The organism is Methyloversatilis universalis FAM5 (assembly GCF_000214035.2).
Lineage (GTDB): Bacteria > Pseudomonadota > Gammaproteobacteria > Burkholderiales > Rhodocyclaceae > Methyloversatilis > Methyloversatilis universalis.
Genome location: NZ_AFHG01000052.1, coordinates 449600 through 507270, shown reverse-complemented (window position 1 = coordinate 507270; position 57671 = coordinate 449600). Strand labels below are relative to the sequence as shown.

Below are 57671 nucleotides of genomic sequence, written 5' to 3'. Positions count from 1 at the left end.
CCACGGCCGGATCGTGCTGGTGACCTTCGACGTCGACATAGAACACGTACTGCCAGCCGCCGCTGCCAAAGCCGCGCACCGGCCGCGACTGCAGCTTGGTCATGCTCACCCCTTCTTCCGCCAGCGGCTGCAGCAGGCTCACCACTGCCCCGGCCTTGTTCTGCACGGTGAAGATGATGGAGGTCTTGTCGCGGCCGGACGGGCCGGCGTCGTGCTCGCCCAGCACCAGGAAGCGGGTGGTGTTGGCGGGGTCGTCCTCGATGTTGGCAGCCAGAATCTTGAGCCCGTAGGCATCGGCGGCGGCCTGACCGGCGATCGCCGCGGCACGCTCCTCTTCCGACGCACGGATGGCCGCTTCGGCATTGCTGGCGACGGCCACCACCGGTACGCCCGGGAGATTCCGGTTCAGCCACTCGTGGCACTGCGCGAGCGACTGCGCATGGGAGTAGACGCAGCGGATTTCGTTCAGCGGCGTATCGCGCGTCATCAGGTTCTGCTCGACCCGCAGCATCACCTCGCCACACAGCATCTGCGTCGTGCTGAGCAGCATGTCCAGCGTGCGACCGACCGCGCCCTCGGTCGAGTTCTCGACCGGCACCACGCCGTAGGACGCGTTGCCCGATTCCACCGCGCGGAACACGTCATCTATCGTAGCCATCGGCTGGAAGGTGGGCGCGGCGCCGAAATGGCGACGGGCGGCGCTTTCCGAAAAGGTGCCCACAGGACCGAGGAAAGCCACGGTCAGCGGCTGTTCCAGCGCCAGACAGGCCGACATGATTTCGCGGAACACCGTCTTCACCGCCTGCGGCGGCAGCGGCCCCGGATTGTCGTCGGCAAGGCGACGCAGCACCTGGGCTTCGCGCTCCGGGCGATAGATGTTGCCCTGCTTGATCTCGCCGATCCGGTGGGCATGGCGCGCACGCTCGGAAATGAGCTGCAGCACCTGCGTGTCGATCGCATCGATGGCGTCGCGCAGTTTCAGAAGTTCGTCGTTCGGGCTCGGGTCGGTGGCCATCGTTCAACCGTTCTTGCGTTCAAATTCAGTCATGTAGTCGGCCAGTGCCTGGGCGCCAGCCAGCGGCATCGCGTTGTACAGCGAGGCACGCATGCCGCCGGTGGCACGGTGGCCTTTCAGGTTCAGCAGTCCGCGCCGACGCGCGCCATCGAGGAAGCGCTGTTCCAGGCGCGGTTCGCGCAGGAAGAAAGGCACGTTCATGCGCGAGCGCGACGCCGGCTGTATGCGGTTGATGTAGAGCGAGGAGGCGTCGATGGCGGCGTAGATCTTCTGCGCCTTCTCCACGCTGATGCGGGCCATCTCCGTCACGCCGCCCGCCTTGCGGACATGCTCGAACACCAGGCCGGCCACCCAGATCGCAAACGCCGCCGGCGTGTTGTACATCGAATCCCATTCGACATGCCGCGCGTACTTCATGACCGACGGCACGCCCGCACGCACCCGCTCCAGCAGGTCGTCGCGCACGATGACGATGGCCAGACCGGCCGGGCCGATGTTCTTCTGCGCGCCGGCGTAGATCAGGCCGTAGCGCGCCACGTCGATCGGTCGTGACAGGATGTTGGACGACATGTCGGCCACCAGCGGCACGTTGCCGGTATCCGGATCACCGTCGTACTCGACCCCGCCTATCGTTTCGTTGCTGCAGATGTGCACATAGGCCGCGGCCGGATCGAGCTGCCAGCCGGCGCGGTCCGGAACGCGGTCGAATTCGCTGTCGGCTGCGCTGGCGGCGATGCGCACATTCACCAGCGCGCTCGCTTCGGCCATGGCCTTGTCAGACCAGTAGCCGGTGTGGATGTAGTCCGCGCTCTCGCCCGGCTGTGCCAGATTGAGCGGCACCATCGCAAAGTGAGGCGTCGCCCCGCCGTGCAGGAACAGGATGTGGTGCGACTCCGGCACATCCAGCAGCGCGCGCAGGTCCGCCTTGGCACGCGCGAGGATGTCGGCGAAATGCTCGCTCCGGTGGCCGAGTTCCATCGCCGAGTAGCCTTCGCCGCGGAAGTCCTGCCACTCGCGCGCGACACGCTCGATCACCGCGTCCGGCATCATGGCCGGACCGGCTCCGAAGTTGTACGCGCGCTCGCCCATGGGCTGCTTATGCCTCGCCGCCGTCCTCGCCCCCGGCATCGACATCGCCGCTGGCGTCCTGCTCGCCATCCTGCTCGAGGTCCTGCTCGCTGTCGCTCTCGATCACCTTTTCCAGGCCGGCCAGACGGGTACCGTCATCGAGATTGATCAGCGTCACGCCCTGGGTGGACCGGCCCATTTCGCGGATGTCCGCGACGCGGGTACGGATGAGCACGCCGCCGGTCGAAATGAGCATGATTTCGTCGGTGGTTTCCACCAGCACCGCGCCCACCACGCCGCCATTGCGCTCGCTGGTCTGGATGGCGATCACGCCCTTGGTGCCGCGGCCGTGCTTCGGATACTCGGTCACACGGGTGCGCTTGCCGAAGCCGTTCTCGGTCGCGGTCAGCACGCTCAGTTCGTCGTTCTTCGACACCAGCATGCAGATCACGCTCTGGCCGTCTTCCAGCATCATGCCGCGCACGCCGCGGGCGGTACGGCCCATCGGCCGCACGTCCGCCTCGGCGAAGCGCACCGCCTTGCCGGCGTCGGAGAACAGCATGATGTCGTCCGAGCCATCGGTGATCGCCACGCCGATCAGCGCGTCGCCTTCGTCCAGATCGACCGCGATGATGCCGGCCTTGCGCGGATTGCTGAAGTCGGTGAGCGGCGTCTTCTTGACCGTGCCGCGACCGGTGGCCATGAAAATGTAGTGGTTCTCGTCGAACTCCTTCACCGGCAGCACCGCGGTGATCTTCTCGCCGTCGAGCAGCGGGAACAGATTCACGATGGGCTTGCCGCGCGAGTTGCGCGAACCTTCCGGCACTTCATAGACCTTGAGCCAGTAGACGCGGCCGCGGTTCGAGAAGCACAGGATGTAGTCGTGGGTGTTGGCGACGAACAGCTGGTCGACGAAGTCGTCGTCCTTCACCGCCGCCGCCTGCTTGCCACGGCCGCCGCGCTTCTGCGAGCGGTAGTCGGCCAGCGGCTGACGCTTGAAGTAGCCGCCGTGCGACAGCGTGACCACCATGTCCTGCTGGGCGATCAGATCCTCGATGCCGAGGTCCTGGGTGTGCACGATGATTTCCGACTTGCGCGCGTCGCCGAACTGCTCGCGGATCTGGCGCATTTCGTCGGAAATGATCTGGTTGATCCGCTCCGGGCGCGCCAGGATGTCGAGCAGGTCGATGATCTGCTCGATCACTTCCCGGTACTCGGCGGTGATCTTTTCCTGCTCCAGCCCGGTCAGGCGGGCCAGCTGCATGTCGAGGATGGCCTTGGCCTGCACGTCCGACATGCGGTAGCCGTCGGCGAAGGACCCGAAAGCCGGGTCCAGCCCGTCCGGACGGAAGCCGTCGGCACCGGCGCGGGTCAGCATCTGTTCGACCAGCGTCGAGGTCCACACCCTCGCCATCAGCGCGGTCTGCGCTTCGGAGCGCGACGGCGACGCCTTGATCAGCGCGATGATTTCGTCGATGTTGGACAGCGCGACCGCCAGACCTTCCAGCACGTGGCCACGCTCACGCGCCTTGCGCAGCTCGTACACGGTGCGGCGGGTGATCACTTCGCGCCGGTGCGACAGGAAGCAGCCCAGCATGTCGCGCAGGTTGAGCAGGCGCGGGCGGCCGTCGACCAGCGCCACCATATTCATGCCGAAGGTGTCCTGCAGCTGCGTCAGCTTGTAGAGGTTGTTCAGGATGACTTCAGGCACTTCGCCGCGCTTCAGCTCGATCACCACGCGCATGCCCGACTTGTCGGACTCGTCGCGGATGTCGGAAATGCCCTCGACCTTCTTATCGTTCACCAGCTCGGCGATGCGCTCGAGCAGGGTTTTCTTGTTCACCTGATAGGGCAGCTCGTCGACGATGATGGCCTGACGGTTGCCGCGGTCGATGTCCTCGAAGTGGGTACGCGCACGCATCACGACCCGGCCGCGGCCGGTCAGATAGCCTTCGCGCACGCCGGACAGGCCGTAGATGAGACCGCTGGTCGGGAAGTCCGGCGCCTGCACGATGTCGATCAGGGTCTCGATCGGCGTGTCCGGCTCGGCCAGCAGCAGCTGGCAGGCGTCGAGCACCTCGGCCAGATTGTGCGGCGGAATGTTGGTGGCCATGCCGACCGCGATACCCGCGCTGCCGTTGATCAGCAGATTGGGGATGCGGCTGGGCAGCACCAGCGGTTCCTGCTCCTTGCCGTCGTAGTTCGGGCCGAAATCGACGGTTTCCTTGTCGATGTCGGCCAGCAGCTCCGCCGCGATCTTGTCCAGACGGCACTCGGTGTAACGCATGGCCGCGGCGTTGTCGCCATCGACCGAACCGAAGTTGCCCTGGCCGTCGATCAGCGTGTAGCGCAGCGAGAAGTCCTGCGCCATCCGCACCAGCGTGTCGTAAATGGCCGAGTCGCCATGCGGGTGATACTTACCCATCACGTCACCGACCACGCGCGCGCACTTCACGTACGGGCGGCTGTGGGTGATGTTCGCCTCGTGCATCGCGAACAGCACACGCCTGTGCACCGGCTTCAGGCCGTCGCGCACATCAGGCAGCGCACGGCCGACGATCACGCTCATCGCGTAATCAAGGTAGGAGTGCCGCATCTCGTCTTCGAGCGAAATGGGCAGCGTTTCCTTGGCAAAAGATGTGGTCATCGGGGGATAGGACGGACGTCGGCTGTATGTTGGAGTGAACCCGGTCTGCGAATGCCGGTTTGTTCAGCCAAACCGGGAGTTTAACATGCAGCCGTATGCCGTTCCGGGTCACAGCACCGGCGGCCGACCGACTACACTGCGCAGCCCTGCCCATCGCGCCTTAGACCCACCCTGCCATGCACGCCCCTGCCACGCCGATCGACATCGACCTGCTGATCGAAGCACGCTGGATCATTCCGGTCGAACCGGCCGGCCAGGTACTCGAACACCACGCGGTTGCGGTCCGCGACGGGCGCATCCTCGAGCTGCTGCCGTCGGATCAGGCGCGCCAGCGCTACCGCCCCGGGCAGCTGCGCACGCTGGGCGACCACGTGCTCATCCCCGGGCTGGTCAATCTGCACGCGCACGCCGCGATGAACCTGCTGCGCGGCTACGCCGACGACCTGCCGCTGATGCGCTGGCTGACCGAAAGGATCTGGCCGGCCGAACAGAAGCACGTCAGCCACGACTTCGTGCGCGACGGCACGCTGCTGGCCTGTGCCGAAATGTTGCGCGGTGGCGTGACCACGTTCAGCGACATGTATTTCTTCCCGGACGCGGCCGCGGAAGCGGCGCTGGAAGCCGGCATGCGCGCCGCGCTGGGCGTCGTGGTGCTGGAATTCCCGAGCGCCTGGGCCAGCGACGCCGACCAGTATCTGAGCAAGGGCCTGGCAGTGCGCGACCGCTTCAAGCACGAACCGCTGCTGCACTTCACGCTCGCGCCGCATGCGCCCTACACGGTGTCGGACGCCACCTTCGAGCGCATCCGTACGCTGGCCGAACAGCTGTCGCTGCCCATCCACATGCACGTGCATGAAACCGGCGAAGAAATCGAACGCAGCCTGAGCGAACACGGCGTCCGCCCGCTTGAGCGCCTGCACCGTCTCGGCCTGGTCGGGCCGGAGCTGATCGCGGTGCACGCAGTGCATCTGGACGAAGGCGACGTTGCGCTGCTGGCACGCCAGGGTGCCAGCGTCGCCCACTGTCCGACGTCGAACATGAAGCTGGCCAGCGGGGCGAGTCCGCTGCCCGCCCTGATCGCCGCCGGCGTCAACGCCGGCCTGGGCAGTGACGGCGTGGCCAGCAACAATCGCCTCGACCTGTTCCAGGAGATGCGGCACGCCGGCCTGATGGCCAAACTGACCAGCGGCGACGCCGCTGCCCTGCCCGCCGAACAGCTGTTGCACATGGCAACGCTTGGCGGCGCCCGTGCGCTGGGCATCGAACACGAAACCGGATCAATCCGTCCCGGAAAAAGCGCGGACCTGTGCGCCATCAGCCTGGACGAGGCGGAAACCCGGCCGTGCTATTCGCCACTTTCCCACCTTGTATATGCTGCCGGCAGGGAACACGTGACCGATGTTTGGGTCGCAGGCATAGCGCGCGTAGCGCAGGGGAATTTGTTGCACCTGCACAACAATGAATTGAAGGCGCGCGCGCGCCTGTGGCAAAATCAGGTGGCTCTATAACGGCTTGCGGCTCTTATTTTCTGGATTGCCGCCCGGCATATCCGCAGAACTGCGCGGGTTTGCCGCCAGTTTTGCCTGTCAGGTCCAAGACAGGTGGGCAGGCCGGTTGACAACCGCTTCAAGTTTCATAAGAGGGGATCATGCTCAAACAACTGACGCAAAAACCGCTGCTCATCGCCCTGCTGGCCGCTACGGCCGGTTTCGCTTCCAACGCCTCGGCCATTGAAGACATCAAGGTCGATCCGAAACTGAAGGCCCACATTCCTTACGTGATCGACGCCCGTGGCGTGGTCGCTCGCAGCGCCACCGGCCTGTGCTGGAGAACCGGCTACTGGACCCCGGCCTACGCCGCGTCGGTGCCGGAAGTTGGCTGCGCCTGCGACAAGGACCTGCTGCCGAAGGACGTGTGCGAAAAGCCGGCCCCGGCTGCTGCTCCGGCCCCGAAGGCTGAACAGCCCGCCGCTCCGGCGCCCGCTCCGGCTCCGAAGCCCGCCGCGCAGAAGATCACCCTGTCGGCCGACGCCCTGTTCGACTTCGACAAGGCCACCCTGCGTCCGGAAGGCAAGTCCAAGATCGACGAAGCGGTCAGCAAGCTCAGCTCCATCGACCTGGAAGTGATCATCGCTGTGGGTCACGCTGACCGCATCGGCAAGGACAAGTACAACCAGACCCTGTCGGAAAAGCGCGCTGCCGCCGTCAAGGACTACCTGGTGGGCAAGGGCGTCGAAGCCAACCGCGTGTACACCGAAGGCAAGGGCGAAACCCAGCCGGTGACCGGCGACAGCTGCAAGAAGCTGGGCAAGGAACACCGCAGCAACAAGAAGCTGGTGGATTGCCTGCAGCCGGACCGCCGCGTGGAAATCGAGATCATCGGTACCCAGAAGTAATCGGGTTCCCGGTCTCACGAAAAGCCCTGCACGTGTGCAGGGCTTTTTTTCGCCCCGGCTCCGGTCGAGGGCTTAAGATTCCGCCCTTTCCGGGAAACCTCGCCCCGTACAGGACTGTCTTCCGCACATGACCACACATCTGAACGCCGACCCGCTCGAACTTGAAAAATTTTCCGAGCTGGCCCACCGCTGGTGGGATCCGGAATCGGAATTCAAGCCGCTGCACGACATCAATCCGCTGCGACTTGACTGGATAGACAGCTGCGTCGGTCTGGCCGGCAAGCGGGTGCTGGACGTCGGCTGCGGCGGCGGCATCCTGGCCGAAAGCATGGCGGTGCGCGGCGCCAGCGTGACCGGCATCGATCTCGGTGAAAAGGCGCTTTCGGTGGCGCGGCTGCACCTGCTCGAAAGCGGGCAGAAAGCGGAGTATCTGCTGCAGTCGGCGGAAGACCACGCCGCGGCGCGTCCCGGCCAGTACGACGTGGTCACCTGCATGGAAATGCTGGAACACGTGCCGGACCCGGCGAGCATCGTGCGCGCCTGCGCCACGCTGGTCCGACCCGGTGGCACCGTTTTCTTTTCCACGCTGAATCGCAATCCGAAGTCGTGGCTGTTCGCGGTCGTCGGTGCGGAGTACGTGCTGCGCCTGTTGCCGCGCGGCACCCATGAATACGAAAAGATGATCAAGCCCTCAGAACTGGCGCGCGATGCGCGCGCGGTGGGCCTGCGTGAGGCGGAACTGCTGGGCATGAGCTACAACCCCTTCACCAAGGTGTATTCGCTCGGCCGCGATACCGCGGTCAATTACCTGATGCGGTGCGTGCGCGATGAGTGAGGCCCGCATCCGCGGCGTGCTGTTCGATCTCGACGGCACGCTGGCCGACACCGCGCCGGATCTGGGTGGCGCACTGAACCGCCTGCGGGTGGAACAGGGCCTGAGCGAACTGCCGGCAGAAACGCTTCGTCCGCACACCTCGGCCGGCGCCCGCGGACTGATCGGCGCAGGCTTCGGCATCACGCCGGACGACCCGCGCTACGCGGCGCTGGCGGAGCGTTTCCTGACGCTGTACGAATCGGCGCTGTGCGTGGACACCCGGCTGTTCGACGGCATGGGCGAAGTGCTGACCCGACTCGAACAGGCGGGCATCCCCTGGGGCGTGGTGACCAACAAGGCGGCACGCTTCACCGTGCCGCTGATGCGCGAACTCGGTCTGCACGAACGTGCGGCCAGCATCGTCAGCGGCGACAGCGTACCGGTGCCGAAACCGGATCCGGCCGGGCTCCGGCTGGCAGCGTCCGAAATGGGCATCGACGCCGCTGCCTGCCTCTATGTCGGCGACGACGAGCGCGACATCCTGGCGGCCCGCGCAGCCTCCATGCCCTCGGTCACCGCAGCCTTCGGCTACCTCGGCTGTGCGCGCCATCACAGCGAATGGGGCGCCGACCACACCATCCATCACCCGCTGGAACTTCTGACCCTCTTGTAATCGGGCAAGGTGGTACCATCTGTTACTCACTGGGGGCGACCTGGTCTCGACGTGGGTCGCGAAACAGCGCAGGGCATACCGAGGGTCGGAGTACCTCGTAAATCCAACCGAAAACTAGATAGTCGCCAACGACGAATCTTACGCTCTGGCCGCTTAAGGCCGGACGCTGCACCGACTGATTAGCGGGTCGGGCCGGGCAACCGGTCGCAGCGCCATTAACAGCTAAAGTAAGGATGCACTCCGCCGCGTGGTGCATCACGAAAATCAAGCGGATCGCCTTTCATCAGCCTGCCGGGTCGGCGGGTGACGGGTTAGACCAAATGGCCAGGCTAAGTATGTAGAACTGTCTGCGTAGGGCTTGCGGACGCGGGTTCGATTCCCGCCGCCTCCACCACCATCCGACAAAAAGCCAACCGGCAACGGTTGGCTTTTTTCTTTTCCGGGAATTTTTCCCTGCCGTTTCCCTCCCGCCACAACGACACCGCGCTTACACAAAAAGATGGAAAAATATCCCTCTTGATTGCCGCACCGTATGCGGCGATGCCCTTCTTCAGGAAAATAGGCCATGCCCCCGCCTACTCCGTCCCTGGTTCGCCGCGCGCTGTGCAGGGCCCTGCCGCTTGCCGCAGCGCTGCCCTGGCGCGTGGTCTCCGCCCGCGGGCCGCTGCGCATCTACCATGTCATGAGCTTTGATTCACCGTGGCGGTGGACTGACGGCCAGTTTGCCGGCTTCAAGGAAGGTCTGGGCGCGGCGCCGGCGGAATACCGGGTGTTCCAGATGGACGTGAAACGCTTCAGCACGCCGCAGGCCAAGACCGACCGGGCGGCGGTCGCCTGGCGGGACATTCAGGCCTGGCAGCCTGACCTGATCTACACCTCGGATGACGACGCCCTGGGCTACATCGGTCGCCTGCGTGATGACGCATCGCCGCCGCTGGTGTTCAGCGGTGCCAACCGCTCGCTGACGGACCACGGGCTGGAGCGTGCGTCCAATCTGACCGGCGTGCTGGAAGAGGAGCACTTCGCCGAATCGGTGCAGCTGCTGCGCACGCTGAGCGGCCGGGTGCGCCGGCTTGCGGTCATTTCGGACGCCGCCCCGCACTGGGCGCCGGTCATCCAGCGCATACGGGCGCGGGCGGCCGCCATGCCCGGCATCGAACTGGCGCAGGTAGACCTGACCAGCCGGTACGCCGAGTTTCAGTCGCGGGTGAAACATTACGGTCAGGGCCATGCGGATGCGGTGGTGTATCTGGGCATTTTCAATCTGAAGGACGACAGCGGGCGCAACGTGCCCTACAAGACGGTGCAGCGCTGGGTGACCGAAAACAGCGCGCTGCCGGACATCAGCTTCTGGATAGACCGCATCCATCACGGTGTGCTGTGCTCGGTCACGATCTCCGAGCACGAACAGGGGCTGGCAGCAGGCCGGCTGGCGCGGGCCATCCTGATCGACGGACGGCGGGCCGCCGACCTGCCCATACTGCCGACCGTGAAAGGACACCCGGCCATCAGCCTGGCACGCGCCCGCCAGCTCGGCATCACGGTCAAGGCCACCGAACTGCTGTCATCCGAGATCGTGACCGAATTCGAATGGAACAAGGCGGCCGGATGAAACAGAGCCTGCGCACCCGCATCCTGTTCATCGCCTCCACCGTCCTGGTGGTGGCCATGGTGGTCAATGCGATCACGTCCAGCTACGTGTTCACCCGCAAGCAGACCGAATCCCACGAAATGTGGGCGCAGGCGATCGGACGGGTGATCGGCGGGCAGCTGGAACGCATCCTCTACCTGGGCATTTCGCTGAACGCGCTGCAGGGCTTCGAGCGCCAGTGCGCAGAAGCGGTGGAGCGCAACCCGGATCTGTCCTACGCCTTCGTGCTGTCGCCGCAGGGCGAGGTGCTTTTCCACAGTGCCCAGCGCGCCGGACAGCCGATGCCTGCGCTGTCGCCCACGCTGCGCAGCGCGCTGGCCGCCGGCCGCACATCCATGCCGGATGCGGCGGGCAAGTCACACGCGGTCTCGGTCCCGGTGATCGATCCGGCCGGACGCAAGGTGGCCGACGTGGTGGTCGGTTTCCGCCAGGAAGTGATCGATTCGGCCCGCAACAGTCTGCTGCTGATCACCACCGGCGTGGATGTCGCGGTGCTGGCCACCAGCATGCTGCTGCTGTTTCTGGTGCTGTCGCACTTCGTCATCCATCCGCTCAGCCGCATGGTGAAGACCCTTGAAGCGATCCGGCCGGGTCAGGCCGGATCAGGCCGGCTGGCAGAGGATGGCGGCGACGAGCTGGCGGTGGTGGCACGCAGCGTGAACCGCATGCTGGCCCGCATCGAACGGCACGAGGTCGAACTGCGCCGCGAGCGCGATGCGGCGGCCCAGGCGGACCGCGCCAAATCCGACTTCCTGGCGGTCATGAGCCACGAAATCCGGACGCCGATGCACGCCATGCTGGGCATGAGCGAAGTGCTGCTGCGCACGCAGCTCGATCCGCGCCAGACCGGTTACGCCGAACGCATCCGGCGATCCGGACGCCGCCTGCTTTCAGTCATCAACGACATCCTCGATTTTTCCAAGATCGAAGGTGGCCACATGACGCTGGCGCGCAACGACTTCGACCTGTGCGCACTGCTCGACGAAGCGGTGGATACGGTCGATGCCAGTGCGCGCGAACGCGGGCTCACGCTCGAATGCGACAGGCCGCCCGAGCCGGTGATGGTGCATGGCGACGCCGGACGCCTGATGCAGATCCTGCTCAATCTGCTCGGCAATGCGCTGAAGTTCACGCCTGAAGGCACGATACGGGTCCGGCTCAAGGCCACCGCGCCGGCCCTCGACGCGGGCGGACGGATGACGCGTCAGGTCGAGCTGTCGGTCGAAGACAGCGGCATCGGCGTACCGCAGGCGCTGCATCAGCGCATTTTCGAACCGTTCACCCAGGGCGACGGCAGCATCACCCGCCGCTACGGCGGCAGCGGTCTGGGCCTGTCCATCGTCGCCCGGCTGGTGGAACTGATGCACGGCCGCATCGGCCTGGACAGCGCGCCGGGGGCCGGCACCCGCATCCACATCACGCTGCCGCTGGAAGCGGCCCGCGGCACCGCTCCGGTCGCCCCGCCGGGTCGGGACCTGGCACCCGCGAACACCGGTGGCTGCCGCATCCTGCTGGTTGAAGACGACCCGGTGAACCAGGAAGTCGCCTGCGCGCTGCTTGAGGACGCCCGCTGTCAGGTCGTGGTCGCGCAGGACGGCGCGCGCGCTGTCCGCCTGTGCGCCGAACAGAGTTTCGATCTGGTGCTGATGGACTGCCACATGCCGGTAATGGACGGTTTCACCGCCGCGCGTGCGATACGCGACAGCGAACGGCACGGCGCGCATCTGCCCATCATTGCGCTCACCGCCGACGTGCAGCCGGAAACCCGTGCACGCTGTCAGGACGCGGGCATGGACGACTATCTGGCCAAGCCCTTCGACCGGCGCAGCCTGCTCGAACTGCTGGTGCGCTGGTGGCCGGCGGCGCAGCCTGCGCCGCACGCCGCGCGGCCGGAACCCCAGGCGGTCGATGTACCCGCCAACGCCGCGCGACTCAGCCGCGCGGCGGCGCTCTTCATCGCGGACACCCCCGCGCTGATCGACCGGCTGGACAGCGCCGCGCAGTCCGGCGCGCACGCCACGCTGCGCGAGCTCGCCCACCGCCTGAAATCGAGCAGCGCAAGCGTGGGTGCCCTGCCGCTGAGTGCACTGGCGGCTGCACTGGAAGCCGATGCGACCGCACCGGCTGCGGATCTGGACTGGTCCGACCGCATTCCGCCGCTGCGCGCCGCCTTCGAACAGGCCCGTTCAGCGCTGCAGGGCCACGAGACGGCGATTCAGCCCGGCGCCTGAGCGCAGGCTTCGGCCACCGCGGCCATCAGCATCCGCTCTACCGTAGTGTTGTCGCGCACCGGGCGCAGCGCCTGGTACAGCGTTTCCGCCTGCGGATAGGTGCGGCGCAGCAGATTGAGCCACTGCTTGACCCGCCCGGCCGCATGCCGCGCCTCGACATGGGCCAGCACGCGCCGCCAGTAGCCGGTCAGCGCCGGCGCGATGCGCGGCCAGTCACCGGCCGGATCGCCCTCATCCTCGCCGGCCAGCCGCGCGCGGATGCGCGTCGCGAGCAGCGGATCAGCCACCGCACCGCGCCCCAGCATCACGTCGCGCAGGCCGCTTTCGCTGCGGCAGCGCAGGTAATCGTCCGCACTCCAGATTTCGCCATTGGCCACCACCGGCACCCGCACCGCCTCGGCGATGCGGGCAATCCATGGCCAGTGGGCCGGCGGCTTGTACCCGTCGAGCTTGGTGCGGGCATGCACCACGATCATGTCGGCGCCCCCCTCGGCCAGCGCCTGCGCCGCCTCGATCGCGCGCGAGGTGTCGCGCACGCCCAGCCGCATCTTGGCGGTGAAGGGCACGCGACCGGCCACCGCGCGGCCCACCGCGGACACGATGTCGTGCAGCAGTTCGGGTTCGTCCAGCAGCACCGCACCACCTCGGTGGCGGTTCACGGTCGGAGCCGGGCAGCCGAAATTGAGGTCGATGCCGGCTGGCTCCAGCCGGGCGAGCTGGTCGGCGTTGGCGGCCAGCTGCTGCGGATCCGAACCCAGTAGCTGCACCCTCACCGGCACGCCCCCTTCGGTGCGCGCGCCATTGAGCAGTTCGGGCGCCACCCGCTGGTAGCTGCGCGGCGGCAGCACGCCGTCGGTCACCCGCACGAATTCGGTCACGCACCAGTCGTAGTGCGCGATGCGGGTGACTTCGGCCCGCAGGCGGGCGTCGAGCAGCCCTTCCATCGGGGCGAGCAGAAGGCGGGGAGAAACGGCGGCCGGCGTGTCAGCGCCGGTCCGGGAAGAAGCATGCATCCGGCAGGAAATCAGCGGGCCCGTCGGGCCGATGCGTGATTATCCCGCATCGGCCCCGCCCTGCCCTGCTGTTTCGTCGCGCCGGATCAGGCCTTGCGGCGGCGCAGCAGCAGTACCGCGCCACCCAGCAGGCCCATCGCCCAGCTGCCGGGTTCAGGCACCGACGACACCAGCGCCAGCGCGGTGGCCGGATCGTCGGTGATGATGCCGGACAGGCGACCCGTCACCCTCTTGCCGTCGATCTCGCGGATCGCGCTCATCGACATCAGGTCGGCCATGGTTTCCGCCTCGTTCACCGTCCAGGTGAACACGCGCAGGTCGCGGCTGGCAGCCAGCGCGAGCAGATCCCCCCACAGCGGTTCGCCCTGGCTCAGCAGATCGGCATAGGACAGCGCCAGCCCGTCCACGCCCGCGCCCTTGAGCTGATCGAGATAGCCGGCCCGCGCGCCGAGCGTGCCGCGCGACACGAAGGTGGAGAAGAAGCCGAGGTGGAACACCTCCGCGCCGTCCAGATGGCTGACCAGATCGGCCACCGAAGCGTCCGACCAGCCGAAGGCCACCGCGTCGTGCAGGTCGAAGCCGGTTTCCGCCACCGCCCGCGCGATCGCCGCACCCGCCGCCGCGTCCTTGGTATCCAGCACGACCTTGGCGCCGGCATCGCGGGCCAGGGTCAGGGTGTCGACCAGGGTCGGAATCTTCTCGCCGGCGTAGCGAGTGCCGAACACGTCGCTGTAGCCGGCCGACAGGGCTTCGAGCTCGGCCAGCGTACTGCCGGAAATCGAACGATTGACGCCGGTGGTGCGGGTGGTGGTGCTGTCGTGCATGTTCACCGCGATGCCGTCCCGCGTCACCCACACATCGGTCTCGAAGCGGTGGGCACCCAGCGCGATGGCCTGGCGGTTCGATTCCAGCGTGTTCTCAGGGGCGAACATCGAATTGCCGCGATGGGCGATCACTTCGAAGCCGTCGGCAATGCTGGTCGGACGGGGGGCTGTGGCGACGAAGTTCCTGCCGCTGCCCAGTTCGTAGTGACTGCGGATTTCCGCCTCGCTCAGCGCCCGGCCGTAGATGGCGACCTGATCGACGCCGCCGGCCTTGTAAAGGCGGTTAGGGCTGCCGGCGTTCCAGTCGGCCGCGATCGCAGCGGCCTGCCCGGCCGGCAGCGTGGAGGCGAGTTTCGCGGCGGTGTGGCGGTCGCGCAGCACGCCGTCGACATAGATCTTGGCCGAGGCGCCGGCAGCGTCGTTCGGGTCGAGCATGCCGACCACATGGATCCATTCGCCCTGCTTCTTGTTCACGATGTAGGACGAAGCGCCCGGCCGTTCCGCATAGCCATTGGCCGTGGTCACCTTGAAGCGCAGCTCGCCGTTCGCGCGGTCGAGGTAGAGCGCGTAGTGATCCTGCGAGCTGTCGTAGATGCCGGCGAAGCTTTCGCCGATCGAACCGAGCGGTGCGTCCAGCCGTATCCACGCCTCGACGCTGACCGCATTGCTGCCGGTGAGCGACGGCAGCGCCGGCGCACGCAGATAGTTGCCGCCACCCGCGGCCGCGCCGCCAAACAGGCCGCTGACCAGCGGTCCGCTGCCCAGCGGTGTGGCATTCAGCCCGTTGCCGCTGGCGTCAGCGCCACTGAGCTGGCCGCCGACCGCGTCGAGCTGCCAGTAGGCGAGCGGGTCGGAGGCCAGCACGCCAGCCGTGTAGGCCGCGGCGTTGCCGGCGGCGTGTGCCGGCATCCAGCCCAGGGCCAGGAAGGTCGCCAGCGCGCAACGGCGCAGCGATGAAGGGATGGTTCTCATGAGGGGGTCACTCCGCAGACAGAAAGGCCGTGCCGGCCCATGCCGGAACGGCCTCGAAGTCTATGGAGCCCTGATGACACGGACACTGCGCGGCAATCCCGCCCGCATGAGCCTTTCGGCCCACGGTGGCGGCAAGCCATGATCCTTACGGACCATGGCGGCACTGCTCAGCTCGGCTTGCGGAAGCTGAAGTGGCCCGCCGGATCGGCATCGACCACGATCACGTCCTTCGGCCCGAAGCTGCCGTCGAGGATGCGCTTCGACAGCGGATTCTCGATGTGCTCCTGGATCGCGCGCTTCAGCGGCCGCGCGCCGAACACCGGGTCGAAACCCGCCTTGCCCAGCTCGGACAGCGCCGCGTCCGACACCTGCAGACCCATGTCCAGCTTGGCCAGCCGCTTTTCCAGATAGGCGAGCTGTATCTTCGCGATGCTCTGGATATTGCGTTCGTCCAGCGCGTGGAACACCACCACCTCGTCGATCCGGTTGATGAATTCCGGACGGAAGAAGGTTTTCACCTCGCTCATCACCGCCAGCTTCACCACGCCGTAATCCGAGCCGGCCATCTGCTGGATCATCTGGCTGCCGAGGTTGGAGGTCATCACGATGACCGTGTTCTTGAAATCCACCGTGCGGCCCTGGCCGTCGGTCATGCGACCGTCGTCCAGCACCTGCAGCAGCACGTTGAACACGTCCGGATGCGCCTTCTCGACCTCGTCGAACAGGATGACGCTGTAGGGCTTGCGCCGCACCGCCTCGGTCAGGTAACCGCCTTCGTCATAGCCGACATAGCCCGGCGGCGCGCCGATCAGGCGGCTCACCGAGTGCTTCTCCATGAATTCGCTCATGTCGATGCGGATCAGGTGCTCTTCCGAATCGAACAGGAATTCGGCCAGCGTCTTGCACAGTTCGGTCTTGCCGACACCGGTCGGGCCGAGGAAGAGGAAGCTGCCGTAGGGGCGGTTCTCGTCGCTGAGACCGGCACGCGAGCGGCGGATGGCGTCCGACACCAGACGCACCGCCTCGTCCTGACCGATCACGCGCTGGTGCAAGCGGTCTTCCATCTTCAGCAGCTTGTCGCGTTCGCCCTGCATCATCTTGCTCACCGGAATGCCGGTCGCGCGCGACACCACCTCGGCGATTTCCTCGGCGCCGACTTCGGTGCGCAGCAGCTTGTTCTGCGGCTTCACGTCGCCCGACTTCTCGGCCTGCTTCAGCTGTGCCTCGAGCTGCGGCAGCCTGCCGTACTGCAGTTCGGCCAGCTTGTCGAACTGGCCCTTGCGCTGCAGGTCGGCCATCTGCACCCGCACCTTCTCGATCTCTTCCTTGATGTGCGCACTGCCCACCACCTGCGCCTTCTCGGCCTTCCAGATCTCTTCGAGGTCGGAATATTCCTTATGCAGCTTGTCGATCTCTTCCTCGATCAGGCCGAGCCGGCGGATGGACGCCTCGTCCTTTTCCTTCTTCACCGCCTCGCGCTCTATCTTGAGCTGGATGAGCCGGCGGTCGAGCTTGTCCATCGACTCCGGCTTGGAGTCGATTTCCATCTTGATGCGCGCGGCCGCCTCGTCGATCAGGTCGATCGCCTTGTCCGGCAGGAAGCGGTCGGTGATGTAGCGATGGCTCAGTTCGGCCGCGGCGACGATGGCCGGGTCGGTGATGTCGACGCCGTGGTGCAGTTCGTACTTCTCCTGCAGACCGCGCAGGATGGCGATGGTCGCCTCCACCGTCGGCTCGTCCACCAGCACCTTCTGGAAGCGGCGCTCGAGCGCGGCGTCCTTCTCGATGTACTTGCGGTATTCGTCCAGCGTGGTGGCGCCAATGCAGTGCAGTTCGCCGCGCGCCAGCGCCGGCTTCAGCATGTTGCCGGCGTCGATCGCGCCTTCGGCCTTGCCGGCGCCGACCATGGTGTGGATTTCGTCGATGAACAGGATGATGCGGCCTTCGTCCTTGGCCACCTCGTTCAGTACGCTCTTCAGCCGTTCCTCGAATTCGCCTCGGAACTTGGCGCCGGCCAGCAGGCCGGCCATGTCCAGCACCAGCACGCGCTTGCCCTTCAGCGTTTCCGGCACCTCTTCATTGACGATGCGCTGCGCCAGCCCTTCGACGATGGCGGTCTTGCCCACGCCCGGCTCGCCGATCAGCACCGGATTGTTCTTGGTACGGCGCTGCAGGATCTGGATGGCGCGGCGGATTTCGTCATCGCGGCCGATCACCGGGTCGAGCTTGCCGGCGGCGGCGCGCTCGGTCAGGTCGATGCAGTACTTCTTCAGCGCCTCGCGCGCGCCCTCCGCTTCGGCCGAACCGACCGACGAGCCGCCGCGCACCTGTTCCACCGCCTTTTCCAGCGCGGCGCGCTCCAGCCCGGCCTGCTTCAGTACGCGGCCGAGTTCGCCCTTGTCGCCGGTGGCGGCGAGCAGGAACATTTCCGAGGCGATGAACTGGTCGCCACGCTTCTGCGCCTCGCGATCGGCCAGATTGAGCAGATTGGTGAGGTCGCGGCCGATCTGCACCTCGCCGCCGTGGCCCTCGACCGTGGCGATGCGCGACAGCGCCTCATCCACCGCTTTCTTCAGCGGCGCGACATTGACGCCTGCCCGGGCGAGCAGCGACGCGGTGGAGCCGTCGTCCTGGTTCAGCAGCGCGAGCATCAGGTGGGCCGGCTCGATGTACTGGTGGTCGCGACCGACCGCCAGGCTCTGGGCATCGGCCAGCGCCTGCTGGAATTTGGTGGTGAGCTTGTCGAAACGCATGAACGCCTCCGTGAACTTGATCTGGACGCTATCTGGGGCGAACGATCCGCTTTTCAACCGGCAAACGCTTGATGCCGGTCAAATGCGGCGGTCACGTCCGGTAAAGTGACGTCATCGCACGCCTGACGCTTCCGATGCCCGAGTCGTCCCACATGCCGCACACCCGCAGCAAGATCATGAGCGCAGCCGACGCCGTGGCGCGGATTCCGGATGGCGCCACGCTCGCCACCACCGGTTTCGTCGGCATCGGCTTCGCTGAACATCTGGCGATCGCGGTGGAACAGCGCTTCCTCGATACCGGCGCACCGCGCGACCTCACGCTGGTGTATGCCGCCGGCCAGGGCGACGGCAGGCACCGCGGGCTGAACCACTTCGGCCACGAAGGGCTGGTCCGGCGCGTGATCGGCGGCCACTGGGGCCTGGTGCCTCGGCTGCAGGCGCTGGCGGTGAGCAACCGGATCGAAGCCTGGAACCTGCCGCAGGGCGTGATCTCGCAGCTGTTCCGCGACATCGCCGCACACCGGCCGGGCCAGCTCACCCGGGTCGGGCTGGACACCTTCGTCGATCCGCTGCACGGCGGCGGCAGGATCAACGCCGCCACCACCGCCGATCTGGTGCAGCGCATGCAGATCGACGGCGAGGATTTTCTCTTCTACAGGGCCTTCCCGATTCACGTCGCACTGGTGCGCGGCAGCACCGCGGACCCGGACGGCAACGTGACGATGGAGCGTGAGGCACTGACCCAGGAGGCGCTGTCAGTCGCCATGGCCGCGCACAATTCGGGCGGCCTGGTCATCGTGCAGGTCGAGCGCACGGTCGGGTGCGGCGAACTGAACCCGCGCCAGGTCAAGGTGCCGGGCGTGCTGGTCGACTGCGTCGTCGTGTCGCCGCCGGAACACCATCACCAGACCTTCGCCACCGCCTACAACCCGGCCTATTCCGGCGAGACGCGGCTTGCGGCCGACGCGCTGCCGGCGATGGCGCTGGACATCCGCAAGGTGATCGCCCGCCGGGCCGCGCTCGAGCTGCAGCCGGGCAATGTGGTGAATCTGGGCATCGGCATGCCGGAGGGCGTGGCCGCGGTGGTGGCAGAAGAGGGGCTGATCGACGACCTGACGCTGACCGCCGAACCCGGCGTGATCGGCGGCATACCGGCCGGCGGCCTCGATTTCGGCGCCGCGGTGAACACCCAGGCGGTGATCGACCAGCCCTACCAGTTCGACTTCTACGACGGCGGCGGGCTGGACATCGCCTTCCTCGGTCTCGCTCAGGCCGACGCCGACGGCAATGTGAACGTGTCGCGCTTCGGCCACCGTCTGGCCGGCGCCGGCGGCTTCATCAACATTTCGCAGAACGCCCGCAGGCTGGTATTCGTCGGCAGCTTCACCGCCGGCGACGCCGACATCGCGGTGCGCGACGGCCGGCTCGACATCCGGACCGAAGGTCGCAGCCGCAAGTTCGTGCAGGCGGTCGAACACCGCACCTTCAGCGGCCGCGAAGCGCGGCGGCGCGGGCAGGACGTGCTGTACGTGACCGAGCGCGCGGTGTTCCGGCTGGCGGACGACGGCCTGGAGGTGGTGGAGATCGCGCCGGGCATCGACCTCGCGCGCGATGTGTTCGCCCACATGGATTTCACGCCACGCGTGTCGCCGGTGCTGCGCTCGATGCAGGCGCGGCTTTTTGCCGACAGCGTCATGGCACTGGCCGCACAGTGGCGGCACAATGCAGATGGATCGTCCTGAAGCTGCGGCGCACGACGGCGCAGTCGACCGGCGAACAGTTCCCCACCCAGAGAGGAGTTGCGCACGATGAACAAGACCGAACAGATGTCAGAGCTTCAGAAGAAGAACATTGAAGCCGCCATGCGTCTGGCCCAGCTGTCCATGGACAACTCGCAGCGCATCATGCAGCTGCAGGTGGACACCGCACGCGCCCTGTTCGAGGAAAGCGTCAGCAACGCCCGCGCGGTGTCGGAAACCCGGGAACCGGTGGCTCAGGTCGAACTGCGCGCCCGGCTGGCACGCAACACCACCGAAAAGATGCTGGGCTGCGCACGCCAGATCGCTGAAATCACCGCCGAGACGCAGGCGGAATTCGGCCGCCTGGTCGGCGAACAGCTCAACAGCGGCGGCACCGACCTGATGGACAGCCTGCGCAAGATGCTGGCCGGCATGCCGATCAACAGCCAGCAGTCCATGGGCTCGATGCAGGAGGCGATGGACAAGGCGCGCAGCGCCTTCGAACAGATCAGTTCGGTGGCCCGCACCGCCTTCCAGCAGTTCGGCAACGCCGCCAGCGCGGCCCCAAAGAACGCGGCTGCGGCCGCAACCGCCGCCGCGAATGCCGCTGCCTCGGCGGCGACCGCCGCCACCAGCGCAGCCACCGCGGCCACCACTGCAGCGGTGCGCGCCGCCACCGAAGCCGTGCCGGCCGCCAAGCCGGCCGCCCGGGCAGCGACCAGAACGGCTCCGAAAGCGGCGGCCAAGCCGGCGGCGAAAACCGCGGCCAAGCCGGCCGCCCCGAAAGCCGCCGCCAAACCGGCTGCACGCAAGAAGCCGTCGGCCTGATCAGGCCGGCTGATCGCTCAACCTGAGCGGCTGGACAGCCGGCCGCTCAGGAGCGGATGAGCCGCAGGTTTCGCGTCGGCACCTCAGCAGGCATCAGCAGGCCTTCCGCCACCACGGTTTCGGCCGGCAGCGGCTTGGAAAACAGATAGCCCTGCACCAGATCGCACTGCTGGCTGGCCAGCAGGTTGAGCTGTTCCACCGTCTCCACGCCTTCGGCCACCACCCGCATGCCCAGGCCGTGCGCCAGCGCCACGGTGGCGCGCACGATGGCCGCGTCGTCCGGATCGCTGACCAGATCGCGCACGAAGGAGCGGTCCACCTTCAGTTCGTCGATCGGAAAGCGCTTCAGATAGGACAGCGACGAATAGCCGGTGCCGAAATCATCGACCGACAGATGCACGCCCAGCGCGCGGATGTCGGCCAGCAGCGCCGCCACGTGGTCCACATCGCCCATGGCGGTGCTTTCGGTCAGTTCCAGCCGCAGCAGCGAAGGCGCGATATGTGACTGCCGCAGCGCCTGTTCGACCCGTCGCGCCAGTGAGCGGCCCAGACACTGCCGCGCCGACACATTGACCGCCACCGGCACCGGCGCCAGCCCCTGCCGCGACCAGTCGGCGATCTGCAGCGTCACCTCCTGCAGCACCCAGTCGCCGATGGCCTCGATCAGGCCGGACTCTTCCGCCACCGCGATGAAATCGCCGGGCGACAGCAGCAGGCCGTCGTGCCGGCGGAAGCGCAGCAGCGCCTCGAACGCGGCCAGCTTGCCGGTCGCCAGTTCGTACTGCGGCTGGTAATGCACCTCGAACCGGTCTTCGTCGAGACCGTTGCGCAGGTCGGCTTCCAGCTCTATCCAGTCGCGCGTGCCGGCGCTCATGTCGTGCGCGTAGAAATGGATGGCCGCACCCGACTGCGACTTGCTGCGATACATAGCGGTGTCGGCCATCGCGAACAGCACGTCGGCGTCGTCGCTGTCCTCGTGCGCGATGGCGATGCCTATGCTGCAGGAAAAGCGGAAGTCGACATCGTCCAGCGTGATCACCTGACCCACCGCCTGCATCACCTTGGTGGCCACCCGGGCCACCGCGTCGCGGTCGGCCAGCCCCTGCAGGATGATCATGAATTCGTCGCCGCCCCAGCGCGCCACCGTGTCGCCGACCCGGCATACGGTGCGCAGCCGGCTGGCCAGCGTTGTCAGCACCTTGTCGCCCTGCTGGTGGCCCAGGCTGTCGTTGATGCGCTTGAAGCGGTCGAGATCGACGAACAGCACCGCCACCATGCCGGCATCGCGCTGGGCCAGTGCCTGACGCAGCCGGTCACGCAGCAGCACCCGGTTGGGCAGGCCGGTCAGCGCGTCGTGCGTGGCCTGATGGGCCAGCTTGTCGGCGGCGGCCACGGTGTCCGACACGTCGCTCAGCACCAGCACCACGCCCTCGACCCGCCCGCCCCGGCCGAACAGCGGGCTGGCACCCGGCCGCAGCGCGCGCGCCGGGCCATGACGGCCGGCCGGCATCTGCACGTGGCCGGACACCGCCTGTTCGCAGGCCTGGTCGCGGCAGCGCTGCAGCAGCGACTGCAGCGTTTCACGCAGCGCGAGCTCGATCGCCGGCAGGCTGTCCAGCCCGCCGCCGCGCACCTGCTCCAGCCGGCAGGCGCACAGTGCCTCCGCCTTGCCATTCAGGTAATGGATGTTCAGGTTGCGGTCGAACTGCAGCACCGCGTCGGATATCGCGTGCAGCGTGGCATGGGCGCGGGCGTTCGCGCGCCGCAGTCGCTGCGCCAGATCCAGCGTACGCACCGTGCCCCAGAGCAGCGCACCGAGCGACAGCCCCAGCGTGACAGTGGCCGGCGCGAGCCACACCCGCAGACCGGATAGCAGCGCGGCGCTGAGCAGCAGCGGCAGCCCTACCGCCAGCAGCACGCCGAACAGGTCGCGCACCCGGGCGTGCGGGCGGCGCCACCACAGCAGCGCCAGCACCGCAAAGGGGGCGGGCAGCGCCCACACCGGCGACAGCTGGGTGGCGTAACGGTCGTTGCGCAGCGCGGCGTAGGCGCGGGCGTGAAATTCCACCGCCGGCATCGGCGCAGCCAGCGCCGACAGCGGCGTATTCAGCGTACCGCCGGCCCCGGTGTAGGTGGCCCCCACCAGCACGCTGCGGCCGCGCAGCAGATGCGGCGCCACCCGGCCGGCCAGCAGATCGGCCGCCGATTTCTGGGCCGGCGGCCAGGATTCGGCCGGCAGCACCAGCACTTCGTGGTCACGCACCCACAGGCCGGCGGCCGGGCCGTCATCGGCGCGACGGCCGCCGAGACCGGCCAGCGGCCGCGACTTGCGCGACACGTCGATCAGCGCCCAGGACAGCGCCGGCCACTGCGCGCTGCCGGCGCCGGCCTCCAGGAAAAGCCGTCGCGACAGGCCGTCGGCGTCAATCTCGACATCGACATGGGCAAGCCGGGCTGCGGCGGCAGCCAGTTCGGACCAGGGCTCGAGCGCCCCGACGCCACCGCCTTCCAGCGCCAGCGGGGCGACCGGCAGCACCACGCTGGCGGCGCGGCGCACCGCGTCGACCAGCGCGGCGTCGCCGGCCGCGTCGTCCGACGGCTCGGCGAACAGCACGCTGTAGCCGATGCCGGCCACGCCGGCGCGCGACAGCCGGTCGATCAGTTCGGCGTGCCGGCTGCGCGGCCACGGCCAGGGGCCCAGCGCGTGCAGGCTGGCGTCGTCGATCGCCACCACGACTGGCAGGCGGGTGTCGGTCGCGCCGCCAGCGGGCGGCTCGGACAGCAGTTCGACGCTCAGCAGGTCGTACAGCAGCAGATCCAGCCGGGCGACCGACAGCGGTGCGGTCAGCCACAGCGCCAGCGTGACGCACAGCGCCAGCAGCCAGGGCAGCCGGTAGGCATCCAGCAGCGATCGCACCAGCTGCCGGCGCCGGTTCATGCCACCCTGCCCTGCCGGCGCCGGGCCAGGCGTGAGGAGAGGATGGGTCGGCGCGGCATGGCGGGTCTCAGATCAGCCACAGCAGCGGCAGCAGCCACCACGGGCGGAAAGCGGGCGCCGGCTCGGGCACGGTCACCGCCTGGGTGGGCGCCCAGTCGCCCTCGAAACCGTCGGGCGCGAAGCTGCGCACCCGCAGGTGCCAGACACCCGGCTGCGCATCCTTCATCAGCCAGGACGGGCTGTCGGTCCGGGCATCGACCTCGGGCGCGGCAAAGTCCGGCGTGCGCGCGATCTGGATCTGGTAGCTCAGGCCGGGGCCGGCATCCCGCCAGCGCAGCGTCAGGCCGTCGGGGCCGCTCTGCGGGGCTTCCATCGCCGGTCCGGGCGGCGGCCGGCGGAAGGACTGGGCGTCGCTGAACGGGCCGACGCCTTCGTCCGGATTGCGGCTGGCGATGCGCCAGAACCAGGTGCCGGGCGGCAGCGGCGCGTCCGGCCGGAAGGACGGTTCGCTCAGGTCGTCGCGGTCGACCAGCGGGCCGGAGAAGGTGGCATCCGATGCGATCTGCAGGCGCCAGCGCTCGTCGGCACGGGCGCGGCTCCAGCGCAGCGCCGGCTGAGCGTCGCTCACCCGGGCGTCCGGCCCCGGTTCGACCAGCACCGGCGGCTCTGGCCGCGCATCGACCGTCAGCACCGCCTCCGCATCCAGACCGCCGAAGCCGTCGCCATCGACGCCGCGCACCCGAACCCGGTACGCGCCATCCGGCAGATCGGCCGTCCGCACCGCGGCCGCGGGGCCGAAGGCATCGATCAGCACGGTATCGAAGGACACATCGCCGGCGATCTGCACCCGGTAGGCAGTGGCGCCGTCCAGCGGCGGAAACGGCCGGTTGATCGGCAGCCGGTCGGCGAACAGCGCCGGCAGCGCCGGTGGCGGCAGCAGCGCACGTGGCGGCGTGGCCGCGACACCGGTGCGGGCAGAAGAGCCCTGGCCAGCCGTCACCGACTGTTCGCCGGCGGCGTTGCCGAACGCCACCCGGCCTTCCAGCGTTTCATTGCGCGCGGCATCGCCGTCGGCATGCACCCGGAAACGGGTGCCGCGCACTGCGGCCACCGCGGCCGGGGTCTGGATTTCGAAGCGACCGGCCGGGCCGCTGCGCGGCGCGACCAGGCTATCGACCGCACCGCGCAGCAGTTCCAGCCGCACCCAGCTGCCGGCGCCGGCGGCAAAGTCGGCCGACTGCTGCACGCCCAGTTCGCTGCGCGGCCGCAGCTGAACGCGGCTGCCGTCGGCAAAGGCCAGCGCGGCGCTGCCTACCTCGCCGGTCGCCAGCCTCATGCCGGGCGTCAGCAGATCGCCGACGCGCGCCGGCCTGTGCTGGCCGTCGGCACCGGTCAGCGCCACCTCGCCATGCACCGCGTCGATCCGCACCTCGCGGGTCTGCAGTCGCAGCCACTGTTCCGGAATCAGCAGGCGCGCGCCCGGCTGCAGGCGGCGTGGCTCGGCGATACGGTTGTACTGCTGGATGCGCGGCCAGTAGGACAGATCCTTCAGGTAGCGCTGGGTGAGGTTCCACGGGTTGTCGCCGGCGCGGATTTCGTAGGCGAAATCGGCCGCCACGGCCGGCAGCGCGGCGAGCAGCAGACAGCAGGCAAGAGCACGGCTCGAAGCCGCGGCGGACCGCTCTGGAGACAAGACCTTCTCCCGAAAGGCAATTCCGGGATTCTATGCCTCCGCGCTACCCGAAAGACATCGAAATCCATCACGGCGCCGGTTCCGGTGCCGGAAAGCCGGGTCAGGGGCTGAGCCGGCCGTCCCAGCCGCCGCCGACCGCCTTGTTCAGCAGCGCGCTGGCCGAGAACTGCCGGCCGCGCAGCTGCATCAGCGTGCGTTCGTTGTCCAGCGCGGTGGTCTGGGCGGTGATCACTTCGGTGTAGCTGGCGGTGCCGGCACGGTAGCGGTTCAGCGCCAGCGCCTCGGCGTCGCGTGCGGCGGCCAGCGCCTGGGCACGCAGTGCGGCTTCGTCATCGAGCAGGCGCAGCGCGGTGAGGTTGTCCTCCACCTCCTGCAGCGCGATCAGCACAGTCTGCCGGTAGTCGGCCACGGTCACCTCGTGCGCGGCGCGGGCGGCCTCGATCTGCGCGTCGCGCCGGCCGCCGTCCCACACCGCCTGTGCCGCGGACAGCCCGAAGGACCACACCAGATTGGAGGCCGAGAACCACTGCGCGAAAGCGTTGCCGGCATAGCCGGTCGATGCGTTCAGCGTCAGCGACGGAAACCAGGCCGCCTGCGCCACGCCGATGCGCGCATTGGCGGCGGCGACCCGGCGCTCGGCGGCGGCGATGTCCGGCCGCCGCTCCAGCAGTTCGGACGGCAGGCCGACCGGCACCGCCGGCACGCCGGCGAGCGCGTCGGCCGGCGGCAGCGCGAAGCTGGACGCCGGCTCGCCCACCAGCACCGCGATCGCGTTGGCGAGCTGGCTGCGCGTCAGTTCGAGGTCGACCGCCTGCGCCTGCGCCGCACGCAGCTGGGCCAGCGCACTCGCCTCGTCGCCGCGGGTGGCGACGCCGGCGGCGATGCGGTTGCGCGCCAGTTCGAGCGCCTTTTCGTAGGCGGCCACGGTACGGGCGTACAGCGCGCGCTGGGTGTCGGTCACCCGCAGCTGGAAGTAGTTCTGCACCAGTTCGGCGTGCAGCGACAGCCGCACCGACGCCAGATCGGCGGCGCTGGCGTCCAGATCGCCGCCCGCTGCCTCGACCTGACGGCCGATGCGGCCCCACAGGTCGGCTTCCCAGCTCGCGTCCAGCCCGAGCTGGGTGGTGTTGGACTGATTGGCCGAGCGGCCCTGGATGGCGGCGCTGCGGCTGCGCTGGGCGGTGGCCGACAGGCCCACCTCCGGCAGGAAGCCGGCACGCGCCTGCGCGGCGGCGGCGCGCGCCTGGCGGTAAGTGCCGAGTGCGGCCTTCAGCGTCTGGTTGGCGCGGTCGGTGCGGGCAATCAGATCGTCCAGCACCGGGTCGCCGTAAGCACGCCACCACTCGCCGCGCGGCAGGTGGTCGGCCGGCGTGGCCGGCTTCCAGCCGTCGGCGGCGCGGTAATCGGCGGGCAGGTCGAAGGCGGGGCGCTGGTGGTCGGGGCCGACCGTGGTGCAGCCGGCAATCAGCGCGGCAAGAACCGGGGCCAGCAGCGGTGTCAGTGTCTTCTTTTTCATGAGGCGGACGAGACCGGAGCGCGCTGCGCGCGCGACAGGATGCGGCCGCAGAAGCGGCTGAAACGTTCGAGGTACAGATAGGTGACCGGCGTGGTGTACAGCGTGAGCAACTGGCTCACCATCAGGCCGCCCACGACCGCGATGCCCAGCGGCTGGCGCAGTTCCGAGCCCTCGCCAAAGCCGATCGCCAGCGGCAGCGCACCCACCATGGCGGCCAGCGTGGTCATCAGGATGGGCCGCAGGCGCAGCAGGCAGGCTTCGCGTATCGCCTCGCGCGGCGCCAGTCCGCGCTTGCGTTCGGCCTCCAGCGCGAAGTCGATCATCATGATGGCGTTCTTCTTCACGATGCCGATCAGCAGCAGCAGACCGATCACGGCAATCAGGCCGAACTCGATGTTGAACGCCATCAGCGCGAGGATGGCGCCGATGCCGGCCGAAGGCAGCGTGGACAGGATGGTCAGCGGGTGGATGAGGCTTTCGTACAGGATGCCCAGCACCAGATAGACCGCGATGATGGCGGCCAGGATGAGCAGCGGCTGATTGGACGAGGACTGCTGGAAGGCGCGCGCCGAACCCTGGAAACCGGCATTGACGCTGGCCGGCACGCCGATGTCGACCATCGCGGCGCGGATTGCCTCCATCGCCTGGGCCAGCGTAACGCCGTCGGCGGTGCCGAAGGAAAGGGTGGTCGATACCATGCCGTCGAGATGGGCGATGGACAGCGGCATCACGCCCTCCTCCACCCGGGAGAAGCTGGCCAGCGGCGACAGGCCGCCTTCTGAGGTCGCCACCCGGATCGAGTTGAGCGCCGACAGGTCCTGCGCGCGCGCCGGATCGACCTCCAGCACCACCTTGTACTGGTTCAGCGGTTCGTACAGCGTGCTGATCTGCCGCTGGCCGAAGGCGTCGTACAGCGCCTGGTTCACCGTACCCGGCGTCAGGCCCAGCCGCGCCAGCGTGTCGCGGTCGTACACCAGCCGGGTCTGCGCGGCGCGGTCTTCCTGATCGGTGCCGACGTCGACCAGCTGCGGCAGGTCGCTCATCGCGTTCCGCACCTTCGGCGCCCATTCGCGCAGTGCGCGCAGACTGTCGGCGGTCAGCGTGAACTGATACTGCGAGGACGAACGCATGCCGCCCACCCGCAGGTCCTGCGCCGCCACCAGGAAGAGCTGCACGCCTTCGATGCGCGACAGCTTGCCGCGCAGCCGGCCGATCACCTTGTCCGCCGGCACGCCGCGTTCGGCCAGCGGCTTCAGATTCACGAAGAAGCTTGCGTTGTTGGCGCCACCGCCGCGACCGCCGCCGGTGAAGGCGCTCACGTTGTCCACCGCCGGATCGGCGCGGATCACCTCCACCGCCTGCGCCATCTTCTTGGTCATCGCCTGGAAAGACGTGCTCTGGTCGGCGCGCAGGCTGCCGAACAGGCGACCGGTGTCCTGATTCGGGAAGAAGCCCTTGGGCACGATGACGAACAGCCACACGTTCAGCGCGATGGCGCCGAGGAAGATGAGCATCACGATGCGTGTGTGGCGCAGCGCCCAGTCCAGGCTGTGCGCGTAGGCGAGCTGGATGTCGTCGAACACGCGCGCCAGCAGCCGCTGCCAGCGCGCCTCCTGCTCGACCGGCTGATGCCTGAGCAGGCGGGCCGCCAGCATCGGCGCGGCGGTCAGCGACACCACCATGGACACCAGCACCGCCACCGACAGCGTGAGCGCGAACTCGCGGAACAGCCGACCGACGATGCCGCCCATCAGCAGGATGGGAATGAACACCGCCACCAGCGACAGGCTGATCGATACCACAGTGAAGCCGACCTCGCGTACGCCGGCCACCGCCGCCTCGAAGGGCTTCAGCCCGCGCTCGATGTGGCGGGCGATGTTCTCGATCACCACCACCGCGTCATCGACCACGAAGCCGGTGGCGATGGTGAGCGCCATCAGTGACAGGTTGTTCAGGCTGAAGCCCAGCAGGTACATGACCGCGAAACTGCCGGCCAGCGACACCGGCACCACCACCGCCGGAATCAGCGTGGCGCGCGCGTTGCGCAGGAACAGGAACACCACCAGGATGACCAGCGCCACCGAAATGGCGAGCGCGATCTCCACTTCATGCAGCGCGCTGCGTATGGTGACCGAACTGTCCAGCGCGATTTCCATGCGGGCCGCAGCCGGCAGGCTGGCCGACAGTTCGGGCAGCAGCGCCCGCACCTGTTCCACGGTTTCGATCACGTTGCTGCCCGGCCGCTTGGTCACCACCAGCAGCACCGTGGGCTTGCCGTTGGTGAGGCCCAGATTGCGCACGTCCTGCACCGATTCGCTCACCGTGGCCACGTCGCCCAGCCGCAGCACCCCGCCCGAGGTGTGGTTCAGGATGAGCGGCACGTAGTCGGCCGCGCGCCGCGCCTGGTCGTTGGCTTCGATCTGCCAGTAGCGGCCGTCCTGTTCGACGAAGCCCTTGGGCCGGTTCACGTTGGACTGCACGATGCGGTTGCGCACGTCGGCCAGCGTGAGCCCGTGCTGCTGCAGCGCCTCCGGATTGACCTGCACCCGGATGGCCGGCAGCGCGCCGCCGCCGACGGTCACCTCGCCGACGCCCGGAATCTGCGACATCTTCTGCGCCAGCACGGTCGACGCGATGTCGTACAGCCGCGGGATGGGCACCGTATCCGACGTGATCGCCAGAATCATGATGGGCGCATCCGCCGGATTCACCTTGCGATAGGTCGGGTTGGACGGCAGGCTGGTCGGCAGACTGGCGCGGGCGGCGTTGATCGCGGCCTGCACGTCGCGCGCCGCGCCCTCGACATCGCGGTCGAGCTCGAACTGCAGCGTGACCCGGGTATTGCCCTGCGAACTGCTGGACGTCATTTCCGTGACGCCGGCGATGCGCCCCAGCGTGCGCTCGAGCGGCGTGGCCACGGTGGCCGCCATCACTTCCGGGCTGGCACCGGGCAGCGCGGCACTGACCGAAATGGTCGGAAAATCGACCTGCGGCAGCGCCGCCACCGGCAGGAAACGGAAAGCAATGGCGCCGGCCAGCGCGATCGCCGCGGTGAGCAGCGTGGTGGCGACCGGCCGGCTGATCGGCAGCGACCAGGCGCTCATTGCCAGACCCTCCTGCCGCTGCGCGGCACCTGGCAGTGCCGATCCGGCACGGACGGCCCGTTACGCAGGCGCGGAGCCATGCTCCGCGAGACCCCTGCTCCACCCCCGAGGGAGGGCGAGCATCCCTTCGGGCGGCCGGGCGGAATGCAGACCAGACAGCCCTCCTGTCGCTGCGCGACATCCTCCCCGGGGGAGGGTGAGCATTTCTTCGGGCGGCCGGGCGGAATGCTCATCGCGCTGCGCTCCCCGCTTCCGCCTCTGCATCCGCTGCTGCCCCGGCCGGCGGCAGCCGGAACAGGCGCCCGAAGGCGAGGTAGATGACCGGCGTCGTATACAGCGTGAGCACCTGGCTCACCAGCAGGCCGCCCACCATGGTGAGGCCGAGCGGGAAGCGCAGTTCCGAACCCATGCCGCCGCCGAACACCAGCGGCAGCGCGCCGAGCAGCGCGGCGGCGGTGGTCATCAGGATGGGGCGCAGGCGCAGCAGGCAGGCCTGGAAGATGGCGTCACGCGGCGCCATGCCCTGATGGCGTTCGGCCTCCAGCGCGAAGTCGATCATCATGATGGCGTTCTTCTTCACGATGCCGATCAGCAGGATGATGCCGATCACCGCGATCATGTCGAGCGACTGGCCGGCCAGCAGCAGCGCCAGCAGCGCGCCGATGGCGGCCGACGGCAGCGTGCTCAGGATGGTGAGCGGATGGACATAGCTTTCGTACAGCACGCCCAGCACGATGTACATGGTCACCACCGCCGCCAGGATGAGCCACAGCGTATTGGTGAGCGAGGCGCGGAAGGCTTCCGCCGCGCCCTGCCATTTCAGCGACATCGTGGCCGGCATGCCCAGCCGGGCGCGCACCGCCTCGACCTCGTCCACCGCCTCGCCCAGCGACACGCCGTGCGGCAGGTTGAAGGACAGCGTGGCCGACGGGAACTGCCCCTGGCGGCCAAGCGCCAGCCGGGCCGGCCGCTCCTCGACCCGCACCAGGCTGCCCAGCGGCACCTGCTGGCCGTCGGCCGACATCACGTGCAGCTGCGCGATCGCCTCCGGACCGATCTGGAACTGCGGCTGCACGTCCAGCACCACGCGGTACTGGCTGGACTGGGTGAAGATGGTCGAAATGAGCCGCTGGCCAAAGGCGTTGTACAGCGCGGCGTCGATGTCGGCCACGGTCACGCCGACCCGGGCGGCAGTCGCGCGGTCGATGTCCACATAGGCCTGCAGGCCGCCGGTGGCCAGATCACTGCTGACCTGGGCGAGCCGGTCCGAATGCTGCAGCGCCTCCACCAGCCGCGGCACCCATTCCAGCAGGTCTTCATGCCGGGTGGCCTGCAGCACGAAGGGATACTGGGCGCGGGTCACCCGGTCCTCGATGGTGAGGTCCTGTACCGGCTGCAGGTAGAGCGTGATACCCGGCACCTCACGCGCGGCCGCTTCCAGCCGGCGCGCGATGTCCGGCGCGCGGTCGCTGCGCGCGGCCAGCGGCCTGAGCTTGATCTGCATGCGGCCAGTATTCAGCGTCGGATTCTGGCCGTCGACGCCGATGAAGGAACTGACGCTGTCGACGTCCGGATCGCGCAGCAGCACTTCGGCCAGCGCCTGCTGGCGCGCACTCATCGCGGCGAATGAAATGGTGGGTTCGGCTTCGGACACGCCCTGGATCAGGCCGGTGTCCTGCACCGGGAAAAAGCCCTTCGGCACCGCCAGATACAGCAGCGCGGTGACCGCGAACGTGGCGACCGCCGCCAGCAGCGTCAGCCGCTGGTGATCGAGCACCCAGCCCAGCGTGCGCTCGTAGCCGGCCAGCAGCCGCGCGTACCAGCCCTCGTGCGGCGCGTCGTGGCCGCCTTCGGCTTTCAGCAGGCGGCCGGCCATCATCGGCGTCAGCGTCAGCGACACCACGGCCGACAGCAGGATGGCGAAGGTGAGCGTGAGCGCGAATTCGCGGAACAGCCGGCCCACCACGTCCTGCATGAACAGCAGCGGAATCAGCACCGCCACCAGCGACACGGTGAGCGAAATGATGGTGAAGCCGATTTCCTTCGCGCCATCGAGCGCGGCCTGCATCGCGCCCTTGCCCATTTCAAGGTGGCGGGCGATGTTCTCGGTCATCACGATGGCGTCGTCGACCACGAAGCCGGCGGCGATCACCATGGCCATCAGCGTCAGGTTGTTCACCGAGAAGCCGGCCAGATACATGATCGCGAAGCTGCCGACCAGCGACAGCGGCACCGCGACCGCCGGAATCAGCGTGGCGCGGCCGTTGCGCAGGAACACGAAAATGACCGCCACCACCAGCAGAACCGCCATCACCAGTTCGACCTGCACGTCATGCACCGAGGTGCGGATCGACTCGGTGCGGTCGGTCAGCACCTGCACGTCCACCGCGTCCGGCAACGCGGTCTGCAGTTCCGGCAGCAGCGCCTGGATGCGTCGCACCACGTCGATCACGTTGGCGCCCGGCTGACGCTGGATGTTCAGGATGAGGGCCGGCGTTTCATTGGCCCAGGCAGCGAGCAGCCGGTTCTCCGGGCCATCGACCACCTCGGCCACGTCCTGCAGCCGGATCGGCGCGCCGTTCTTCCACGCGATCACGCTGCGCCGGTACTCGTCGGCCGAACGCAGCTGGTCGTTGGCGTCCAGCGTGGTGGCCCGGGTCGGACCGTCGAAACTGCCCTTGGCCTGATTGGAACTGGTGGCCACCACCGCAGCGCGCAGCTGCTCCAGGCTGAGGCCGTAGGCGGCCACCGCCGACGGATTCACGCGCACCCGCACCGCCCGCCGCTGGCCGCCGGAAATGCTGACCAGACCGACGCCGGACTGCTGCGAAATCTTCTGCGCCAGCCGGTTGCTCACCGCCTCTTCCAGCAGGTGCAGCGGCACCGATTTCGAACTGACCGCCAGCGTCATGACCGGCGCGTCGGCCGGATTCACCTTGCTGTAGACCGGCGGTGCCGGCAGTTCGGACGGCAGCAGCGTGGTGGCCGCATTGATCGCCGCCTGCACCTCCTGCTGCGCGGTATCGAGCGAAATGTCCAGACCGAAGCGCAGCGTCACCACCGAGGCGCCGGCGGAACTGATGGAATTCATCTGCACCAGACCGGGCATCTGGCCGAACTGACGCTCCAGCGGTGCGGTGATGAGCGAGGTGGTCAGTTCCGGGCTGGCGCCCGGGTAGAAGGTGACCACCTGCATGGTCGGGTAATCGACCTGCGGCAGCGCCGCCACCGGCAGCAGTCGGTAGGCGAGGAAGCCAGCCACCAGCAGCGCCACCATCAGCAGCGAGGTGGCCACCGGCCGCAGGATGAACAGACGGGACGGATTCATCGACGGTCCGTCGCCTTACGGCGCAGCCGGCGCGGCACGACGTTCGCCGCCACTGCGCTCACCGCCCTTGCCACCGGCTGCGCCACCCGGCCGGCCGTCGCCGCGTCCGGCGCGACCGCCCGGCGGCGCATCGTCCAGCTTCACGGTATCGCCTTCGCGCAGACGGTCCACGCCGTCGGTCACCACCCGTTCGCCCGGTTGCAGGCCGTCGGTCACCTGCTGCTGCTCGCCTTCGAGCACGCCCACCTTGACCGGCCGCATGACCGCCTTGCGGTCCTCGCCGATCACATAGACGAAGGGGCCGCTGGCGCCGCGCTGTATCGCGGTCACCGGCACCACGGTGACACCCGCCAGCGTATCGACGCGAAGACGCACGTTCACGAACTGGTTGGGGAACAGCGCGCCGTCGTCATTGGCAAAGATCGCCTTGGCCTTCACCGTGCCGGTGGCGACATCGATCTGGTTGTCCAGGATGCGCAGCGTGCCGGTGGCGAGCACCGTACGGTTCTCGCGATCGCGCGCCTCGACCGGCAGGCCGCCGCGCGCGATCGCGCTGCGCACCTGCGCGAGCTGCGGTTCGGGCAGCGCGAACACCACCGAAATCGGTGCTTCCTGGGTCAGCGTCAGCAGGCCGTTGGTGTCCGAGGTGCGCACGATGTTGCCGGGGGTGGCCTGACGCAGACCCACGCGGCCGCTGATCGGCGCGGTGATGCGCGCGTACTTCAGCGACAGCTGGGCGTTGGCGATGGTGGCGTCGTCCGCCAGCACCGCCGCTTCATACTGCCGCACCAGCGAACGCTGGTTGCTCACCTGCTGGGCGGCGATGGAGTCCTGTGCCAGCAGCGTTTCGTAGCGCGCCAGATCCTCCTTCGCATTCACCAGCAGCGCCTGGTTGCGCGCCTTCGCAGCCTGCCCCTGGGCCAGTTCCACCTCGAAGGCGCGCGGATCGATCTGCGCCAGCAGATCGCCCTTCTTCACCCGCTGGCCTTCGGTGAAATGCAGCGACTGCAGCTCGCCCTCGACCCGGCTGCGCACCACCACGCTTTCGATCGCGGTCACCGTACCCAGTGCCGACAGGTGCACCGGCAGGTCGGTGCGCACCGCCAGCGCGCTGCCGACACGCGGCTCGCCGCCGAAACGGCGGCCACCCGAAGGTCCGCCTGCGGCAGCACCGGGGCGCGGCCCGCCCGGCCCCATGCCCGGCGGGCCGCCCTCGCCGTCGGTCGGCTTGGTGCGCTGATAGGCGTAATAGCCGCCGGCGCTCAGGCCGGCCAGCAGCAGAAGCATCATGACCCAGGGCCAGCGCGGCTTGCGCGTGGCGGGGGTGGAAGAGGATCCGGAAGTGGTCATTGTTCTGTTCGATCGGTTCGGAACGGTCCGAGCACGGCATCGGGCCAGCCGCTCGGGAGAGGACGTCCATTATCGTGCAGCCGTGTTAACGCGCTCGCGCGCAGCCACACCTGCTTGTGAATGGCGTGTAAATCGCGGTCACACATCGCTATTCACCGACGCCCGGCGGCCGGGCAGCGCAGGGCGAATGACCGGTAAGACAGGCAAAAAAATGGCGCGGGACAGGCCCGCGCCAAACTTCCTTGGAGGAGGAGAGGGAATCTTCAGCGGGACGCAGTGGGCGCGTTCTCCAGCTTTTCGTCGTCGCCGCCGGTCGGGATCTGCCCGGACCAGCCGCCGCCCAGAGCCTGGTAGGTATTCACCAGCGCAGTCACGCGGTCCAGCCGGGTGGCGATGAGCTGGCGCTCGGCCGACAGCTTTTCGCGCTCGGCGTCGAGCAGCACGATGCGGCTGGCGCGGCCGGCGCTGTAGTTCTTTTCCGCCAGATCGCGCGCCTTGCGGGTGGCGTCGTACAGCGTGGTGGTTTCGTCCATCGCCTCTTTCGCGCCGCGGGCGGCGGACAGCGCGGTCAGCGCGTCGCCGTAGGCCTGTCGCGCGGCCTGCTGGTAGGTCTGTGCGATCTGCGCACGCTCGGCTTCGGACTGCGCAACGATGGCGCGCGTGCTGAGCAGGCCGACCAGCGGCTGGGCGATGGCGGCGCCGATGTTCCAGGTGCGGGCGGACGAGGACAGCAGGCTGCCCAGCGCCGCACTTTCACCGCCCAGACCGGCGGTCAGCGAAATGGTCGGAAACCACTGGGTTCTCGCGACTTCGACACTGAGGCTGGCGGCCGCCAGATTGGCTTCGGCGGCACGCACGTCGGCGCGGCGGGCCAGCAGGTCGGAACTGAGACCGGCCGGAATTTCCGGCTGCACCGCCAGCGTGGACAGCGCCAGACCGCGTTCCGGCATCTTCTCCACCAGTTCGCGCGGCGAGCGGCCGAGCAGCACCGCGAGCGCGGTTTCCGCCTGTTCGCGCGCGCTGCGCGTGGTGGCCAGCGCGGCCGCGACGCTGGCGCGCTCGGAGCGTGAAATTTCCAGGTCGTAGCCGCTCAGCGCACCGCCGGCGAACTGCTTCTCGCGCAGCGCCAGCGCTGCCTCGCGGGTGGCCAGGGTCTGCGACAGCAGCGCTTCGTCCGCGTCCAGCGCACGCAGATTGAAATAGGCGCGCGCCACCTGGGCCGACACCGACGCGCGCAGTCCTTCCAGCGCGTAGCGGCTGGCGGCCAGCTGCTGGCGGGCGACGTCGCGCTGGCCGGACAGGCGGCCGAACAGGTCCAGTTCGTACGATGCCGAAATGCCGCCCAGCACCGTGTTGTACTGACGCGGCCGGCCGGGGATGGGCCGTTCGTTGCTGTACTGCTGGCGGCTGCCGGACAGCGACAGGCTGGCGTCCGGCAGGCGATTGATGCGCACCAGATCCAGCGTGGCGCGCGACGCCTGCACCCGCTGCGCGGCGATGACCACGTCGTCGTTGCGTTCCAGCGCCTCGGCGATCAGCGCGTCGAGCACCGGGTCGCGGAAGCTCTGCCACCACTGGTCGAGTTCGGCCGGGGTCTGCGCGCTGACCGCCGGCAGGTCGAGTTCGGGCGTGGCCTGCGGCGTCAGTGCGCAGGCCGACAGCAGCGCGGCCGCGACCGCGGCCGCCAGCACGCTGCGGCGCGTGCGATCAATGATGGGCATGGACATGGGGATGCTCCGGCTTATGCACCTTCAGTTCCTCGTCCGGCGTCGCCAGACGGCGATCGACGATGAGTTTGTAGAACAGGGGCACGAAGAAGATGGCGAGGAAGGTGGCGGCCACCATGCCGCCGATGACGCCGGTACCGACCGACACGCGCGCGCCGGCACCGGCGCCGCTGGAAATCGCCAGCGGCAGCACGCCGAGAATGAAGGCGAGCGAGGTCATCACGATCGGGCGCAGACGCAGGCGGGCCGCCTCGATCGCCGCGGCGGCGACCGGATAGCCTTCCTGGTGCTTCAGCACTGCGTACTCGACGATCAGGATGGCGTTCTTGGCCGACAGGCCGAGCAGCGTCACCAGACCGATCTGGAAGTACACGTCATTGGTCATGCCGCGCAGCCACACCGCGGTCAGCGCACCGAAGATGCCGAAAGGCATGGCCAGCAGCACCGAGAACGGCAGCGACCACTTCTCGTACTGTGCCGCCAGGATAAGGAACACCATGACCGCGGCCAGAATCAGCGCCACCGCGGCAGCGCTGGACACGCGCTTTTCCTGGAAGGCGGCGCCGGTCCATTCGAAGCTGAGGTCGCCCGGCAGGTCCTTCACCAGACGTTCCACTTCGGCAATGGCCTGACCGGACGAGAAGCCTGGGCCGGCCTGACCCATCAGCTTCACTGCCGGCAGATTGTTGTAGCGGTCCACCGTGTCCGGGCCGGCGCTGTAATTCACCTTGGCGAAGGCGGACACCGGCACCATGTCGCCGGCGGCGTTCTTCACGTACAGCCGGCCGATGTCTTCCGGCGAACGGCGGTACTGGCTTTCGGCGGACATGAGCACCTGCCACACGCGACCGAACTTGTTGAAGTCGTTCACGTAGTAGGTGCCGAGCGTGCCGGACAGCGTGGTGAAGGCGTCATTCATCGAAACGCCCAGCGACTTGGCGCGCTCGCGGTCGACGTCGACATAGAGCTGGGGCGCGTTCGGCCGCCACAGCGTCTGCAGGCCGCCGGCCAGCACCTTGCTCTGGTGCGAGGCACCGATCAGCGCGCCCATGCCTTCGACCAGCTTGGGCGTGCCGCCGTCACCGCGGTTCTGCAGATAGAACTCGAAGCCGCCGGTGTTGCCCAGACCGAAGATGGCCGGCGGGTTGAAGGCCAGCACCAGCGCTTCCTTGATGCCCGCGGTCTTGCCGAACAGTTCGCCCACCAGCTGCTGGGTGGTCATCTGCCGTTCGTCCCAGTGCTTCTGGCTCACGAAGATGGTGGCCGCGCTGTTCTTGAAGCCGCCGCCGATGAAGTCCATGCCGGAAAAGGCCATCACGTGCTCGTTGGCCGGATTGGACTGGATGGCGGCAATCACCTCGTTCACCACCTTGTCGGTGCGTTCGAGCGTCGCGCCATCGGGCAGGAACACCGCCGCGATGTAATAGCCCTGGTCCTCGTCCGGTACCAGCGAACCCGGGGTCTTGGACCACAGGCCGGCGGTCACGACCACCATGCCGGCGAACAGCAGCACGCCGACCGCCGAGCGGCGGATCATCCAGGTGACCGCGCCGGTGTAGCGGTGGGTGACACGGGTGAACCAGTCGTTGAACCACACGAAGACACGGGCGGTGCTCTTGTGCTCGTTCTTCAGCAGCGCCACGCACAGCGCCGGCGTCATGGTGAGCGCCACCAGGCCGGACAGCACCACCGCGATCGATATGGTGACCGCGAACTGACGGTACAGCTCGCCGGTCAGGCCGCCGAGGAAGGCGATCGGCACGAACACCGCAGTCAGCACCAGCACGATTGCGACCACCGGACCGGTCACCTCGTGCATGGCCTTCAGCGCCGCCTCGCGGGCGGTCAGGTGCTGTTCGTGCATGATGCGCTCGACGTTTTCCAGCACCACGATGGCGTCATCCACCACGATGCCGATCGCCAGCACCATGCCGAACAGCGTGAGCGTGTTGATCGAGTAACCGAGCAGATGCAGGCCGGCGAAGGTGCCGAGCAGCGACACCGGCACCGCTAGCACCGGAATCAGCGTAGCGCGGATGTTCTGCAGGAAGATGAACACCACGATGAACACCAGGATCATCGCTTCGCCCAGCGTCTTCACCACTTCCTTGATCGACACCTCGACGAAGCGCGTGGTGTCGTACGGAATCGAATAGGTGAGGTCGGCCGGGAAGCGGGTGGCCATTTCGGCGACCGCACCCTTCACTTCCTTGGCCACGTCCAGCGCATTGGCGCCCGGCTGCAGGAACACGCCCATCAGCACCGCCGGCTTGCCGTTATAGGTGCCGTTGAAGTCGTTGTCCTTGGACCCCAGCTCCACCCGCGCGACATCGCGCAGACGCAGCTTGGAGCCGTCGGCGTTGGAGCGCAGGATGATGTTGTCGAATTCCTCGACCGTGGACAGGCGGCCCTTGGCGGTGATGGTGTAGACCATGTCCTGGCCGCCACCGGTCGGCGACTGGCCGATCTTGCCGGCGGCGAACTGGGCGTTCTGGTCGCGCAGCGCGGTGGCGATCTCCGGCACCGTGACGCCGAGCTGGGTCATGCGGTCCGGCCGCAGCCAGATGCGCATCGCGTAGTCCTTGGCACCGAAGATCTGCACGTTGGTCGTGCCCGGAATCTTCTTGATGTTGTCCAGCACGTTCAGCGTCACGTAGTTAGACGCGTACAGCTGGTCGTAGGTGCCGTTGGGCGAGTAGAAGGCCATCACCGCCAGGAAAGCGGACGAGCCCTTCTCGACCACCACGCCCTGTCGGCGCACCTCTTCCGGCAGCCGGGCGTCAGCCTGCTTGACCCGGTTGTTCACGTTTACCGCCGCCTTGTCCGGGTCGGTGCCGATTTCGAAGGTGACGTAGATTTCGACCACGCCATTCGAGGTCGAGGTGGAGCGCATGTACATCATGCCCTCGACGCCGGTGATGACGCTTTCCAGCGGCGCGGCCACGGTCTGGGCGATGGTTTCGGCCGACGCGCCCGGATACACCGCGCGCACCATGACTTCGGGCGGCGCGATTTCCGGGTACTGCGCGATCGGCAGCGTGCGCATCGCCGCCAGGCCCGCCAGCGCGATCAGGATCGAGATGACGAAGGCGAAGATGGGCCGGTCTATGAAGAAACGGGAGAACATGGCGTCCCCTTACTTCGCGGCCGGCGCGGCAGCGGCCGCCGGCGGCTGGGCCGGCGCGCTGCCGTCGTCGATGTGCACCGGCGAGCCGGGCACGAAGATGCGCGCCATGCCGTCCACGATGACCCGATCGCCGGCCTGCAGGCCTTCGCGGATCACCCATGCGTTGGCCAGTTCACCGTCCAGGCGGGTCCATTCGCCCAGCTTGACCGGACGCGGCTGGGCGATGGTCTTGCCGTCCTTTTCCGCGATGACGTATACGAACTTGCCCTGCGCGCTGTCGAGCACCGCGCGCTGCGGCACCGCCAGCGCGTCCGGCCGGCTGGCGCCGGCCAGCTGCACGCGCACGAACTGGCCCGGCGACAGCCGGCCGTCCTTGTTGTCGAAGGTCGCACGCAGCGCGAAAGCGCCGGTCGAGGTGTCCGCCTTGTAATCCTGGAAGCCCAGACGGCCGGACAGCGGGATGGCCGCGCCGTCCGAACCCTTGAGCTGCACGGTGAAGCCCTTCGGATCGAGCTTCAGCACGCCGCGCGCCACCTCGTCGCGGGTACGCAGGTATTCGACCTCGCCCACCCCGAAATTCACGTAGGCCGGATCGGTCTGGGCCAGCGTGGTGAGCAGGCTGTCGGCGCCGGCCACCGTCAGGCTGCCTTCCACCTTCTGCGCCCGGCCGGCCACGCCGGCAAGCGGCGCGCGCACGTCGGTGTAGCCAAGATCGATGTTCGCCTGCTGCAGCTGCGCTTCGGCCGCCTTGACCGCGGCACGCGCCAGATCGCGGGTGGACAGCGCGTCGTCCGCTTCCTTGCGGCTGGCCGCTTCGGCCTCGGCCAGCGGCTTCACCCGCGCGTATTCGCGCTCGGCCTGTGCCAGCTGCGCCTTCGCCTGGTCGAGCTGGGCCTCCGCGGCGGCGACCCGGGCGCGGTAGGGTGCCGGGTCGATGCGGAACATGACCTGACCTTCCCGGATGCGCTGACCTTCTTCGTACAGGCGCTTCTCGACAATGCCGGTCACCCGGGCGCGCACTTCGATCTCGCGCGAACCGGCCACCTGACCGACGTAATCGAACTGCACCGGCACCTCGCGCGGCGCCACCTGCATCACCTTGACCGCGGCCGGCGGCATGCCGCCGCCGGCGTGTTCGCCGCCCTTGTCCTTGCCGCAACCCGCCAATGCCAGCGCAAGCACCGTCGCGGAAAGCAGGCCCGCGCGCCGAATCAAATCAGTCCCTGTGTTCATCATTCTTGTTCCCGGAATCTGACGCGGTCAGGCCGCGCATATACGAAGCACCCCGATTTTCGGGCGCTTTTCTCTAGGCTCAGATTATAAACATACATTCGTGTATGTTTAAAACCGGGACGCGAAAAAATGCCGGCCGGGGAAGCGGTCCCGGATACGACGGATGAGGGCGGCCGGAAACGACACGGGGCAGCCGAAGCTGCCCCGTGTCACGCCTGCATGTCGCTGCGCCCTTCAATGCAAACGCGCGGCGCGCTCAGCGGATGCGCGGGGACGCGACCGACGGCACGCGGCGCGGCGGGCGCCCCTCATGCGCCGGTGCACATCGTGACGTCCATGGCCGCGCCGGCGCGGCAGGCGCGCCGGCGCGGCACCGTCGGCCACCGGCGGCAGCGCGGGCTGAGAGGTGTTCCAGCGCTCGGACACCGGCACCGGTGCGACCTGGCTGCCGGTGCCCAGATCCACCCAGTGCACCTTGCGCTTCTGCTGGCCGTTCGCATCCTGTACCCATCCGCCCTCCACACCGACCCGCGGTGCGCGACCCATGTCGGCACCCAGTACATCCTTCAGGTAGCCACGGGTGCGCTTCAGCTGTTCCAGCGTCGGCTGGTAGTGACCGCTCATGTTGTCGATGTGCACGATGTAGCCGTCCTTGACCACGAGCTGACCGGCGAGCGCGACCGGCTGCCCGCCAGCGAGGCTGGAATGATGGATTTCGCCCCCCTTGGGCGCGGGGTGCACGAAGATGCGGCCATCGGCATCCACAACGAAGATCGGCGGGGCCGTGCCCTCACCTTTCAGGTTGAGCGGCTTGCGCTCGGTATCGGTGGCCAGATAGAGCCGACCGGTACTGCGATCGACCGCGACCTCCAGCGTCGCCCGCTCTTCATCGCTGAAATAGGTGACCGCGCGATCCACCTTGACCTGTTTGGCCGCCAAGCCCTTGTCCTCACCCTGGAACTCGACCGGCAGATCTCGCACGATGAGCTTGTTGGGCAGTTCGCGGGTGTCGCGGAATGTCGGCTCCACCGCGTTGGAGGCGAGCTGCCGCTGCAGCATCTGCTGCTCGGCGGGCGACAGCGCGCGTGCCTCTTCCGCGCCTTGCTTGATCGGCACATAGGCCTCGTTGCCCACACCGTACTCGACCGGCGGATAGGCGGCCGACGCGTACTGGGCGGGGGCGTATTCGGCCTGAGCGTATTCGGCCGGAGCGTACTCGGCGGACGCGTACTGAGCCGGCGTGTAGGTGTCCGGTCCGTCATCGCTTCCGGCCGATCCGGCACGGGGGCGGACGGTCTGTGCCGGGTAGGCCACGGCGTCAGCGTCATAGGCCGGGTCTGCTGCGGATGCGGCACGCGGACGCGCCGGCGCATCCGCCTCGCCCACCGACGGCGAACGCGAACCCGGCCGCGACGGCGTGACCGCTTCATAGCCCGACGCCACCGGGTCGTAGCCGGACGTTGCGGGGTCGTAGCCCGAAGTCACCGTCGAGTAGCCGGACTGCAGCAGGGCGAGGCGCTCGCCGTCAGGCGGGCTGTCGCCGGCCGACGGGGCGCGCGGCCGTACAGCGGTGTCGCCTTCACCGCGCTCCCCGGCCGACGGCCTGCGCACGACGACGCCGTCCGCGACGCCGCCGGTGTCGCGGCCCGGCTGCACCGCCGGATCGCGCTCGCTGCCGGCGCGCGGTCTTGCCGCAGCCTCGTCACTGCCGCTCACCGGACGACGGGCAGTGGCGTCGCCACTCGCCGCATCGCTGCCGGTGCGGGGACGTGCGGCAAGGTCGCTTTCGCCGGCGGACGGCCTGCGCGCGCCACCGCTCGTCGCATCGTCCGCGCCGGCGCTGCTGCCGCGCCGTGGTGTCGCGGCATCGGCGTCGCCGCCGGAACCGCTGCGCGGTCGCGTGGCCCCGCTCTCGCCGGCAGACGGCACCGGGCGCAGCACCGGCGGCGCATCGGCGTCCGCCCGCGGCCTGACTGCAGGCGCCTCGCCACTCACCACCGCTGCACGCGGGCCGCTGCCGTCGCTCACCGCGCCGGCACGCGGACGCACCGTGGGTGCATCGCCGGTCGGCGGCGCCTTCAGCGGCGGCGGTGCCGGCAGGGGCTCCGGATCCTTGCGGCGCACACCGCCCGGCGGCAGATCATCCACCGCGCGCCGCGCGATCGGCGTGCCCGGCGTATCCGGCGCGTCCTCGCGTCCGACCACCCGGTTGCGGTTGACCCTATTGTCCGGGTCGCGGAACAGGTTGGAGCCCTTGACCAGATTGCCGCTGATGGTGCCGCCCTGCGCCTCGTCCGAACCGAGCGCGCTGGCCACCGTACCGCGCACGTCGATCGACACCGTCGGCGCGGTGCGGGTATAGGTGGTCACTTCGCTGCGGGTGACCGTGCCTTCGATCCTCATGCCGTCGCTGCCCGGCGCAGCGCCGACGAAGTCCGCGCCCTGCCTCACCGTCAGCCCGCCGAGGCCGACCGCGCCGCCGTCTATGCCGCTGCGCTGGCTCACGGTCTGGCTGTCGGTGCCGGACGATTCCGCCTTCAACATGACGCCGGTGCTGCCGGCGTGGTTCAGCGTGTCGATCACCTTGCCCTGGGTGCGGTCGAAGCGGTCACCGGCGTTCATCTTCGGCGCTTCGCCGCCCTCCTTCTTGTCGCCGCCGACATTGACCGACGACAGGCCGAGGTAGGCATCGACCCGGGTGGCGCTTTCCTTCACCCGGTCGGTCCGGGTTTCCACCGTGAGCTTGCCGCCGATCTCGCCGCTCACACCACCGCCGGCGCGGATGTTGGCGCCGGCCAGCGTGGCGTTGCCGCCGACATTCAGTTCGGTGCCGCCGCTGGTCTGGATCAGCGCGTTCTGATTGGTCAGGTTGTCCTTGTCGCGCAGATCGACGTCCGCCTTCACGCTGAAACCGAAAGACTTTCCGCCACCACCGGACGCCGCCGCATTGCTGCCTGCGCCGGCCGCATCGCCGGTGCCGCTGCCCACATTGCGGCCGCCGGACACCGACAGCCCGCCGGCCACGTTCTTGGTGTCTTCCTTCTCGGTGCTCTGCGCCGACTCCATCAGCAGATTGCCGCCGACATTGACGCGCGCGCTGCGCGCCGACGCCTGCGTGCCTTCCAGCCGGGTGTCGCCGCCACTGGTGATGGACAGCTGGCCACCGGACTGCAGCGTGCCGCCGCGTCGCGTATCGGTGCTTTCGTTCTCGCGCACCCGCTCGAAATCGACCGAAGCGCTGCCGCCGCCATCCTTGGCCAGATTCATGCTCTTGCCGACGTTCAGGCCGGCCTGCACGCCGGCGCCGTCGGCGCGACCGGTACGCGAGCTGCTGCTCGACAGCGCCTGGAAGTCGATGTCGCCGCCGGCGGACAGCGCGATGTCGCCGCCCGCCTTCACGTTCGTACCCTGCAGCCGCAGGTCGTTGCCGGCGGACAGCGAGGTCGCGCCGCCGGACTGGATGTTCACCGCGCGGCCGGTCTGGCTGTTCTCCTGACCGTCGCCGGTGCGGGCGTTGGCCGCCACGCTGCCGCCGACGCAGGTGAGGTCCAGACAGGCACTGACCGACAGCGTGGCGCCCCCGGACTTGCTGGACGACGACGCGCTGCTCGTATCGTTGGCCTGATCGAGTTTCAGGTCACCGCCGGCCGCCAGCGTCACGCCGCCGCCGGCCTTCACATTCGTGCCCTCCAGCCGCAGGTCCCGGTCGGTGCGGATGCTCACGTTGCGGCCGGCTTCGAAGCCGCCGACCACCGCCTGCGACGACGAGGACTCGCCCTTCTCGTTGGCGCCGGCCGCGGTCAGCGTGGCGCTGGCTTCGGACGCCGCATTGACCGCCACGGTCAGCGACGAACTGGCGCTCGATGTATCGGCGCCCGAACGCCGGGTGTTGGCGGCGGCGCGGTTCTCGTACGACTGCGCCGCAATGTCGACATCGCCGCCGGCGCTGTAGCGCGTGCCTTCCTCGACGATGTCCTTGTTCGCCTTCACGGTCACGCTGCCGCCGGCACGGATCTGGGTCACCACCGCGGTGCTGCTGCCGTCGCCACCGGAATAGCTGGAACCTGAGCCACCGATCACCACCTGCGACTGCGGCGACGAAATGTTCACCTGCTTCACCTCGCCGCTGGCGATGCCGCCGACGGTGCTGCCCAGACCGGTGGTCACGCCGGCCGAAATGCCGGCTTCGTAGGTGCGGCCGCTGTAGCTGCTCGATGTTTCGTTGCGCGCCGCGATGTCCTCGATGCGGTCGGCTTCGAAACTGATGTCGCCCTTGGCATCGAACTGCGCGCCCTCGCGTTTCAGCGTGCCGCCGGCGGTGACCGAAATGCCGCCGGCCGAGGTGACGGAACTGGTGCGCGCAGTGCGGCTGCTGTCCTCCGCCTGCTGCGTGCCGCCCTGGGTTTTCAGGCCGCCCATCACGCCTTCGGTGCTGGCGTCGGCCGAAATGCCGAAGCGGTGCTGCTCCGACGAGGACCTGGATTGCGTGCTGTCGTAGGCCGCGATGATGTTCACGTCCTTGCCGGCGGAAATCAGCGCGCCGTCCTCGCCCGCTTCGATGTCCGACCCCTGCAGCGTGACCGAGCCCTGGGTGGCGAGCACCGCCACGCCCTTGCCGCCGACGCGGCTGCCGGCATTCGCGGTGCTGCTGCTTTCGTACGAGCTGGTGCTCTTTTCGTAGCCGCTGAAGCCGGACGCCGAGAACGGCGTGCCCTTGCGCGCGTCCGCGGTGCTGTTCGAGGTCGCTTCGGCAAAAAAGCCCTCGCGCTCGCTGCTGCCGGAGGCGCTGCTCTGCAGTGCGATGCTGCGGATGGTCACGTCGCCCTCGCGTGCGCGCAGCGCGGCCACGCCCTCGCCGCCATCGATGTCGGAACCGAGCACGTCGACGTTGCGACCGGCGTCCAGCAGCACGCCCTGCCCGCCCGACACGCGCGCACCGCTGGCCGACTGCGTGGTCACCCTCTCGCTGCTGGCGGTGCGGTTCAGCACGCCGCGACCCTCGGTGGCATGTTCCATCCGGGTTTCCAGCACCAGCGCGCTCACGTTCACGTCGCGCCCGGCCAGCAGCGCGGCGCGGCCGTCCGCCACCACGTCGGCACCGGTGATGTTGATGTCCTGCGCCGCGTCGAGCAGCAGATTGCCGCTGGCCACGATGCCGCCCCGCGGGCCGGCCACCGTGTAGTAGTTGCGGCTGTCGCCGACGCGCCTGGTTTCGGTAATGTTGTTGATATTGCCGGTCAGCGACTTCAGCGACACGTTGCCGCCACCGATCAGGCCGCCGATATTGTTCAGGTCGCCGCGCGACACCACCTGCAGCCGCGAGCGGGCGTTGATTTCGCCGCCGCGGTTGGTGAAGCTGTCCGCAGTGATCATCGCGCGCTCGGCCAGCACCTGGCTGGTGCTGCCGGCGGCACGGGTGGCATCGGTCAGATAGACCACTGGCACCAGCACGGTCTTGCCGGCCACTTCGGTCGCCACCATCCACACGATGTCCTGCCTCAGCGACGCCACCTGTTCGGCGGTGAGCGCGGTGCCGAGGTTGAGCTGCAACCGCTTCGCCTCGGCCACCGCGTTGTCCATCAGGATGGCCTGCTGTTCGTAGTCGCTGTAGGCGGTGCGCAGCAGCGCGGAGCCGGTCTGCGCCTGCACCTGTTCGCGGATCAGGCGCGCCTCGTAGGCGGCGTCACCGAAGCGCAGCAGGTAGTTCTCCGGTTTCAGCCCGAGCTGGGCCATCAGGTAGTCGGAGCCCAGATACGGGTTATCAAAGGAAATGAGCAGCGGATTGGTTTCCACCAGATAGCCGGCGGACGGATCGCTGGCCTGGACGTAGCGGCCATTGGCGCCGGTGGGCAGCTGCAGCGAGTACTGCGCCGGCCCGCTGGCCTGCACCGGCTGACGGTCCGGCGCATCGAGGCCGCGGGCGCCGACCGCGCCATCGATCACCGGTGACACGGCGGACACGCCGCCCCCGGTGCCGGTGTTGGTGAAATTGCCGACGGTGGCCACCAGATCGCGCGCTTTCACCGTGCCGCTGACACCGGTGCTGTAGCTGTCGTCCAGCCGCACGAAACCGGTCCAGTCGGTATCGGTGTAGCCGGTCAGATAGGACGACTTGCCCAGCCAGTTCAGCTTGTCGCACACGCTGCCCGCCAGTCCGTCGGTATGGCAGGTGTACTTGCGGATCACCTCCCTGCGGTAGGTGTGGGTCGCCATTTCCAGCGAGGTGTTGCTGAAGCTGCTGACCGCGGCATTGCTCAGGCCGGTGATGGTGAGCGTGTCGGTGCTGCTGAGCAGGCCGGCTTCGTTGCGGCCAGCGTCGGTGCGTACCGTCAGGTTGCCGGATTCGACCGTGATCGACGGCGTGGCGGCGGCCACCGCGGCCGGATCGCGCAGACGTTCCTCATAGCGGTGCACGACATACCAGTCCTGCCTGACCTCTCCGAGATCCTGCACGAAGTAGGCCTTCTGCCCGGCGTAGTAGTCCTCGATACCACCAGAATAGACCGGGAAGAAACCGGAATCCTGATTCGACCGGTCGCCTCGCAGATCGGCATTCCAGCCGATCTGGTCATCGCGGTCCCAGGTCGGGCTGGCGCTCAGCGGGTCGCCGGTTTCCAGCGGGCGGCGGTAGAACACGGTGGCCGGATCGGCATAGGCGTTGCCGGTGAAACGGCAGTTGGCCAGGCGGTCCGGGCAGATCTGCCAGGTTTCGCCGAGGAAGATGAAATCGGTGGCCGGCCGGGTTTCGAAGGCGTTGATGAAGGTGCCGACCTGGATCAGCAGGGTCTGCCCCACCGCTTCCACCTTGCCGTGGTTGCGGAAGGTGCGGGTCGCCGCCGCCGCGTCCACGCCGCCGATGAGCGACCGGTTGTCCGTGGTACCCGCGCGCGCGCTGCCCATCAGCAAGGTGGCGCCCGCGCCATTGACGATGAGCGCGCCACTGCCGCCGGTCAGCGTCATGTTGCCGGAGCTGTACATCAGGCCGTCGTTGCGCAGCGTCGCCCCGTCGGCCACGGTCACGGTCAGCCGGTCGGCAGCGCTCACCGCACCGTCTGCGCGGTTGGTGAAGTCGCCGGCGGTTTCGATCGCGAGAAACGAGTCGGGACCGTCGGCCGCGCTGTCGGCATTGCCGAGCACCCCGGCATTGACGAAGCTGTTGTTGAGCGCGAGCGTGGTACGGGCGCTGCCGATCAGCCGACCGGCGAACACGTCGCAGGCTGCGCCGATGCCGGTGGAACACAGTTCGTCCAGCCGCAGGGTAGATTCGCCGGCGCCCCCGGCAAAGACCGCGCCGCTCACCAGATCCAGCCGCTTCAGGTCGAGGTCGAACCCGCCCGCCTGCCAGCTCGCGCCGGAAGCCAGATAGACCTCGAGCGCATTGGCCGCCACCGCGCCATCGCGCGCCACCTTCAGCGTGCCGCCGACGTCCAGCCGCGAGCCGGCGCCGAATTCCAGCATGGGCAGCATGGACACGCTATCGGTCATCAGCAGCGACAGGTCTCCCCCGGTGGCGATGGCGCCCTCGAACGGTCCGGCCAGTTCGCCGAAACGGACGGTCGCGTTGCCGCCGGCGCCCAGCGCGTAGTTCTGGATGCCCGCGGTCGAATCGTGCGTGGCCAGCACGAGGCGGCGCGCCGCAGCGGCGACCAGATCGCCGTCGCTGACCGCCAGTCCGTTGCGCGCTACCGTCAGGTCGCGCCCGGCAGCCAGAGTCATCGCCCCGCCGGACGACAGCAGCGCGCCGTCGACGGCCGGATCGGCGGCGCCACCCAGCACCAGATCGCGGCCGGCACTCACGCTCAGGCTGACGCCGGCGTCGTAGCGCTGGCCAGCGGCCAGCACCAGATCCTCCGCGGCAGACACGGTCATCGCGCGACCGGCCACGCGCAGGCCGGCGCCGGTATCGGCAAACGCGCTGCGGCCGGACAGCGCAAGGTCGCGTTCTGCATAGACGGTGCCGCCCAGCAGCGTGAGGCTGCCGGCGGCCAGCGCGATGTCATCGACGCCGTAGACCAGCGCGTCGGCACCCACCGTGAGCGTGCCCAGCGCATCGGCGTCGACCACGCCCGCCACGGTTTCGCCGGCCAACCCCAGCGTCTGCCCGCGCAGCCGTGCTGTGCCGCCGGCTGACCACTGGGCCCCCACCTGCTGTGTCGCGTCGGTCGCCGCGACCGTCAGATCGCGCCCGGCATACAGCCATGAACCCGTGCGCCCGGTCAGCGCGGCGGTGTCCACGCGGAAGTCGCGACCGGCCTCGACGCCGCCGGACAGCGTGACCGCGCTGCCGGCAGACAGGCTCACGTCCCGGCCGGCGGCTACGCCGGCTTCGCTGCCGGCGGCCAGCGTCAGCGTGTCGTCCGCCGCCACCGTCACGTCATTGACCGCACGCAGGCGCGACCCGGACAGATCCACGGTCGCCGCGGTCAGCGCAAGCGTGCTGCCGCTGCCGCGGCTGGTGAGCTGGGCCTGGCCGAGCTGCAGCGCGTCACCCGCCTGCAGGGCGAGGTCGGTGCCGGCGTCCCAGCGCGCGGCATCCAGTGTCGCGCCGCCGTCCACCGTCACCCGGATGGCTCCGCCGCTGTAGCGGTCGGCGGTGGCACCGCCGCGGTCATCGAGCCGCGCGCCGCCGAGCGTCATCGATGCTTCGCCGCCGAGCAGGCCGTCGCCCAGCTCGAGCGCGTCGTCGCTGGCAACGTCCAGCGCGCGGCCGGCGAACAGGAAGGCGTCGCTGCCGCTGGCGCCGCTGCGGCCGGTGGCCACCGGCCCGGCCGCCTGCACCGCGATGTCGCGCGCGGCACTGACCCGGCCGCTCAGCGTGAGCCGGCCAGCCGCATCGATCACCACGTCATCGACCGTGGCCGCCATGTCGCCGCGCACCGTGACGCCGACACCGCGTTCGGTGGACATGAGGCGGATGCGGTTCGCGTACATGCCGCCGAGCGCGGCCACATCGATCGACACGGTGGGCGGCACATCCGGCGACACCGTGCCGTCGACCGTGGTGACGCGGCCGGCATAGGTCTGGTCGAAGCGGCCGGTGGTCGCGGCAAGCGCCTGCGCCCAGATCGGGCCATCGACCCGCAGCGAACGGGTGAGCAGGTCGAAGTAGGCCGCCTCGGTGGCGTCCAGCCCGTCGGCGCCGACCAGGATGTCGCCCTGACGCACCTGGAAGCCGCCCAGCCGCCCGTCCGGTTCGAACATGGGCAGGCCGGTGCTCAGCGTCACCCGCGGCGTGTTGATGAAGCCGCAGCCGTTGCAGGTGATGCCGTAGGGATTGGCGATCACCAGTTCGGCGGCGCGGCCGTGAACTTCGATGTAGCCGTTCAGCTGCGAGCGGTTGGCCGACACCACCTCGTTCAGGATGACGGTGGCCGCGCGCCCCTGCAGATTGGCGTTCTCGCGCACCGTGCCGGCCAGCAGCGAGCGCTGCACTTCGGTCGAATTGTTCAGGATGAGGCCCTGACGATCGACGTCGAAGCGCTGGTAGCGGTTGTGCGACACGCCGGCGGCGTTGGCACGGGCGATGTCGACCAGCGGCACGCCGTTCGGCGTCAGTTCGACCTGGGTGCGGCTGTCTGCCGCCACCGGCGGCGCCGCGACGGCGGGGACCGAAGGCAGGCCCAGCGCCACCACCAGCGCGCGGGCGATCCAGCGGCGGACGGGGGTGACGCGGTCAGTGTACGAAGGCGTGCGGATCATGATCAGAAATCCACCGAAACACGGAAATGGGCGTAGCTGTCGTGGCGGCCCAGCCGGCTCGGCAGCACGGTGGGCGCGGACAGCGCGAGCTGGGCCGCCAGCGGGCCGTGGTTGAGGCCGAGGCCGACCGTGACGCCGGCCAGCGTGCCGCCCTCGCCCACCGCGTCGGCGCGGATGTGGCCGATGTCCCAGCCGACGAAGGGGCGCAGCCGAGTGTCGCCGAACTGCAGCGGCAGCGCGGCCTCGTTGCGCAGCCACCAGCCGGAATCGCCGGCGATGCTGTAGCGGCGGAAACCGCGCACCGAGAACGGACCGCCGATGAAGAACTGTTCGGTGCCGTACAGCGTGTCGGTGGCGCGCTGGGCCGACAGCGAGGACGACAGCGACAGCGTCTGCCGGCCGACCGGCAGCGACGCCGACACCGAGGCGTTGAGCACGATCTTGTCGAACTGGGCGCGCGGCGCGTCGCTGTCCTGCCCGGGCGCGTCCTTCAGCGCGCCGAAGGCGTCCAGCCCGCGCACCCAGGCGATGTCGCCGGACAGCAGCAGGCCGCCGGCCACGGTGGTCGCCGACAGGCCGAGGTCGAGCGTGGTGAGCTGGCGCGAACTGGCGGCGATGGGTGTGCCGTTGAGCGCGTTGCGTGCGTCCTTGAATGCCAGGTTGCCGAAGGCCGACAGCTTGCTGTCGCGGTCGCGGAACAGCACCCGGTCGGCCCGCAGCGCGTAGGTGGTCGAGGTGCCGGAGGTGTTGAAGGTGGTGACCGCACCGCGCACCTGGCTGGCGTAGTCGAATTCGCTGGCGGTGCCGGTGAAGGTCCAGTAGCCCCAGGGAATCGAGTACAGCATGGACACCGACTGCGACAGCCTGTCGTCGTGGTCGGCGTCGGTATTGATGCGGCCGGACAGGTTCAGGAAATCGTTCAGGCCGAGCGGGCTGTCTATCGCCAGCGCGGCGGACGCCAGTTCGCGCCCGGTGGACTGCGAGCCGGTGTTGTCCACCGCCATGTTCACCGACCAGCGCTTGCGCGGCCGGTTGCGCACCACGATGGTCGAGGCGCCGGCGACGCCGCCCGGCTCGATGTCCATGGTCGCGCTGTTCGAGCGCAGCCGGTTGATCTGGTCCAGCCCCTGTTCGATGTCGCGCAGATTGAACACGCGGCCAGTCAGACCGGGAAAGGCGCTGCCCAGATGCACGCCCTCGCCCTCCAGCCGGAACTGTTCGATTAGGCCTTCCAGCACCAGCAGCTTGAGCGTGCCGGAGCCCAGATCCTGTTCCGGCAGATAGACCCGGGTGGTGGTGTAGCCGCGCACCACGTAATGATTGGTGAGCGCCTGCATCACCGCGTTGATCTGGGCCAGACTGATGCAGTCGCCGATGCCGGCGGCGGTCAGGCGGGCGCGATCGGCCTCGTCCAGCAGCGTGGCGCCGTCGAGCTGCACGCTGCGGATCGTGAAGCAGCCACCATCGGCGGCCGGCCGTGCCGGCTCGGGCTGCAGATCGGCGCCTTCGCTGCGCGGCCGGCGGCGATCCAGCTCTTCGCGCTCGCGCGCCTGGCGCTGCTGTTCTTCCAGCAGCAGGCGCTGCGAGTCACGGATGGCGCGGTCGATGTCGGCCTGTTGCGCCGACGCCGCGACCGGCAGCAGACAGCACAGCAACAGCGCGGCGGGAGGGCTGAAACGCGGCATGAAATCGGTCTTTGCGGAGAATGGACCGATTCTGGCAACTCGCCTTCCGGAAAAAATCGTACATCTGTAGCAGGGGCGGGCGACCACCGGCCCCCATCAACAGGCGGCCGTGCACACGGTCACGGGTCCGGCTGCAGCAGATAGTCCAGCAGCGCCATCAGCCGGTGCGCCGGCGTCGGCTTCTGCAGCAGCGGGAAGCCGGCGGCCCGCGCCTCGCGCAGCCGCGCGGGGTCGGTGTCGCCGGTGATCAGCGCGGCCGGCAGTTCGGGGCCGTGATGGCTGCGCAGCGTGGCGATCGCCTCGATGCCGGTGCGGCCGTCCAGCAGCCGGTAATCGGCGAGGATGGCGTCCGGCGCCGGCAGCGCGCGGGCCGCTTCGGCACTTTCGGCCAGATCGACCTCGACGCCCCAGGGCCGCATCAGCGCAGCCAGCGCTTCGCGGATGTCCGCCTCGTTGTCGATCACCAGCACCCGCCGGCCCTGCAGCCGCGCCGACGACATTTCGGCCGCGACCGGCGCGGGGGCGGCACGCGCCTCGCCGCGCGGCAGGCCGACCGCGAACACCGAACCGCGCCCCGGCCGCGAGCGCACCGACACCGGATGGCCGAGCGCGCGCGCCAGCCCGTCGACGATGGACAGGCCCAGCCCCAGCCCCTTGCGCCGGTCGCGCTCCGGGTTGGCGAGCTGGTAGAACTCCTTGAACACATCGCCCAGACTTTCCGCCGGAATGCCGATGCCGCTGTCCCACACCTCGACCGACAGCCGGTCACCGCGCGGCCGGCAGGCGACCAGCACGCCGCCGTGCGCGGTATAGCGCAGCGCATTGCCGACCAGATTGCGCAGGATGTGCTCGAACAGCGCCGCGTCGGTCACGCCGCACAGCGCGGTCGTCCGGAAGTGCAGGCGCAGCCCCTTCTGCGCGGCGATCGGCGCGAACTCGCGCTCCAGCCGCTGGAAGCAGGCGTTCAGCGGCACCGACGCGCACTGCGGCGACAGCGCGCCGGTTTCGATGCGGGCATAGTCCAGCAGCTCGTCCAGCAGCAGGCCCATATTGTCGGCCGCCTCGCGCATGCGGGTGTTCAGCGGCCGCATCGCCTCCGGGTCGCGCTCGTGCGCCTGGGCGTCGATGAACAGCGACAGCGCCTGCAGCGGCTGCCGCAGGTCGTGGCTGGCGGCGGCCAGGAAGCGGGTCTTGGCGGCGTTCGCCTGTTCCGCCTGTTCGCGCGCCGCGGTGGCGCGTTCGCGCTGTTCCGACACTTCGCGCAGCAGTTCGAGGTTCTCGAAGCGCAGCAGGATGGCGGCGCGAATGGACCGGTTGTTCAGCCAGGCGAAGATGAGGCAGATGATGACGAAGCCGATCGAAATCAGCGCAAAGCCGCGCATGAACCCGTCGCCGGACTGCAGGCTGCGCAGCGCGATCGGCAAGATGGCCGGCAGCGCGAACACCGCATAGGCCGGGTAATACACCGACAGCGAAGACACCGACGCCGACACCAGGCCGGCCAGCACCACCCCGACCGACGCCATCTGCAGCGGTTCGGGCCCAGAAAACAGCCCGCCCATGACGCCCCACAGCAGACCGGACAGGCCGGCGCCCACCGTGAAGGCATGCGCCCAGCGGCGCAGCGAGCCGGCACCGGCCCGCCGCCGGCGCGTCGCGACCAGTGCCAGTCGGGCAGCGGTCAGCAGGAAAAGCGCGACCAGCCAGCCGACGAAAAGCGGCCGGTCCACCCGTTCCCACAGCATCAGGGCGAGACCCGAGGCGGCCAGCGCATTGCCGGCGTAGATGGACGGCGCGTGCCGGTACAGCAGGTCCACCTGTTCGGCCAGCAGCCGCGCGTCGGTCCCCGCGTCCGCCGGCTGCCCGCTCATCAGATCAGGCCCTGGTCGCGGGCGGCGCTGACCGCCGCGGTGCGGGTGTCGACGCCCAGTCCGTGCAGGATGGCCGACACATGGGTGCGCACCGTGAATTCGCTGACGCCGAGCTGCTGGGCGATCTGCTTGTTGGTGAGGCCGCCGCGCATCAGCTGCAGCACTTCCCGCTGCTTCGGCGTAAGCAGCACCGGCCTTTCGGTCGGATTGCCGCCGGGCGCGGCGTTCAGCGTGGCCGGCGTGACCACGCGGCGCAGCAGCGCCTGTTCGATGGCGTCGCGCATGACCGCGAAACTGACCGATTTCGGAATGTAGCCGCGGGCGCCGGCGGCGATCGCTTCGTCGATCAGGGACGGCGTGTAGCTCGCCGACACCACGAGCACCGGGCTGGTGGGAAAGCGCTGGCGGAAGGCGCGTATGCCGCGCACGCCATTCATGCCGGGCAGGCCGTGATCGAGCAGGATGAGGTCGAAATCCGCTGCGTCATCGTCCAGTGCCAGGCCAGCTTCGCAGCTGTCGGCTTCGCTCACCGTGAGCGCCGGGTCCAGGCTCTGCAGCATCGCGCGCAGTCCTTCGCGGAACAGCGCGTGGTCATCCACGATCAGGAAGTGCATCGGTCGCCGGGTGTGTGTCCGTTGTCATGAGGGCCGCAGCCGGCGCCGATTGTAACGGCGCGTTACGGGCTGTGGCGCTCGGACAGGCTGGCGGCCGTGCGGTTCTCACGCAGGGCGAACATGGGTCGGCAGCGGGCGCAGCGCCCGCCGGGCGGTGTTCAGAGGAAGCGGTCGAGGATGCGCCGGCTGGGGCGGTCGAGCTTCTTCATGTCGACCACTTCGTAGTGGATGCCATGACTGTCGGTCACCAGCAGCCGGCCGCCGGCGAGGCGGCGGATGTCGTCCTCGCTGCGAAGCGTGAAGCGGGTGGCGCCGCGGTCGGTCAGCACATCCCATTCGCAGGGCGTGGAAAAGCTGGACACGCCGGAAATCGCGCGCACCTGCGGCATGAATTCGCGGCGCGCCAGTTCGTCCTCGAGCAGCGCGCGGCTGGCGGCCTCCAGTTCGTCCAGCCGGTCGAACCAGGCCAGTTCGTGACCGTCGGCCGACATCAGCGCCACCCCCTCACCGGGCGCCGACAGCGGGAAGGCACGCACCGGCAGCACGCCGGCATGGCGATGGCCGTCGCGGGCTATCAGCGCCAGCTGGCCGTGCGCATCGCGTTCGAGTCGTATCGTCATGCCAGCACTCCTTCCGCAGCGTCGGCTTCGGCCTGGCGCTGCTGCGCCATGTAGAGCCGGTAGTAATGCCCCTCGCGCGCCATCAGGTCGTCGTGCTGGCCGACCTCGACGATCTGGCCACGGTCCAGCACCACCAGCCGGTCGGCCTTGCGCAGCGTGCTGAGCCGGTGGGCGATGGCCAGCGTGGTACGGCCCTGCACCAGATTGTCGAGTGCGCGCTGGATTTCCTTTTCGGTCGCGGTATCGACCGCCGACGTCGCTTCGTCGAGGATGAGGATGCGCGGATCGATCAGCAGTGCGCGGGCGATCGAGATGCGCTGGCGCTCGCCGCCGGACAGGGTCTGGCCGCGTTCGCCCACCATCGAGTCGTAGCCGTGCGGCAGCCGCAGGATGAATTCGTGCGCGTGCGCCGCGCGCGCCGCCGCAATGATTTCTTCGCGGGTGGCGTCCGGCCGGCCGTAGGCGATGTTGTCGGCGATGGTACCGAAGAACAGGAAAGGCTCCTGCAGCACCAGCCCGATGTGGCGGCGGTACTCCGCCACCGGCAGCGCGCGGATGTCGGTGCCGTCGATCCGTATGCTGCCGGACGACACGTCGTAGAAACGGTTGATCAGGTTCACCAGCGTGCTCTTGCCGGAGCCGCTGTGGCCGACCAGACCGATGAATTCGCCCGGCGCGATGTCGAGATCCACGTCGCGCAGCACCGCCCGGTTGCCGTAGCGGAAGCCGACGCTGCGCAGTTCGATGCGGCCGCTCACCTGTTCCAGATGCACCGGGCGTGCCGGCTCGGGCACGCTGGAGGCGTGGTCCAGGATGTCGAAGATGCGCTTGGCGCCCGCCGCGGCCTTCTGGGTGACCGATACGATGCGGCTCATCGAATCCAGCCGCAGATAGAAGCGGCTGATGTAGGCGATGAAGGCGGTCAGCACGCCGACGGTGATGTGGTCGTTGCCCACCTGCCAGATGCCGAAGCCCCACACGAACAGCAGGCCGACCTCGGTCAGCAGCGTGACGGTCGGGCCGAACAGCGACCACACCCGGTTCACCCGGTCATTGGTTTCCAGATTGCGCCGGTTGGCTGCAGCGAAGCGTTCGGACTCGCGCTTTTCCTGCGCGAAGGCCTTCACCACGCGGATGCCCGGAATGGTGTCGGCCAGCACATTGGTCACTTCGCCCCAGATGCGGTCCACCTTCTCGAAACCGGTACGCAGCCGGTCGCGCACCGTGTGGATCATCCAGGCGATCACCGGCAGCGGCAGCAGCGTCACCAGCGCCAGCCAGGGATTGATCGAGAACAGCACCACCGCGGTCATGAACAGCATGAGCACGTCGGTCGCGAAATCGAGCAGATGCAGCGACAGGAACACGTTGATGCGGTCGGTTTCCGCGCCGATGCGCGCCATCAGGTCGCCAGTGCGCTTGCCGCCGAAATACTCCAGCGACTGCCCCATCAGGTGATCGAAGGTGGTGGTGCGCAGGTCGGCGCCGATGCGCTCCGACACCCGCGCCAGAATGTAGGTACGTGCCCAGCCCAGCCCCCAGGCGAACAGCGCGGCGGCGAGCAGGCCGGCCATGTAGGGCCAGACCGCGTCGAAGGTGATGCGGGTGCCGGTCTGGTGCGGAATCAGCACCTTGTCCATCAGCGGGATGGTCAGGTAGGGCGGCACCAGATTGGCGGCAGTGGACGCCAGCGTGAGCAGGAAACCGGCCAGCAGCCGGCCGCGGTAAGGCCGGGCGAAACGCCACAGGCGCAGCAGCGCCCAGGTTTCCGGCGGCTTCACGGTGGCGCGCTCGCACAGCGGGCATTCGTCGTCGTCGGGCGGCAGCGGCGCCTTGCAGCGCGGGCACAGGCCGTCCTCGTCCTCATGCACCGCGTGCGGATCGGCGATGCGCTCGACCAGCCGCGTGTGCTGGTCGGCCAGACGCAGCGCCTCGGTATTCAGCGCCAGCGTGTAGCGCCAGGCCGCGAGGCGGTGGTGGGCATCGTGCAGCGCCAGCGTGCCGACGCCGGCATGGTCGACGTGGTCGAAGCGCTGCCCGGCGGCCAGCGGCCAGCTCTGCCACTCGGCCGCGGACGGCGCGTCCGCCGCCAGCAGCCGGCGGTCGGTCAGCACCAGCAGGCTGGTCGAAAAGTGCAGCGTGGCATCGAGGTCGGTCTGCAGCCAGGCCTGCACCGATTCGTCCGGCGCCAGCCGCCCGGCCAGCGCATCCCGCCACGGCATGGGCAGATCGTCGGGCAGCGGAATGGCAGGGGTGGCACGGGTCATCGGGCGGCTTCAGACAGGCAACAGACGTTAAACGGGCGGCTGACGATGCGGAACAGGCGTTTTCAGGCGGCAAAACACCTGTTCGATGCAGTATGCAACAGCTGCGACAGCGCAGCGAAGGCGGCGGAGTATAGCGTCCGCAACCGGGTCGAAACATGCCTGTCGCCCAGGTTCAAAAATAGATTGAAAAGCTGTCAACCAAAGCGTGCGGGTCGCGTTGAAGCGGTGTTTTCAACAACTTCGGGGCTCCGGACTGCCACCGTCCCCGCGCGATGA

The 57671-nt window shown here is 68.7% G+C and carries 30 protein-coding genes and 1 other RNA gene (2 of these 31 running past the window's edge); 10 read left to right on the top strand and 21 right to left on the bottom strand.

The window, feature by feature from the left end:
* The 3 genes in view from pheA to gyrA are tightly spaced (at most 7 nt apart) and all read right to left on the bottom strand, a layout consistent with a single transcriptional unit that may run on beyond the window.
* Positions 1-1015, bottom strand: the 5' portion of a protein-coding gene (gene pheA / locus METUNV1_RS13255) for a prephenate dehydratase (RefSeq protein WP_008062599.1). It extends 83 nt beyond the left edge of the window; the window shows 1015 of its 1098 coding nt (coding positions 1-1015); it begins with the start codon at positions 1013-1015; its stop codon lies beyond the left edge, outside the window.
* 3 nt (positions 1016-1018) lie between these two features.
* A complete protein-coding gene (gene serC / locus METUNV1_RS13250; protein WP_008062598.1) occupies positions 1019-2104 on the bottom strand; it encodes a 3-phosphoserine/phosphohydroxythreonine transaminase in 1086 nt (361 codons plus the stop codon).
* A 7-nt stretch (positions 2105-2111) separates the two neighbouring features.
* Positions 2112-4730 carry a DNA gyrase subunit A gene (gene gyrA, locus METUNV1_RS13245; protein ID WP_008062597.1) on the bottom strand — a complete coding sequence of 873 codons (2619 nt, stop codon included), beginning with the start codon at positions 4728-4730 and terminating at the stop codon, positions 2112-2114.
* 176 nt (positions 4731-4906) lie between these two features.
* On the opposite strand from gyrA, the gene METUNV1_RS13240 reads away from it, so the two are divergent.
* From METUNV1_RS13240 to METUNV1_RS13210, 7 genes are all read left to right on the top strand, one after another.
* On the top strand, positions 4907-6238 hold the full coding sequence (locus METUNV1_RS13240; protein ID WP_008062596.1) for a TRZ/ATZ family hydrolase: 1332 nt from the start codon (positions 4907-4909) through the stop codon (positions 6236-6238).
* A 140-nt stretch (positions 6239-6378) separates the two neighbouring features.
* Positions 6379-7125: an OmpA family protein gene (locus METUNV1_RS13235; protein ID WP_008062595.1), complete on the top strand. Its 747-nt coding sequence runs from the start codon at positions 6379-6381 to the stop codon at positions 7123-7125.
* Between the two features lie 127 nt (positions 7126-7252).
* Complete coding sequence (gene ubiG, locus METUNV1_RS13230) at positions 7253-7960, top strand: bifunctional 2-polyprenyl-6-hydroxyphenol methylase/3-demethylubiquinol 3-O-methyltransferase UbiG (RefSeq protein WP_008062594.1); 708 nt, start codon at positions 7253-7255, stop codon at positions 7958-7960.
* Complete coding sequence (locus METUNV1_RS13225; protein ID WP_008062593.1) at positions 7953-8612, top strand: HAD-IA family hydrolase; 660 nt, start codon at positions 7953-7955, stop codon at positions 8610-8612. Before ubiG ends, METUNV1_RS13225 begins: the two co-directional genes overlap by 8 nt.
* A gap of 31 nt (positions 8613-8643) precedes the next feature.
* Positions 8644-9006, top strand: a transfer-messenger RNA (tmRNA) gene (gene ssrA / locus METUNV1_RS13220).
* Between the two features lie 171 nt (positions 9007-9177).
* A complete protein-coding gene (locus METUNV1_RS13215; RefSeq protein WP_008062592.1) occupies positions 9178-10224 on the top strand; it encodes an ABC transporter substrate-binding protein in 1047 nt (348 codons plus the stop codon).
* Complete coding sequence (locus METUNV1_RS13210; protein WP_008062591.1) at positions 10221-12494, top strand: ATP-binding protein; 2274 nt, start codon at positions 10221-10223, stop codon at positions 12492-12494. Before METUNV1_RS13215 ends, METUNV1_RS13210 begins: the two co-directional genes overlap by 4 nt.
* Here the strand turns inward: METUNV1_RS13210 and METUNV1_RS13205 are convergent.
* The 3 genes from METUNV1_RS13205 to clpB form a co-directional block, all read right to left on the bottom strand.
* A complete protein-coding gene (locus tag METUNV1_RS13205) occupies positions 12479-13438 on the bottom strand; it encodes a tRNA dihydrouridine synthase (RefSeq protein WP_008062589.1) in 960 nt (319 codons plus the stop codon). The two genes, METUNV1_RS13210 and METUNV1_RS13205, sit on opposite strands and share 16 nt — an antisense overlap.
* 155 nt (positions 13439-13593) lie before the next feature.
* Entirely contained in the window at positions 13594-15303 is a 1710-nt protein-coding gene (locus METUNV1_RS13200) for a glycerophosphodiester phosphodiesterase family protein (protein WP_008062587.1), read from the bottom strand.
* 167 nt (positions 15304-15470) lie between these two features.
* Positions 15471-18056, bottom strand: a complete 2586-nt coding sequence (clpB, locus tag METUNV1_RS13195) for an ATP-dependent chaperone ClpB (RefSeq protein WP_008062585.1) — start codon at positions 18054-18056, stop codon at positions 15471-15473.
* Positions 18057-18232: 176 nt separating this feature from the next.
* Between clpB and METUNV1_RS13190 the strand changes: the two genes are divergently transcribed.
* Entirely contained in the window at positions 18233-19798 is a 1566-nt protein-coding gene (locus METUNV1_RS13190; protein WP_232416221.1) for an acyl CoA:acetate/3-ketoacid CoA transferase, read from the top strand.
* A gap of 66 nt (positions 19799-19864) precedes the next feature.
* The gene (locus METUNV1_RS13185; RefSeq protein ID WP_008062581.1) at positions 19865-20623 is read left to right on the top strand and encodes a phasin family protein; all 759 of its coding nucleotides are present in this window, start codon (positions 19865-19867) and stop codon (positions 20621-20623) included.
* Between the two features lie 46 nt (positions 20624-20669).
* On the opposite strand, the gene METUNV1_RS13180 is transcribed toward METUNV1_RS13185, so the two are convergent.
* From METUNV1_RS13180 to METUNV1_RS13110, 15 genes are all read right to left on the bottom strand, one after another.
* Positions 20670-23561: an EAL domain-containing protein gene (locus METUNV1_RS13180; protein WP_008062569.1), complete on the bottom strand. Its 2892-nt coding sequence runs from the start codon at positions 23559-23561 to the stop codon at positions 20670-20672.
* Between the two features lie 67 nt (positions 23562-23628).
* Positions 23629-25254, bottom strand: a complete 1626-nt coding sequence (locus METUNV1_RS13175; protein ID WP_008062567.1) for a FecR family protein — start codon at positions 25252-25254, stop codon at positions 23629-23631.
* Positions 25255-25354: 100 nt separating this feature from the next.
* On the bottom strand, positions 25355-26770 hold the full coding sequence (locus METUNV1_RS13170; RefSeq protein WP_008062556.1) for an efflux transporter outer membrane subunit: 1416 nt from the start codon (positions 26768-26770) through the stop codon (positions 25355-25357).
* Entirely contained in the window at positions 26767-29874 is a 3108-nt protein-coding gene (locus tag METUNV1_RS13165; protein ID WP_008062555.1) for a multidrug efflux RND transporter permease subunit, read from the bottom strand. Before METUNV1_RS13165 ends, METUNV1_RS13170 begins: the two co-directional genes overlap by 4 nt.
* A gap of 229 nt (positions 29875-30103) precedes the next feature.
* Positions 30104-33202 (bottom strand): multidrug efflux RND transporter permease subunit, encoded by a 3099-nt coding sequence (locus METUNV1_RS13160; RefSeq protein WP_008062554.1) that lies wholly within the window; start codon positions 33200-33202, stop codon positions 30104-30106.
* A 15-nt stretch (positions 33203-33217) separates the two neighbouring features.
* Complete coding sequence (locus METUNV1_RS13155) at positions 33218-34552, bottom strand: MdtA/MuxA family multidrug efflux RND transporter periplasmic adaptor subunit (RefSeq protein ID WP_008062552.1); 1335 nt, start codon at positions 34550-34552, stop codon at positions 33218-33220.
* Positions 34553-34815: 263 nt separating this feature from the next.
* Positions 34816-36279, bottom strand: coding sequence for an efflux transporter outer membrane subunit (locus METUNV1_RS13150; RefSeq protein WP_008062550.1), 1464 nt, complete (start codon positions 36277-36279; stop codon positions 34816-34818).
* Entirely contained in the window at positions 36260-39406 is a 3147-nt protein-coding gene (locus METUNV1_RS13145; protein ID WP_008062548.1) for an efflux RND transporter permease subunit, read from the bottom strand. The genes METUNV1_RS13150 and METUNV1_RS13145 overlap by 20 nt, the downstream gene beginning before the upstream one ends.
* Before the next feature lie 9 nt (positions 39407-39415).
* The gene (locus tag METUNV1_RS13140; RefSeq protein ID WP_232416219.1) at positions 39416-40621 is read right to left on the bottom strand and encodes an efflux RND transporter periplasmic adaptor subunit; all 1206 of its coding nucleotides are present in this window, start codon (positions 40619-40621) and stop codon (positions 39416-39418) included.
* Positions 40622-40873: 252 nt separating this feature from the next.
* Positions 40874-50338, bottom strand: coding sequence for a hemagglutinin repeat-containing protein (locus tag METUNV1_RS13135; protein ID WP_008062533.1), 9465 nt, complete (start codon positions 50336-50338; stop codon positions 40874-40876).
* A gap of 2 nt (positions 50339-50340) precedes the next feature.
* Entirely contained in the window at positions 50341-52023 is a 1683-nt protein-coding gene (locus METUNV1_RS13130) for a ShlB/FhaC/HecB family hemolysin secretion/activation protein (protein ID WP_008062532.1), read from the bottom strand.
* 119 nt (positions 52024-52142) lie between these two features.
* Positions 52143-53894 (bottom strand): ATP-binding response regulator, encoded by a 1752-nt coding sequence (locus METUNV1_RS13125; protein ID WP_008062530.1) that lies wholly within the window; start codon positions 53892-53894, stop codon positions 52143-52145.
* Positions 53894-54508: a response regulator gene (locus tag METUNV1_RS13120; RefSeq protein ID WP_008062529.1), complete on the bottom strand. Its 615-nt coding sequence runs from the start codon at positions 54506-54508 to the stop codon at positions 53894-53896. The genes METUNV1_RS13125 and METUNV1_RS13120 overlap by 1 nt, the downstream gene beginning before the upstream one ends.
* A 158-nt stretch (positions 54509-54666) precedes the next feature.
* Positions 54667-55128: a cyanophycin metabolism-associated DUF1854 family protein gene (locus METUNV1_RS13115; protein ID WP_008062528.1), complete on the bottom strand. Its 462-nt coding sequence runs from the start codon at positions 55126-55128 to the stop codon at positions 54667-54669.
* Entirely contained in the window at positions 55125-57395 is a 2271-nt protein-coding gene (locus METUNV1_RS13110; protein WP_008062526.1) for a cyanophycin metabolism-associated ABC transporter, read from the bottom strand. Before METUNV1_RS13110 ends, METUNV1_RS13115 begins: the two co-directional genes overlap by 4 nt.
* A gap of 272 nt (positions 57396-57667) precedes the next feature.
* Here METUNV1_RS13110 and METUNV1_RS13105 point away from each other — a divergent pair, with 272 nt between their 5' ends.
* Positions 57668-57671, top strand: the beginning of a protein-coding gene (locus tag METUNV1_RS13105; RefSeq protein WP_008062524.1) for a cyanophycin synthetase. 2177 nt of this gene lie beyond the right edge of the window; only the first 4 of its 2181 coding nucleotides appear in the window; its start codon is at positions 57668-57670; its stop codon lies beyond the right edge, outside the window.

Bases quoted from the DNA above. Each gene is read 5' to 3' on its own strand.
- serC (WP_008062598.1), bottom strand. From the start codon at position 2,104: ATGGGCGAGCGCGCGTACAACTTCGGAGCCGGTCCGGCCATGATGCCG.
- gyrA (WP_008062597.1), bottom strand. From the start codon at position 4,730: ATGACCACATCTTTTGCCAAGGAAACGCTGCCCATTTCGCTCGAAGAC.
- METUNV1_RS13240 (WP_008062596.1), top strand. From the start codon at position 4,907: ATGCACGCCCCTGCCACGCCGATCGACATCGACCTGCTGATCGAAGCA.
- METUNV1_RS13235 (WP_008062595.1), top strand. From the start codon at position 6,379: ATGCTCAAACAACTGACGCAAAAACCGCTGCTCATCGCCCTGCTGGCC.
- ubiG (WP_008062594.1), top strand. From the start codon at position 7,253: ATGACCACACATCTGAACGCCGACCCGCTCGAACTTGAAAAATTTTCC.
- METUNV1_RS13225 (WP_008062593.1), top strand. From the start codon at position 7,953: ATGAGTGAGGCCCGCATCCGCGGCGTGCTGTTCGATCTCGACGGCACG.
- METUNV1_RS13215 (WP_008062592.1), top strand. From the start codon at position 9,178: ATGCCCCCGCCTACTCCGTCCCTGGTTCGCCGCGCGCTGTGCAGGGCC.
- METUNV1_RS13210 (WP_008062591.1), top strand. From the start codon at position 10,221: ATGAAACAGAGCCTGCGCACCCGCATCCTGTTCATCGCCTCCACCGTC.
- METUNV1_RS13205 (WP_008062589.1), bottom strand. From the start codon at position 13,438: ATGGAAGGGCTGCTCGACGCCCGCCTGCGGGCCGAAGTCACCCGCATC.
- METUNV1_RS13200 (WP_008062587.1), bottom strand. From the start codon at position 15,303: ATGAGAACCATCCCTTCATCGCTGCGCCGTTGCGCGCTGGCGACCTTC.
- clpB (WP_008062585.1), bottom strand. From the start codon at position 18,056: ATGCGTTTCGACAAGCTCACCACCAAATTCCAGCAGGCGCTGGCCGAT.
- METUNV1_RS13190 (WP_232416221.1), top strand. From the start codon at position 18,233: ATGAGCGCAGCCGACGCCGTGGCGCGGATTCCGGATGGCGCCACGCTC.
- METUNV1_RS13185 (WP_008062581.1), top strand. From the start codon at position 19,865: ATGAACAAGACCGAACAGATGTCAGAGCTTCAGAAGAAGAACATTGAA.
- METUNV1_RS13180 (WP_008062569.1), bottom strand. From the start codon at position 23,561: ATGAACCGGCGCCGGCAGCTGGTGCGATCGCTGCTGGATGCCTACCGG.
- METUNV1_RS13170 (WP_008062556.1), bottom strand. From the start codon at position 26,770: ATGAAAAAGAAGACACTGACACCGCTGCTGGCCCCGGTTCTTGCCGCG.
- METUNV1_RS13165 (WP_008062555.1), bottom strand. From the start codon at position 29,874: ATGAGCGCCTGGTCGCTGCCGATCAGCCGGCCGGTCGCCACCACGCTG.
- METUNV1_RS13160 (WP_008062554.1), bottom strand. From the start codon at position 33,202: ATGAATCCGTCCCGTCTGTTCATCCTGCGGCCGGTGGCCACCTCGCTG.
- METUNV1_RS13155 (WP_008062552.1), bottom strand. From the start codon at position 34,552: ATGACCACTTCCGGATCCTCTTCCACCCCCGCCACGCGCAAGCCGCGC.
- METUNV1_RS13150 (WP_008062550.1), bottom strand. From the start codon at position 36,279: ATGTCCATGCCCATCATTGATCGCACGCGCCGCAGCGTGCTGGCGGCC.
- METUNV1_RS13145 (WP_008062548.1), bottom strand. From the start codon at position 39,406: ATGTTCTCCCGTTTCTTCATAGACCGGCCCATCTTCGCCTTCGTCATC.
- METUNV1_RS13135 (WP_008062533.1), bottom strand. From the start codon at position 50,338: ATGATCCGCACGCCTTCGTACACTGACCGCGTCACCCCCGTCCGCCGC.
- METUNV1_RS13130 (WP_008062532.1), bottom strand. From the start codon at position 52,023: ATGCCGCGTTTCAGCCCTCCCGCCGCGCTGTTGCTGTGCTGTCTGCTG.
- METUNV1_RS13125 (WP_008062530.1), bottom strand. From the start codon at position 53,894: ATGAGCGGGCAGCCGGCGGACGCGGGGACCGACGCGCGGCTGCTGGCC.
- METUNV1_RS13120 (WP_008062529.1), bottom strand. From the start codon at position 54,508: ATGCACTTCCTGATCGTGGATGACCACGCGCTGTTCCGCGAAGGACTG.
- METUNV1_RS13115 (WP_008062528.1), bottom strand. From the start codon at position 55,128: ATGACGATACGACTCGAACGCGATGCGCACGGCCAGCTGGCGCTGATA.
- METUNV1_RS13110 (WP_008062526.1), bottom strand. From the start codon at position 57,395: ATGACCCGTGCCACCCCTGCCATTCCGCTGCCCGACGATCTGCCCATG.